Raw genomic sequence first — 57,671 nt, forward strand, 5'->3', positions numbered from 1 at the left:
ACGCCGCCGCCCCCACACTGAGCCACGAGCACTGAGCTGCCTCCTGAAAACTGAATACCGCTCACTGCATACTGAATCCCTCTCCCATGCGCTTCCTCCTCCCACTCCTCCTCAGCACCGGCGCCCTCATTGCCCAGGTCGGGCCTAACTATGAGCGCCCGGCCACGGAAACCCCGGCCCGCTTCAAAGGCGTCGCCTGGCGGGAGGCGCGGCCCGCCTCCGATCAGCCGAAGGGCGAATGGTGGAAAATATTTCGCGATCCCAAACTCAACGAGCTCATGGCCGCCGCCACGGCCAACAACCAGAATCTCAAAGCCGCCATCGCCCGTTTTGACCAGGCCCGCGCCACCGCCCGCATGGCCCGCGCCGATCTCTTCCCCGTTGTCTCCGCGCCCCTCACGGCCGACCGCCAGCGCACCTCGGAAAACGCCATCAGCCCCATCCCTCTCAATGGCCTCTTTTACGAAGGCCCCTCTTATAATGCCCTCACCGACCTCACCTGGGAGCTTGACCTCTTTGGCAAAATCCGCCGCAATGCCCAGGCCGGTCGCGCCGATGCTGAAGCCGCCGCCGATGCCGTTCATAACATCTTGTTAGGCATCCAGGCCGATGTCGCCACCAACTACTTCCAGCTCCGCGTCCTCGACCAGGAAATCCGCCTCGTCCGTGAAGCCGTCGGTCTCCGTGGCGAAGCTTTCAAAATCGCCAAGGCCCGTGTGGATGCAGGAGCCGGCAGCGAGCTTGAGCAGGCCCAGTCGGAAACCGAAGTCGCCTCCGCCGAAGCCGAAACCTCCTCCCTCCAGGCCCAGCGCGACCAGCTTGAAAACGCCATCGCCATCCTCCTTGGCGCCAATGCCGCCAGCTTCCGCATCCCTGCCTCCACCGGCAGCCTCTCCTCTCCCCCCGCCCTCCCCGTCGGTGCCCCCAGTGACCTCCTCGAGCGCCGCCCGGACGTCTCCCAGGCCGAACGTGCCCTCATGGCCGCCACCGCCCGCATCGGCGTCGCCAAAGCCCAGTTCTTCCCCAGCATCAAGCTCATCGGCCGCGCCGGTTTTCAGAGCGCCGATATTGACCTGCTCATGCAGCCGGAATCCCTGATCTACAGCTACGGCCCCAGCATCAGCATCCCTCTTTTCTCGGGTGGCAAAAACATCTTCAACCTCAACAAGGCCAAAGCCCAGCATGACGAGGCCCTCGCCGGTTACCGCCAGGCTTTCCTCGCCGCCGTCGCCGATGTCGAAACCAGCCTATCCTCCATCCGCAACCTGGCCATCTCACATGAAGCCCAGATCCGTGCCCGCACCAGTGCCGAGCGTGCCGCCAGCCTCGCCCGCACCCGTTACGAGTCCGGCACCAGCCCCTACCTCGATGTCATCGAGGCCAACCGCTCCACCCTCGCCACCCAGCGCGCCAGCGTCCAGGTCGCCGGCCAGCGCCTCATCGCCAGCATCTCCCTCATCAAAGCCCTCGGCGGCGGCTGGGACCAGGCCGCTCCTGTCACTCTTCCTGCCACCGTTCCAGATCCCGCCGCCCGTTTTGTCCCCGGTGATGAAAAGCCCGGCTTCTTTTCCAAGGTCAAAGGCATCTTTAGCAAAAAAGACTGACCTTCTTGAGGCCAGGATTGACTGCCGATGGCCGTGAAACACACCGGAGTTCGACTTCAAAAGTTTACTTCCCAGGTCATCGCATCCGACTTCAACCGTGCGGTTATAAAAGCCAGGACAGCCGCCCCGCATCACCCGCGCGAACTGCCTTTGCCATGACACTTGAAGAACAGCGCCAGTACATTCTTGAAGGCCACATGTACAATGACCTCACCCCCGAGCTCATCCAGGCCCGCGAGCGCGCCATCCTCGCCACCAATGCCTACAACGCCAGCTTCGGCCAGCCCCCCGCCCATCGCGAATCCCTCCTCCGCTCCATCCTCAAAAACATCGGCATCGGCGTCCACTTCGAGCCCAGCTTCCGCTGCGAGTTCGGCTTCAACATCTCCATCGGCAACAAATTTTACGCCAATTTCGACTGCATCATTCTCGATGGCGGCACCGTGGAAATTGGTGATGACGTACTCCTCGGCCCCCGCGTCTCCATTTACACCTCCAATCATGCTTTCAACCGGGAGGAGCGCAGCGCCGGGGCCTGCTTCGCCAGGCCGGTCAAGATCGGTAATGGTGTGTGGGTTGGCGGCGGCGTCCATATCACCCCCGGCGTGACTATTGGCGAAGGGGCCATCATCGGAGCTGGCAGTGTCGTCACTCACGACATTCCCCCGCAGGTCGTCGCCGCCGGCGTTCCATGCCGGGTTATTCGCTCCCTTACAGAGCCAGCCAGCACCACCTTCCCCATCGCTCCTTAGGTTTAAAATTGGCGCATCCCGCCGCCCTGTGCTTACCTCCGCACATGGCCACTCATTCCGATCACGGACCCCGCCGCGAGCTCAAATCCCGCAACACTGGCTGGGCGCGCCTGCTCGCCCGCTGGCTCATTGCCTCCAGTCTCTCGCCGAATGCCATCTCCGTCCTCAGCATCGTTTTTGCCACCGGGTCCATGACCTGCTATCTCTACGTGCCGGAGCAGACCACGCCCATCGCCACCGCCCTCCTTTGGTTCGGCGCTGCCGCCGGCATCCAGTTCCGCCTCCTCTGCAATCTCATGGACGGCATGGTCGCCGTGGAGGGGGGCAAGGCCTCCGCCACCGGCCCCATCTACAATGAAGTGCCCGACCGCGTCGCCGATGTTTTCATCCTTGTCGCAGCAGGTTACAGCACCCGCATGGAGCCCGGCGTGCTGAAGCTTTATGAAAGCCTCCCTCTCGGCTGGACCTGCGCCATCCTCGCCATGGGCACAGCCTACATACGCCTCCTTCAGGGCACCCTCACCGGCCAGCAGAGCTTCATCGGCCCCATGGCCAAACAGCACCGCATGGCCGTCCTCACCCTCGGCACCCTCATCGCCCTCGGCGAAAGCCTCACCGGCCGCGAACCCGTCGCCATCTGGTGGGCCCTCCTCATCATCCTCATCGGCTCCGCCTGGACATTCCTCCGCCGCATGAACCTCATTGTCATCGGGTTAAGGCAAAAGGGATAATCCGCAGACATCCCACGCGAAGCTACCGCAGCAGGAGTGCGCGGGTATTCTACCCGCCTAACATTCCAGACACATCAAAGCATAGGGCCTCCTCAAAACGAAAGTGTGTCAGCATCCGGGTTCATCAGGTGGTGATAAAGAATGACATAATGATCACCAGAGCACAGCCCACAGCGGCAACCTGTGGCAGCCAGGGAGTGAGGCCGATAAAGGGTCTTCAGAAATCAGGTTTTATCTTTGTCCGAAAACGGCGAGCACAGGAGACGGTTTGCTGTCATTCTGGCTGGATGAATTTGAACACGACCACCTGCTATGCGGCCCTCCAGGGGAGGGATGCGCGGTTTGATGGAGTGTTCTTTACGGCGGTGAAAACGACTGGCATTTATTGCCGGCCGGTGTGCCCTGCGCGGACGCCTGCGTTCAGCTCCTGTGCTTTTTATCCCACGGCCAGCGCGGCGGAGGTGGCAGGCTTTCGGCCTTGCTTGCGCTGCCGGCCGGAGCTGGCGCCGGGGTGTCAAGGTGGCTCGTTGGCGGAGGCGGTTTTGCATCGTCTGCAGGAACGGGCGGTGGAAGGTATCCGGCTGGAAGATCTGGAGCATGAACTCGGGCTTAGCTCCCGGCAGGTGCGCCGGCTGTTGCAGAGTGCGTTCGGCGTCACGCCGTTGCAGGTTATCCAGACCCAGCGGTTGCTAATGGCCAAGCAGCTCCTGCAAGAGACCGCGCAACCGGTGAGCGAGATCGCCCTGGCGGCAGGCTTTCGCAGCCTGCGGGCGTTTAATGCGCTGTTTAAAGAGCGGTATCATCTGGCTCCGAGTGCCTGCCGAAAGCAGAATTCCAAGCCAAAGAATGAAGATGGCATCCGGCTTCGGCTCAGCTACCGGGCTCCGCTGGCCTGGGATACGCTGATGGAATACTTCCGCAGCCGGCTGGTTCCTGGAGTAGAGGAGATCGAAGGGCGCGAATATCGCCGCACGGTGGCCCTGGGCAGTGCCTGCGGCTGGATGCGAGTGTGGCCGCAAGAGAACGAGGATGTGCTGGTGGTGGAGGTGTCCCCTGCCCTCACCCGGCAGCTCGGCGCGGTGCAGTCGAGAGTGAGACGGATGTTTGACCTGGATGCGCGACCGGATGCCATCCTGAGCGTGCTCGGTGATGATCCGTTGCTTGCGCCCGTCTTCCGGCGGTGTCCGGGGCTGCGGGTGGGCGGGGCTTGGGATACTTTTGAACTGGCGGTGCGCGCAGTGCTGGGCCAGCAGATCACAGTCACGGCGGCGACCACGCTTTCCGGCAGGCTGGCGGCCCGCACTGGGGCTTTGATTGAAACGCCGTTTAATAATCTGCATCGCCTGGCCATCACGCCTGAGGCTTTGGAAAAGCTCACCGTGGATGATCTTTGCAGCCTGGGACTGGTAAAGGCGCGTGCTTTGGCCTTGCTGCATCTGGCGGTCACGGCGCGGGCTGGCGGGCTGGATTTTCCACCGGGGCTGGACCACGAAGCAGCCGTGGCCCGCCTCGTCGCCCTGCCGGGCATCGGCCCCTGGACGGCGCACTACATCGCCATGCGTGCACTGCGTTTTCCAGATGCGTTTCCTGCGGCGGATCTCGGCTTGCGCAAGGCCATCGGCCAGGGCGAGATGGTCTCCACCTCTGTGGCAGAGAGCCGCTCCGCTGCCTGGCGGCCCTGGCGTGCCTATGCAGCCGCCGCCCTTTGGAAAAGCCTGACCCCCACTTCCCCATGATACCTGTTCGCTACTACACCCACACTTCTTCCCCCATCGGCCAGATCACCCTTGTAGCCACCGATGTGGGGCTCTCCGGCCTCTACCTGGAGGGTCAGCGTCACTGGCCGCGTGATGCGGAAACCTGGATCCGTGAGGACGATGGCAGCCGCTTTGATCCCGTGCTGACGGCCCTGGCCCGCTATTTCATGGGCAAGAGCCTGGACTTCATGCTGCCGCTGGATCCCGTCAGCGGCACGCCTTTTCAGCGACAGGTCTGGGAGTCTCTGAAACTCATCCCCGCTGGCCAGACATGGAGCTATGCCCAGCTAGCCGCCCACGTGAATGCTCCGGCGGCGGTGCGTGCGGTGGGCGCGGCGGTCGGCAGGAATCCGCTGTCCATTGTTATACCCTGCCACCGGGTGATTGGCGGCAAGGGTGCGCTGACCGGTTATGCGGGTGGCCTGGAGCGGAAGCGCTGGCTGCTGGCCCATGAAGGGGTGCAGCTTTTATAAAGCTTCACGGCTCCTTCGGCCCTGCCACATCCCAGGCATCCTCGCGGTCCAGGTGCTGGCGTTTGAGGTCCTGACGGAAGACGGCTTCCAGATTTTCCAGATGTTGACGGGCGACGGAGATGTAGGTGGCCTGGTCGCCGCCATAGTGCTTGGCCAGTTCGCGCACGCTTTCCTCTTCGTAGCAGCGAAACAGCTCCACGGCGCGCACGGCCCGGTGCGCGCGGAATCCCATCACCCGCAGGGCGTCAGCCCCCATGTCCAGGGCGCTGCCAAGCAGGTCGCGACGGAAGTCCATCACGCCGCGCTGGATGAGCTGGTAGGCATGATCCCGGCTCGTGGCCCGTGCCAGGATGCGAAGATGCGGGAACTCATGCCTGACAAGGTCCACGATCTCCAGGGACTTGGCCTCATCATCCACCGCGCAGATAAACAGCCTGGCCTTTTCTGCCCCTGCAGCCGCCAGCAGGTCCGCCCGCGAGGCATCGCCGTAAAAAGACTTCAGGCCAAAGCGGGCCAGCATTTCTACCTGGTCAGGATCGTTGTCCAAAACGGTGACGCCAAAACCGTTCGACTGCAGCAGCCGCCCGATGATGTGACCAAAGCGGCCGAAGCCAGCGAGGATGACCGGGTGGTCATGGGATTCCACGGCATCCGGTTCGCGGGCCGTTTTCATCGTGGCGAATCGCGGCTGGATGAGCCGGTCATTGGCAATAAGCATCAAAGGAGTCAGCGCCATGCTGATGGCGACTGCCGCATTCATCAGTGCCGCCAGCTCCGGCTCCACCAGGCCTAGCTGCCCGGCGGTGCCGAGAAGAACGAAACAAAACTCCCCGCCCTGGGCCATGGCGCAGGCAAAGACAAAGGACGCTCCGAGGCCCAGACGAAAGGTGCCGCCGAGCGCCAGCAGCACCAGGAACTTGAGGCCGATCAAACCCGCCACCAGCAAGGCGATGAGGCCCGGCTGCGCTATGACCAGGCCCAAGTTCAACCCGGCACCAACGGCCATGAAAAACAGACCCAGCAGCAGTCCTTTGAAGGGTTCAACGTCGGCCTCAAGCTGGTGCCGGTATTCACTTTCCGCCAGGACTACGCCAGCGATGAAGGTGCCCAGCGCGGCGGACAGCCCGACCAGATGCATCAGCCAGGCCACCCCGGCCACCACCAGCAGCGTCACCACGGTAAACATTTCCCGCAGCTTGGAGGCCGCCACATAACGGAAGACATACCTCAAAAAATAATGTGCCACCACCACCACACCGATCACTGCACCAATGGTGCAAAGTGTCTGTGCCCATTGAGGCAGGTGCGTCAGCGCAGATTCATGCCCGGTTCCATGACCGCCAGCCGCCGCATCCGCATGGCCTAAATACGTGTGTGCCAGCCAGGGCAGCACGGCCAGCATGGGGATGACCGCGATGTCCTGAAACAGCAGGACTGAAAAGCAGGCCTGCCCTCCGCGAGTATTCAGGATGCCCCGCTCCGCCAGGGACTGGATGACGATGGCGGTGGATGACATGCTCAGGATCAGCCCCAGTGTGACCGCTACCGGCCAGACCAGACCGCAGACCATGGCCACACCGGTCACCCCTGCTGCTGTGCACAACACCTGGGCGCTGCCCGTCCCCAGAATAGGCCCCCGCAGCCGCCACAGGAGGCTGGGCCGCAGTTCCAGCCCCACCACAAAGAGCATCATCACCACGCCAAATTCCGCCACATGCTGCACATCTTCCACCTCCCCAACAAGCCCTCCGACAGATGGACCAATCACCAGTCCGGCAAGCAAATATCCGAGCACCGACCCCAGGCCCAAACGTTTTGCGATGGGCACTGCGATGATAGCAGCGAGGAGATAAATGACCGCTTGGAAGAGAAATTCTGAACTCATGAATGAAACGGGAAGAGGCTGCTAAATATAGGCTGCCAGTAGCGTCCAAATGCCCAAAAAACATCTTTTTTGAGGATTTCGGCTGTTTTTCAGACGCAGTTTTGCCCACGTTTGCGAAACGTGGCCTTTTTTGAATTCGAACCAGCCCATTTTTTGGAGGGATTAGACTGAACCTGATTTTCTAGAAACAAAGTTGACTATTTGAAACATTTCGCATTTTGCCCGGCTTAACATCTCGGTTATTTTAACAAAACATTCCCCCTGAATACCAATCAGAGAGGGTATTTTAAAATAATCTCGAGATGCCGCCTCCCTACTCCATCCTCACCACAGAGTCGCCGGTTCTAAGCCGTCGTGAGTCCCATCTGCTCAATTCTTTTGATGATCTGCTTCACGATTTTCTTGGCAAAGGAGGACCGCTGCCTCAGGAATACAGCGTATTAAACAGGGCGGTTCGCCATCTGGGAGATGCCGTGAGGGGTGGCAGCCTGTATCAGAATGAGGTTTCAGCCTACATCCTTGACCTGACCCAAAACCATTTGCAGGGCACCATGCAGGCGCAGGCCCTGGAACGGAAGTATGGCTACAGCGGCGATTTTGAGATCATTGATCACATCTATACGCGGCACACCAACCCGGATCCGAAATTGCGCCTGTGGGATTTGTTTTTTCACAGCCAGGCTGCGCCCGTGGCGGTGCGGAACCGGAAAGGGTATTTCCAGGATCTGATGCAGTCCCACCTGGACAACCAGCAGGGCAAGGGCCCCCTGGCCGTACTGAACGTGGCCAGCGGACCTGCCCGGGATGTGCGTGAATTCCTGCAAAACAACCCTGAGGCCCAGGTATCCATGGACTGTGTGGACATGGATGCCCACGCCATCCAGTACGCCAGGAAGCTCTGCTCACCATGGGCCTCCAAGCTCACCTTCCATCATCGCAATGTCCTGCGCTTCGTCCCCACCCGTGGATATCATCTGACCTGGTCGGCGGGACTGTTCGATTATCTTAGCGACCGCGTTTTCGTTCATGTGCTGAAGGCCATGATGGCCGTCACGCAGCCTGGAGGTGAAGTGGTCATTGGCAATTTTTCAGATTTCAATCCCAGCCGGGACTACATGGAACTGCTGGGCCACTGGCAGCTCATCCACCGCAGCCGGGAGACCCTGACCACCCTGGCCGCCCGTGCGGGAGCATCACCGGACCAGGTGCAAATCTTCTGGGAACCAGAGGGGGTCAATTACTTCCTTCATATCCGTCGATGAAAGGGAAGGCGCCAACTATTTAATGAGTGATTCATTCAGGCCCAATGCTTAAGGCAACAAAAAATCGAACGTTCCGCAGAAAAGAAAGAGTTGCCACACTTTCTGAAACCAGTATAATTTACATAAATTATACAACTCGTGATCGCATTAACCGGAACTTCACCCACGACTGCGCCGCTGCATTTTCCAGCAGCCAGCAAAAAGGTTCAGGTGACTCCCCAGACAGCTCCGCCAGTGGATCCAAAAATCCTGGAGGCGGCAGAGAAATCGGCCCGGTTTGAAGGTGAGTTGCAAGAGCTCAACATGCGCAACGCGCGGCTCGGAGCTTGGTTTGTCATGGTGCTGGTGCCGTTTTGTGCCGTCCTGGACTGGCTTGCCTATCCGGCACGTTTTTGGGAGTTTTTGTTGCTGCGCATCCTGTGCTCAGCGATGTGCATCCCGCTGCTGCTGGCTCTGGACCGCCCGTGGGCGGCCCGATATCATCGTGTGTACCCTGTGATTTTGCCATTGCTGCCAGCCTTGGCCATCTGCCTGATGATCTATTTTTCAGGTGATGGCAGTTCTCATTATTATGCCGGACTCATGCTTTGTCTGGTGGGTACCTCTTTTGTCTTTAACTGGACCTTCAGGGAAATCGGCCTCACGGTGGCGTTGGTGATGAGTTTTTATCTGGCAGCCACCATTCCAAATCTGAAGTATGACGGCGACCCGCGCTCCATTGGCCTGTTCATCAATAACACGCTCTTCATCCTGCTGACCTGTGTCATCCTTTATTTCGGCAGCCGCCAGCATCATGCCATCCGGCTGCGCGAGTTTGTGAACCGCTGCAAGGTGGAGGCGCAGCGGGAGGAGCTGGCGCGCCGCAACGAAGAGCTTTCTGCGACGCTGAAACGTCTGAGGGAGACGGAGGCGCAATTGAATCAAAGTGAGAAGCTGGCCTCCATCGGGCGGCTGAGCGCAGGCATTGTTCATGAGATCAACAATCCGCTGAATTTTGTCAAGTCGGCCCTCTTCGTCCTCAAGAAGAAGACCAAGGCACTGCCACCGGAAACGGTAGAATCCATGAACCAGATCCTGACGGACATTGGCGAAGGCGTGGACCGGGTGGCTTCGATTGTCTCTGATCTGCGCACGTTCGCCCATCCGGAAAACAAAGGATCTTCCCCGGTGAATCTGCATCACGCCGTGGCCAAGGCATCCCGTCTGATGGCGAAGCAGGTGGGCGATGCCGCGGCGCGCGTGCAGGTGGAAGTACCGGAGGACTTTACCGTGCTGGGGGATGAAAACCACATCATCCAGATCCTGATCAACCTCATGCAAAACAGCCTGGATGCCATGCAGGAACACACCTCCCCGGAGATTGTGATGCAGGCCTACAAGGATGAAGATGAGCTGGTGGTCAGCATCCGGGATAACGGAAGCGGCATTCCCCAGGAGCACTTGCAGCGTATTTTTGACCCGTTCTTCACCACCAAGGAAGTGGGACAGGGAATGGGCCTGGGCCTGAGCCTGTGCTATCGCATGATGCAAGGCATGGGAGGCTCCATCAATGCCACCAGCCAGCCTGGTACCTTCACTGAATTTACTCTCCGTTTTCAACCCGCTGCTGCTCCCGCCTCTGCTGCCGCATGAATGCCCCCCCCCAATCCCAATACCACGTCCTCTATGTGGATGATGAGGAGAAAGCCCTGCATTATTTCCGGCAGATGTTTGAGGATGAGTTTGTCATCCACACCGCCAGCAATGCCGCCGACGGATACCGGATTCTTGAAGCCTATGGCTCGCAGATCGGCATCCTGCTGACCGACCAGCGCATGCCAGGTGAAAGCGGGGTGGAACTGATGGACCGTGCACGCAAGCTGCACCCGAACCTGGTGCGCATTCTGGTGACGGCATTCACCGATTATCAGACGGCTGTGAAAGCGGTGAACGAAGGCCGTGCCTACCGCTACCTGCACAAACCACTGGACCCTGAGCAACTGGCCACGGTGCTGCGCCAGGGCATGGAATATTACACGACGCTGCAGGAGCGTGAAAATCTGCTGGTGGAAAATGCTGAAAGCATCCGCAGCACCCTGATGGCAGACCGGGTGGCCGGCATGGGGATCATGGCGGAAGGGCTGAACCACCACCTGCGCAATGCCCTGACGGTGGTGCGCGCTTTCATTGACCTGGCCCCGATGAAACTCATGGAAGAGGTGGAAGGCAAACCTCCTCGTGACCCCAATTTCTGGGTGGAAACCCAGCACCAGGCGCAGGCGCAGATTGAACGGATCCAAACTCTGCTCAACCATCTGGCACACGCCTCCCACTCCCGGAAGCTGGTCCGCCAGGACACCATTGAGCTGGGGCCTTTGCTTGAAGAAATGCTGGGGGCCTACCTGGGCCATTTCCAGGAACGCAATATCCGGATCAATTTTGAAATCGCCTCGGACCTGCCGCCGCTGCTGGTACATGGCGAGCGCTTCCGCCAGCTCTGGCGGCTGCTCCTGATCGAAGAGATCACGCATCTGCAGCCAGGGGACCGGGTGCTCATCCGGGCCACCATGGAAAAGGATGTCACAGGTCAAGAGCAGGCGGTCATGGTCCTGACAGACAATGGTGCCTGGGGGGCGCAAGACCGGGCGGCAAATCTGTTTGACCCCTTCTTCACTCGCAGCCGCAAGCCGGATGACTTTGGCGTCAATATGATGGCCTGTTATGTGACCTTGCATCTTCATGGCGGCAGCATTGATGCCAGGAGGATGGAGCCCCAGGGGCTGGAACTGACGATGAGGCTGCCTCTGGACCCCGATCAAAACACCCAGGAGGCCGATGATTTTTTTCTTCGCGCCACCCAGCATGAGCTACGGTGGCGGCAACGCGAAGAACTGGCCGCCTGAAGAAACAGGCCGAGCCGGAAAAGTGTCCAAAGCCGGTCATCCGGCCTAACCCAAAATGGAGCGGAGCCGGCCGGCGGTCTGCTGCCAGGAATCATCCCCAATGGCAGCAGATGCTCTGTCAATGAGTGACATCCCGTCTTCGGGGAGATTCACCCATGAGCGGCAGCCGCCGTAACCTTTTGCATACGGGAAGGCCCATCGCTCGGGAAGCTTATAGGCCCGCACCAACGCGACGTGAAGACAGCTTTCATCGTCATAAACGAAGCGCTCCTTGACGATTTCCTCCTTCCAGATGTGGAAAGAAGCGATGGCTTCCATCTGCGCCCAGTCAGTCACCTTCCACACCTGCTCCATGGTGGCATAACCGTCAATCTCCACGCTGGTGCGTTCTTCCTCAGGAGGAAAGGGACTGGTGTTTTCAGGGCTCCAGGTGAGGCGCTCAGACTGGGTGTGAAACCAGGTGGGAAACAGGAAAAACTGCCGGTGCTTCCATTCAAAGCCTCCCCTGCCCTCGTGGATGCCGCCTTTGCGCAAGATGAGTGTTTGGACTCCCTGGACGAGCGAGTCACAGACATAGGCCCATTCTTTGAAGCCGACGGATTGAGTGGGGATTTCAGGTTTCAATGCGATGATGCTGTCAGAGGATGCAGATCAATAACGTGCCATCTCAGGTTCCACCAGATCGGCCCAGGCATCAATGCCGCCGCGCATGGACTGGGCCTGGGTCAGGCCGAGCTGCCGGAGCATCAGGGCGGCCCGCTGACTTCTCATGCCATGATGGCAATAGACGATGACATGCTCTAATGGATCCGAAAACCGCAGCGGGGCCAGTTCGCCAAACTGGGAAAGAGGCACCAGTTCGGCCCCATGGATACGGCAGATCTGCCATTCATCCTCTTCGCGGCAGTCAACCAGCCTGGGTTTGGGTGCTCCAGGACGCTCCAGCAAATACTGGGTATCGTCCACACCGATTTCGAGAGGCAGTTCAACAGGCTGCATGGGTGGAAGGGATGGGGGATCAGGGGCGGACCGTGACCGGAGTGCCCATGGTCACATTGTTGTAGAAAATGGCAGCCATGTGGGCAGGCATGCGCACACAGCCGTGGGAGGCCGGGTATCCAGGAAGGAACCCTTCATGCATGCCAATGCCTCCAACAAAACGCATGAAGTGATGCATTTTGGATCCTTCAAAGCGAGTGCCTGGAGGGGCTTTGTCCTTGGTGACATCTACATTGGCCACCACGACGTTTCCTGCGCCATCCACAAAGTCCCCATACAGGTTGGACTTATGCCACTGGTCTTTCTGGGTGATCTTGAACTTCCCCAGGGTGGTGGGGTGCTTTTCGTCCCCGGTGGAAAGGGCGGAGACGCCTGCCAGGGAACTGCCTTTATAAAAATAGGCTTTCTGATCGCTGATATCAATGACGATGCTCGGTGCGCCGGTCATGCCGTCCCCGTCCCAGTAGGAATCCATGTCCTGGTTGTACAGGGCGGAATGAGGAACCGAATTGGGTGAAAAAGCTTCCAGATACTGCGTCTGGCCACTTTGGGGACCCGAAGTTGTACCACAGGAGGCGAGAAAAAGAGCCAGGAAACCGAGGGCGAGCGGACGGAGAACAGCGAGGGTCATCGGAAAGGTGGCGGGGGTCAAAACAGGGGGATGGGACAACCTTAAAGTATGGATCACTGAAAGGCATCTGTCCAACGCTTCCGCTTTGTGCAGCCTCTTGAATGAAGTTGATATGCTTTGCTTCAAGGCTGCGTTTTTACCCACCATGAATCCGATGAACCGCCGTCGTGCGCTCAAGACCTTGTTTTGCTCCAGCGCCGCCCTTTCACTGAACCTCCGGCACCAGGCGGCAGGGGCCATCGCCGGGGAAGCCATTCATCTGCTGGCCATTGGAGACTTTGGCACCGGGGGGCAGGACCAAAAAAACGTGGCGCTGGCCATGCAAAAATTTGTGGAAGACCAGAAGATCAAACCTGCGGGTCTGTGGTTCATTGGCGACAATGTCTATGGCCCCACTTATGAGGAGGCCCCTGAGGGGAAAAAGGTCAAGGAACGTAAAAAGAGCTTCACGGTGAAGTCCAAACGCTGGAAAGAGCAGATTGAGGACATGTATCCGGCCTCTGTCTTCCCAGGCCCCCAATGGGCGGTTCTGGGCAACCATGACTACCACGACAACATCGGAGGAGAGAAAGTGCAACTGGCCTACGGCCGGGAGAATGGCGTGCGCTGGCACATGCCGGAGAAGTGGTACCGTGTGGATCTGGGCGGCGCAAAGCCCCTGGTCACTTTTCTGGCTGTGGACACCAACTTTCCATCCATCAGCGGGGGCAAGGACCGAAAGACCGGCAAGCCGAAAAGCCACATGTCAGAGGCGGAAGAAGAACTGCAGCATGAATGGCTGAAAGCGCAGCTGGCCGGTCCCCGCGCGCCCTTCACCATCGTGGTCGGCCACCATCCGCTTTATTCCAATGGATCTCATGAGGACAGCGAGCCGCTCATTGAGAAATGGGGCGGGCTTTTCCAAAAACATCAGGTGCACGCCTATCTGTGCGGTCATGACCATGATCTGCAGCATCTGGAACTGGAAGGGCTTTTCACCTCCTTCATCCTTTCCGGCGGCGGCGGTGCGCGCATTCGCAAACTGGTGAATGACAAACGCAAGATGCCCTTTGGAAAAGACCTGAACGGCTTTACCCATCTGCAAATCCAGCCGGATGCGCTAACCTTTACCCAGCACGGGCTGGATGGCGGCGTACTGCACCGTTTCGTCAAAAAACTGGACGGCAGCGTGATCATTTAACGGTTGATAACCCGGACGTCCTCCGCCTGTTCCAAGGGGCGGGGAGTTTCTGATGGCATCGGGCTGTTGAGCAAAGTAATGATCATGCTGCCCAGGATGTAAATGAGACCCGCTCCCAGGCCGGCACCGATGGCAATGAGACGGCGCTGGAGGATGTTCTCGCGTGAGATGGCGGTGTAAAATCTCATGCACAGCAGGATCCAGAGGATGCTGAGAACAAGGAGGGCGGCTTTGGCGAGCATGCGATGCATTCAACCAGAGGCAGGCAGTTCTGACGAGTGATTTTCTCTACCAGCCTTTGCTTGCCGGGAGACAGCTTTTTTCTCAGCGGAGAATTCACAAATCTCATTTGCATACGCCCTCCCTGTGTCCTATCAGCCATGTCTATGGAAACGACCAACAAGTCCGTCCTGACCGACCTCCAGGCGTTCGACGTGGCAAGCCTTAAAGGCCGCCTGAGCGAACTCCGGAGGTATCTTTGACTTACCGAAACTCACCGAAGAGTTGTCGGCGCTCGAACATAAGATGACCGATGCAGGCTTCTGGGACAGCCAGAATGCCGCCAAGAAGGTGATTGATCGCGCCAACGTGATCAAGAAGCAGATCTCCCCGCTGGGCGAGCTGGATGCACGCGTGGAAGACTTCCCCGTGCTCATCGAGCTGGCCAAGGAACAGGGCGATGCCCAAAGCTACCGCGAGGTGCAAACGGAGTTCGATGCGCTGGGCAAAGCCATCGCCAACTACGAGCTCGAACTGCTGCTCAAAGGCCCGTTTGACCACGGCAATGCCTTCCTGACCATCCACTCCGGTGCCGGTGGCACGGAGGCCTGCGACTGGGCGGACATGCTGATGCGCATGTTTGTGCGCTGGTCCGAGCGGCGTGGATACAAGGTGCAGATCATTGACCACCAGGAGGGTGATGACATCGGCACCCGCTCCGCCACGCTGGAAATTGTTGGTGAAAACGCCTACGGTTTCCTCCAGGCAGAACGTGGCGTGCATCGTCTGGTGCGCATTTCCCCCTTTGATGCGGCCAAAAAACGCCACACCTCTTTTGCCTCCATTGACGTGACCCCGGACAATGAAGAGGACATTGACATCGAGGTGCGGGATGATGACCTCAAGGTGGACACCTATCGTGCTGGCGGCAAAGGCGGCCAGAACGTGAACAAGGTGGAAACGGCGGTCCGCATCACCCACATACCCTCCGGCGTCATCGTGGCCTGCCAGGTGGAGCGCTCACAGCCGAAGAACCGTGCCAAGGCCATGGCCATGCTCAAGGCCAAGCTCTACCAGATCGAGGAAGACAAACGTCAGGCCGAGATCGCCCGTCAGTATGGTGAGAAAACCGACATCGGCTGGGGCAGCCAGATCCGCAGTTACGTTTTCCAGCCGTACCAGATGGTAAAAGACCACCGTACCGGGGAAAAGACCAGCGACGTTTCCGGCGTCATGGACGGTGATCTGGATGCCTTCATGGAAGCGAAGCTGCGCGGCCAGAAGGCTGGCGACAGCGATGCGGACGACGATCTTTAATCCCGCCTTATTCCCCTCGCTTCATTTCCTGGGGCGGAGGGGCAAAATTATGTTAACAAAAAGCGCGTCTCCGCAAAAGAGACGCGCTTCTTTTTGGCCGGTTGGGCCAGACATTGATACACTTACTGGATAAAGTAGAACTGGCGGGTGTTCAGTGCGGTCCAAAGGGCATCGCCTTTGCCGGTCTGGCCATTGCCTTCAACGACAGGAGCCAGCAGCTCTTTTTCCTCAGCAGTCGCCTTGCGGCTGAAGAGGGAGAGGTAAATGGTATCAATGGCCTCTTCAGCAGTAGCTGCACGCTTCAGGGAGCGGGAGATCATGGTGAAGGGATTCATCAACTGGGTGAAGGTTTTGCCGTTCAGCAGCATGAGAGCCTGGCCAACGCTGGCTTCATTGTTGGCATTGCTGACCAACTCGCGGTCGCTCTGGCCGAACTCACGGAGGAAGTGACCATTGGGTGCGGGGATGCGAAGATCCGCTGAACGCACCATGTATGTTTCGCGGAAACTTTCCCAGGCCTTCAGGGAGACGAGCTCTTTTTTGCTGTTTACTTTCAACTGCTCGGCATCCCGCTTCAGGCGGGCGTTCTGCTGGGCAGTGAGGCGGGCACGCTGCTGTTTGGCCATGATCCTGAGGGCCTCATCAATGTTCAAATCCTGGCCATTGTTTGACTTCAGTACGCTGGCCACTTCTTTCGCAAACTCGGCATCCTCCACCTGCTCCTCAATCTTGCCTTCACGGATGAGCTGGGCGAATTTTTTGAAGCCCAGAGAGTACACGATTTCCTCAGCAGCCTCATCCAGAGCCTTGCGCTGGTTGGACACGATTTTTTTAGCGGCGCGAATGCCTTCTTCATCGTTGTTCTTGGCAGCTTCAGTCAGGTCTTCCTGGGCCTTGCGCACGTCGGCAGCCAGCTTTTGCTGCATGGCATACACCTGCGCGGCACCGGCGGCGAGTTCCTCGCCAGTCAGGGCATTGAGGGAGCGGTCCAGCCACTCCACCTGACGGATGACGGTATCGCTGGCGATGCGGGAATTCAGGCTGGGCGCATCCGGAGCAGGCTTGTAAAGTGTAACCATGCTATCCCAGATCTGCTCTGCACTCATGCGGCGGAGGAGAGGGCCAGGGAAATGATAGACTTCACCCAGTTCCACATCCTTGGCGTAAGCGGCGCGCTGGTAGGTCTCGCTGTTGAAGATGATACGAAGGTATTCCTTCATGTCATAATTCAGGTCCTTCATGGTGCTTTCCAGGAAGGTCATGAGCTGCGGATTGCTCGGCACGGTGGAATCGGTGATCTCATCCACGGGCTCAATGAGGCCCATGCCCATGGCTTTTTTCCAAAGGCGGTTGGCGATGACCAATGTGAAGCGGGGATTCTCTTTGGAAGCCATCCATTCTGCATAAGCAGCAATGGGTTTTTGACCCTCTTTAACGATGTTGCCATCATTGGTGAAGGAAGCCGGGATCATCGGCTCAACGATGGCACCGGGTTTGGCATCGGTGTATTGATAATCCTTGGGCAGACGCAGGGCTCTGGAATCTGTGTTGTCCAAAACGGTGTTGTAGCGCAGCGGGCGGAGGATTTCATTCATGGCGCGGCCAACATCTTTGCGGTCCATGCCTGCCATGCTTCCCATCATCATGCCGTCCATGGAAGGTGCGGCTTTTTTGCTCTTTTTAGCCTTGCTGGTGCGGCCGTAAAAGGCCTCCGCAAGGAGAGGATTGGACAGGCCGTTGGTGCCCACCATGCCATTGCTGTGGGCTGCCATCTGGAAATAATCCATCTGCGTCCACTTGTCGAAAGGATGGTTATGGCACTGCGCACAGACCATGCTGGTGCCCAGGAAGACCTGGGTGGTCACCGCCATGTTATCCAGCGCCATGTTGTAATCGCGGATGTAATAGCCCACGGCCCCGTTTTCATAGGTCTTGCCGCTGGCGGTCAGCATCTCACGCACCATCTGGTCATACGGCTTGTTATCCTTGAGAGACTGGCGCACCCATTGAAGGTAGGCCTCTCCGGCCGCCTGGCTGTTGCCCACAGAGAGCTTGGATTTCACCCGCAGGATGTCGCCCCAGTAGTTAGCAAAATTCTGCACATAACCGTCAGAAGCGAGAAGGGTGTCAATCAGCTTGGCGCGCTTATCCGCCTCCTTGCTGGCCAGAAATTCCGTGGTTTCTCTCAGCGTCGGGATGCGCCCGGCGATGTCCAGATAAATGCGGCGCACAAAAACATCGTCAGTCACTGGCGCATTCGGCTGAATTTTTTCCTTCTCCAATTTGGCGGCGACCAATTGGTCAATTTCGCCCGCCTTCGCCCGGATGCTTTCGAGCGGCATCTCCTTGGCCTGGGCAAGCCCTGCCAGGGCACAGGCCAGGACAGCCAGCGCCGTGGGCAGACGGTAGCTTTGAGTTTTGTGAATGAAGGTGGTTTTCATGAGAGATTTTTTAAACATTACGTGCCAGCGCACGGGTCCGCGCTGTTATCCTGGGGGGGCAGGACATTGGCGGAAACGACAGGCTTGCATGCATCTTTCATTCCTGTTAAAGGAAAAAAATCGCCTTTTACGCTCAGGACCGCCTCATCCGAGGCCCAGTTTGCGCAGGATGAACTCTTCGCAGATGCGAAAATACAAATCCATGGAGGCAATGTCCATCCACTCATCCGGGCTGTGCAGGGCGCCGACTAGCGGGCGTGAAAGGATGACCGGGATGCCGTATTGGGCGATGAAACGTGAATCACTGCCGCCGGAGGCCCGCACCAGGTTCACCGGCAGGCCCGTGAGCTTCCGGGTGATCTCCAGATAGAGCGGATCCGGCGCCAGGTGGGTGGGCTCGGCAGACATCAGCTCCACCACTTCGATACCCGGCCCGGCCGCCAGGCGTAGCCGCTCCATCATTTGGGCGGCGGTATAGGGAAAAGGAAAGCGTACATCCAGGCAGGCATAGGCCTCTCCTGGAATGCAGTTGAGTGTTTCATTCGCTGTGCGCATGACCGTCGGCACACAGGTGGGATACCAGTGATCCAGGGCGTCTTCATGCCCGGCACGGAGACCTGCCACCTCCCCCGTCAAACGTACCAGGCCCTCGGCGAGCTGGAGAAGGGCATTTGGCACCAGCCAGGGCCGCGCAGCATGCCCCTCCTGCCCCTCGCAGTTCAGCCGCGCATGGAGAATGCCTTTTTCAGCGATGGTGATGTCATTGACGGAGCCGCCATCCGGAACCATGGCCACACCACAGCGCAGGCCGATGTTCTCAAAAAGGTGCTTCACCCCATGGTGGCCGCCGATCTCCTCATCCGACGTGATGGCGATGCCAAAGGAGATGCCTGGATGCCGCCGATGCAGCAGGCAGAACAGTTCAACCATGATGGCCACCTGCCCCTTCATATCCCCTGCCCCGGGGCCATAGATGCGCCCGTCCCGGACCGTGGAGCGGTAAACATCTGCATCCGGATGCTCAATCACATCCAGATGCGCGACCATGAGGATTTCCGGATGGTCAACCCCCTTCGGGCAGGCCACCAATGAGCCGTAGCCACCGCTCTCATATTCCCGGATGGTGATCCCGTCCACGGCCTCCAAATGATCGCGCAAAAAGGCAAAACAGCGTGCCCTTTCCCGGGGACGGCCATCCGTGCTGGGAATCAGAATAAGATCCCGGGTGAGAGCCACCAGGCGTTCAAGCAAGGGAGAGGAAAAACTCATGGAAACGTTACAATCATCAGCTCAGTCGCGAACATACTCCCAGGCCAGAGGGAGATCCTCCTCTGCCTTGCGGAGCATGGCATGACACCCGGCTGAATCTTCACCCAGACACAGAAACTGGCCTTTTTCCACCAAACCCTCCGGGGTAAGGTTAAAATTGATGGGGAGAATGCCGTCTTTCCGCTCGGGCTGAAATAGGTGGCCATGATCTTCAAGCAATTTTAAAATGGTGGAACCCGCCAGGGGGATGGTCAGCTTTAGATTGCGCATCAGCCAGCTCCCGCTGGGGCTGTAATGACGGGCCAGGATGGACGGATACGTGGCTCCCGTGACGCGGGCATTGATCTCACAGGCATACACCCGGCAGGCCCCCTTTTCCTTCAAGGTAGCGACAAGAAAATCCACACTGGCGGTGCCGCGATAGCCCTGGGCGTGGAGCCAGCTTCCAGCCACGCCTGCCTGGCGGAAAAGCTCCTCCTGCAAGCCGTCAAATTCATCCAGATACGGCGGGGGCGATTCATTGCCCTGATGGATGCTGTCCTGACTGAGGATCTGCTCCGTCAGGTCATAGAGATACACCGATTTTTCATCCAGGAACATCTGCACGCTAGGGCTGTGAATGGAGGTGACTCCATCCAGCCCGATGCTCACCCACCCCTGCACCATGCAGGGTCCTTCATGGAAAAACAGCTCTGGCACCGCCTCCCCTGCCCCGGTGGTGGCCACTTTCATCAGCCCGATGCCCGAGGCACCGATCTGCGACTTCACCCCGGCGTGCGTATAACCCAGGCCAGCCAGTTCCTTTAAACACCCGGCCACTTCACCGGGTCCAGCCGCGAGACGGGTTTCAAATACCGGCAGGCCCGACTTTTCCAGGTGCTGATGCAGCAGCAGTTTGTTGTTTCCAAGCTTGCTTCCCTGCGGGGATGAAATGGTGCTTTTGCCCAGATGGATGGCCAAGGAGGCGATGATCCTGTCTGTGACATATCCGTCCAGCGCCTGCGCAGGATGATCCTGCATGACGCGGAGACGTTCAGGAAAAGGCAACGGCAGTTTCTCCTTCTGGGCCCGGCCCAGTGACACATATTCGTCATGAGTGAGCAAGGCCACCTGCGGCAGATTCAGTTTCAGAACGTCTTTAAAATAACCTGTCAGAGCCGCCTCCGGTTCACGCTCCAGCACCAGGAGGTTTTTACCGCCGCCATACAAAAGCCCCATGATGGGCAGAAGCCGCCCCCCATACGAATCAGCGCCGCTGATTTCCTTCTTCAGCAAGGCGGACAGTTCTTCATTTTCGAAGAAACCGGCCAGGACGTTGGCAAAGAAGATCACATTCCGGTCCGGCCAGAGCCGGGGAGTCTGGCCATGCGTCTGCACTACACGCGGATTGCCGGGCTTGGGGTTGGTCTGACTGGAGTCCGTCATAGATTTTGAGGAATAAAACCTCACAGACTCAACGGTTTTAAAACCTGTTTTGCGGGCCTCCACCCACTTATTTCCACTCCTTCGTGGACAAAATCCGCACATCTGCGCGCAATCCTTGCAAGACCACTCACAAGCGGCACGGTTACATGGCTGACGCTTTTGTCACCTCCAGTTCTGCCTTGCCACGTATGACTTTTTGTCGTTCCTGGCTCAGAGTCCGTCCCTTTTCTTCCCCCATGTCCACTGTCGCCGTCCGCTCTGCCGCCCTGCCTCCTGCCATCCCTGGTCTTGTGAGGCGCTTCCGGCAGCCCAAAAAAAACATCCCTCAGACCAAGCAGGACCGCGACTTCGTGCTCCAGGCCGTCAGGGAATATGCCGAGCAGACCAAACTCGTCCCGCCTGTGCCCATTGACGAACTCCAGGTGCACACGGACAAGATCATGGCGCTCAATGGCATCGAAAAGATCTACCGTGACTACACCGGCGTGCTTCTGGCCAATGAAACCTGGCGGGAATCCCTGGCCACGGTGCCGTTTGAAAAACGGCTTCTCCTGATGCCCAAGTGCCTGCGGATCGAGAGCAAATGCCCGGCTCCGTTTGATGAATTCGGCCTGCTTTGCAAACAATGCGGTCTTTGCAGCATCCAGGACTTCCAAAATGAAGCCGAGAAACTCGGTTACGCCGTCCTCGTCGCCGAAGGCAGCGCCATCGTCATGTCGCTCATCCAGACGGGCAAGATCGAGGCCATCGTCGGCATCTCCTGCCTGGCCGTTCTGGAGCGCACCTTCCCGTATGTGGAAGCCGCCGCCATCCCGGCTGTGGCCGTGCCTTTGCTTCAGGATGACTGCATTGATACCACCGTAGATGTGGACTGGGTGTGGGATTACATCCACCTCACCAGCGAGGACAAAACCCGCCGCCTGAACCTCAATGATCTGCATGATGAGGTCAAAACGTGGTTCACCCCGGAAGCGCTGGACAACCTGCTGGGCAAACCCACCTGCCAGACCGAACAGATCGCCCGAGACTGGCTGGGCCGTGCGGGCAAACGCTGGCGCCCCTTCCTGACCATCGCCGCCTACCAGGCCCTGCGTGAAGATCCCGAAGGACCGATTTCAGATGACCTGAAGCTGGCCGCTATTTCCGTAGAGGCCTTTCACAAAGCCTCCCTCATTCACGATGACATTGAGGACAACGACGCTGAGCGTTACGGCGAACCGACTTTGCATTCCGAGCATGGAATCCCGGTGGCACTGAATGTGGGCGATCTTTTGATTGGCGAAGGCTACCGCCTGCTGGCCGAGATGAAGTGCGCCAGCCACATCTGCAGCGCCACCCTCAAAGTCGCGGCTGAAGGTCAGCGTGAGCTGTGCCGCGGCCAGGGAGCCGAGCTTCTTTGGAACAACCACCCTGTGGCCCTCAGCAACACCCAGGTGCTGGAAATCTTCCGCAGCAAGACCGCGCCTGCCTTTGAAGTCGCCCTGAAAATCGGTGCGGCCATGGCAGGCCAGCTCGATGAAACCGCTGATGTCCTGCACACCTACAGCGAGAACCTCGGCATCGCCTACCAGATCCGCGATGACCTGGATGATCTGGGTGATGACTCCGCCGCCGACAACGATGTCAGCATCCGCCCCAGCATCATCCTGGCGCTGCTGCGCGAGCGTGGCAAAGGCGAGGTTAAGGAGATCATGGAAGCCCTGTGGAACGGCCAGGCCACCACCCTGCCGGACAAGCCCACCATCCGCCAGTGGGCGGAGGAATCCGGGGCCTATGACAAAACCACGCTCATGCTGGAGACCTACAAGGAGGCGGCCATCCGCAGCCTTCAGGAAGTGGAGCTGCCCAACTTGAAAGGCCTGCTGCGCCGGGTCATTGGCAAGATCTTCAATGAGCTGGAGATCAAAGGCTGGTGCCGTGAGTTTGAACAGAAAAATGCCGATCCGGGAGCACGGGAGGCCGCCGCGAAAGCCGCCGAGCACCTCGTGCCCAACGTGGTCGCCTAATCCGCATTCATCACACGACACCCTGGGCCATCATGGCCTCCGCCACTTTGACAAAACCGGCGATGTTCGCCCCTTTGACATAGTTGACAAAACCATCGGCTTCCTTTCCGTAGCTGAGGCATGAACGGTGGATGTCCTGCATGATGGTATGCAGTTTACTGTCCACCTCACCGCTGGACCAGGAAAGGCGCAGGGCGTTCTGGCTCATCTCGAGCCCGCTGGTGGCCACGCCTCCAGCGTTGGCCGCTTTTCCAGGCGCAAAGAGAATCTTCGCTTCGAGAAAGACATCCACCGCTTTCAGTGTGGAGGGCATATTGGCCCCTTCAGCCACGCATTTGCAGCCGTTCTGGACCAGCATGCGCGCATCTTCTTCGTGAATCTCATTCTGCGTTGCGCACGGCAGTGCAATATCGCATGGCAGCGACCACGGAGTCTTTCCAGCATAATAGGTTAGACCCTGTTCCTCGGCAAACTCAGCGATGCGTCCACGACGCACGTTTTTCAGTTCCATCACAGAGTCGAGTTGCGCCAGGGTCAGTCCGGCGGGGATGTGAACGGTTCCATTGGAATCCGAAAGGGAGATCACCTTGCCTCCCATCTCGATCACCTTTTCAGCCGCGTGTTGGGAGACGTTGCCCGAGCCGGAGATGACCACACGCTGGTCTTCAAAATCGGTAGCCTGGCAGTGAAGCATTTCCTGGGCGAAATAGACGCAGCCATAACCCGTGGCCTCTTTGCGGATCAAGCTCCCGCCGTATGAGAGCCCCTTGCCTGTCAGTACGCAGGACGTGTCATTGGTGATCCTTTTATATTGGCCATACAGGTAGCCGATCTCACGGGCTCCGACTCCAATGTCCCCCGCAGGGACATCCACTTCTCCGCCAACGTGGCGGTAAAGCTCCGTCATGAACGACTGGCAAAAACGCATGACCTCATTGTCGCTGCGTCCTTTGGGATCAAAGTCGGAGCCACCCTTGCCGCCGCCCATGGGCAGTGAGGTCAACGCATTTTTCAGCACCTGCTCAAGGGCCAGGAATTTGAGGATGCTCAGATTGACGGTGGGATGGAACCGCAGCCCTCCCTTGTAGGGTCCGATGGCGCTGTTCATCTGTACGCGATAACCCCGGTTCACCTGTGCCTGGCCCTGGTCATCAATCCAGGGCACCCGGAAGATGATCACCCGTTCAGGCTCCACCAGGCGCTGAAGCAGAGCATTCTCAAAGTACTTGGGGTTGGCCTGGATAAACGGCCACAGACTGATGAAAATCTCCTCGACAGCTTGATGAAATTCAGGTTGGGCCGGATCACGGGCCCGAACCATGGCCAGAAAGGCATCCAGTGAACCGGTTTTTGCAGTCATTGTTGACTGGTTAAACAACAATCTTCACCAAATCAACCCGTGTACGGCGCTTTGCACCGGTGCCACCGGTAAAAAATTAACATTTCCCGAGTTTCTGATCTCCCTAATAGGCCGTAATCAGCCATGTATTCTCAACTCTGAGCGATGAGCGCCCGCCGCCCGCTGCGATGAAGGATTCACGTGTTGACGCCACAGGGGAAGCAAGATAGGAACTCAGTCTCAGTATTAAACATGGAAGATCTCCCGGACTCTCGCATTCTCATCGTGGACACTGATCCCGACTTCCTTGTCTGGGCCGCCGGCCATTTGAAAGCGCCAGGCGTTTCGGTCAGCACGGCGGAAAGGGCCGAGGAAGCGCTGTCAAATTACCAGAAAACCCGCGCAGACCTGGTGCTTGCGGAAGTGCGCCTGCCGGGCACCTCCGGCATTGAGCTTCTGAAGCGGCTGCGCCAGACGGACCCTAACGCAATGGTGATCCTGTTCAGCGGCATCGCCAGCACGAGCAATGTTATCGAGGCGATGCGCCTCGGGGCTTATGATGTGCTGGGCAAAGAGAAGCTGCCCTATGAACTGCGCACCGTGGTGGAAAGTGCTTTGCGGGCCAATGAATCCCGGCGCGTGACCCGTGCCAATGCCTCCGAAGTGCCGGCTGAGACCATTCAGGAGACGATCATGGGCCGCTCTGCTCCCATGCAGGATGTCTTTAAAATGATTGGCCGCGTCTCCCGCAGTGACGCGCCCGTCATGGTCACCGGTGAGAGCGGCTGCGGCAAAGAACTGGTGGCCCGTGCCATTCACAAATTCAGTCCGCGCACCACCAAGGAATTTGTCGGCATCAACATCACCTCCATTCCGGACAACCTGATGGAGAGCGAAATCTTCGGCCATGAAAAAGGCAGCTTTACCGGGGCGGTAACGCAGCGTGTGGGCCGCTTTGAGCAGTGCGATGGCGGCACGCTTTTCCTGGATGAAATTGGAGACATGCCCCTGGCCGTGCAGAGCAAGCTGCTGCGCGTACTCCAGGAAGGCGAGTTCTGCCGGGTGGGAAGCAACCAGGTGTTGAAGTGCGATGTGCGCGTGCTGGCTGCGACCAACAAAGACCTGGAGGCCGAAGTGGCCAAAGGCACCTTCCGCGAAGACCTTTTTTACCGCCTCAACGTCGTCCGCATCCACATCCCGCCGCTGCGTGAACGCCGCGAGGATGTGCGCCTTCTGGCTGAGTTCTTCCTGCACCGGCAGTCCGCACGCCGCCGTGGCCTGACCATGCGCTTCACCGAAGATGCCCTGGCATTGCTGGAGGCCTATGACTGGCCGGGTAACGTGCGCGAGCTGGAAAACACCATCCAGCGTGCCTGTGCGCTGTCCAATTCGGATGTTCTGCTCGCCTCGGACATTCCCCTGGGCAGCACTGGCAGCCGTCATGGCAGCTCAGCGAGCACCGTCACCCGCATGCGGGATGCGCTGACCATGCTGTTAAACACTGCCCAAAACAGCCCGGACATTGAGCTTCTGCCATGGGTGGAGCGCGAGCTTTCCCGGATGGCCTTCCGCCATTATGAAGAAGACTCCGCCAAGGCTTCCAAGCTTCTCGGCATCAGCACCTCAGAGCTGGAGGTGAACCTGGGAGCACCTGCCGTGAAGAAAGTGCCTGCCGCTAAGAAAGCCGGTTAAACCCGGATCGGTTGCAAATCCCGCAGCAGATCCTGTCACGGAGACTCGTCAAGATTCGCTGCGCCGATGCGGCTCAGCAGAGCGCGCTGGGTCGGTGACCATGCCTCTTTTTGATCATGCTGCGTACGCAAGGCGGCGGCCTGGATTTCCCTGGCATTGAGTGATCCAGGATAAACCAGTTTCTCCCAGATCTCAATGACCCTGCTGTCCTGGCGCCGGGCGGCCAGAAGCAGAGGCACCTGCCTGCGGATCTCCTCGTTGGAGGGCGGATCCAGATGCAGCCATAGAAGCAGCTTAAAATAATTTGGATCATCCGCAGGCAGCGCAGGATCTTGCCCCGTCAGCAGCAATTCGTGGTCACTCCATTCACCGAATTCAATCTTTTCCACCCAGGCTCTCAGCTCAGGAACCTCAGCGGCAAGCTCGGCCACCCATTCTTTGCGCAGAGTTTCATAGGGATGAACAGGCAGCTTGGAAGAACCCGCTTCCCCAGATGCCTCGGTTTCGACGGGAGCGAAGACCGCAGGGGCCCCGGCACCCGTCTCTGGTGAAGAGCGCACCAGTTCATAAGGAGTGATCCAAATACCCAGGAGCAGCGCACAGGCCCCCACCAGGCCCCCAATGAAAAAAGGGATGCCCCGCCAGATGATAATCGGCTGACGCACCACTTGTTTGACAGGTTCGTGATAGGTCTCACCGAAGGAACTCTGGCTGCGCTGCTCTTGCTGCTGCCGGGCGGCCGCTTTGGCCGCAGCGAGAGCTGTTTCATACTGATTGCGTTCTTGTGTGCGTGCTACCAGCAGCGCCCACCAGCAGGCAGGGACCACCTCCTTAAACAGCGCCGCCGCAGTGAATTCGGTATCCAGGCATTCCGATAGCTGTGCCAGGGCGGAACACTCCACCGGACTGTTCCACGTCCACGCGACGCGTGGTCTGCGCAGCCGCTGGTCCCACAGATCCCGCGCCTCCTGGGTGCAGCCGCGGACAATGCTGCCGGCATCCAGCCAGAGCTGTGCTTCTTTCAGCGCCTCCCGCTCATCGTCAGTCACATGCACCTCAGCAGCGGCCAGAAGCTGCTCAGCGCGGGAATATCTGCTGATGGCCAGGGAGGTCGTCAAGGCCAGCATCAGGTCCACCACTTCCGGGCTCTTGATCTTCGACTGGGTGGCGATCAGGGCTTCGGCCAGACGTGTCAGCCTGGCCAGATCCGCTTTTGCAGCCCAGCGGGAAGCCACTAAAAAAGTCAGCGTGTAATGCCCTGCCCCGAGCTCGATGATAAGATCAGGTACGCGCGTCATCTCTGCCAGCATGTCCTGCTGGCCGTCAAACATCACTGCCAGATACTCACTGGCCGCTCCGGCCCAATCCGGCTTCACATAGGCTGCGGTACAAAAATTCGAAAAGGCACCCGGCAACTGACCGGGATCATGCAGGGCTTTTTCCAGCGCCCGGGCGACATTCTTCAATTCCAACGGGAGTTCCGGCAGTTCCATCCCGTCATGCCTGGCTTCCTGAAGGGGCTTTTCAGCCACAGGGGGTGCCTGCTCCGCAGGCGGTGTCACATCCTCGGCTTCAGGAAAGAGCTGGAGCTCTTGTGAAGTGGCCGATGCCGTGGATGTATCGGGTGCGTGCGCCGCCATGAGCAGGGATTATTAAAACTGGAGAAGCTATCATGCAATGGCCCTCTCGCATTAAATATATGGCCATCTTAAATTCCTACATCCAACCTCGGAAACATTGTAGGTATAACCAAAGATCTTGAAACCACGCAAGTATATTTACCGAAAGCCAACCAAGCCTGGGCCAGGCAGGCGGACACGACTGAATTCCTGATCCGGCTTGCATTCTGATGCGGTCTGCCTTTCGATGACCTTTCACACTTTAAATCGACTCATGGGCGCACAATGGAAACAAAAATGGCGGGAACTGGCCGCAGATCAAAAAGGCAAGCTCGTCGGCAAACTGACGCGGGAAATCCAGGTGGCGGCCCGTCTGGGCGGGCCTGATCCGGATCTTAACGCACGCCTTTATGCGGCCATCATGGCCGCGCGCAAGCAAAGCGTCACCCGCGACTCGATCGAGCGGGCCATCGCCAAAGGCGCGGGCATCGGCGGTGAGCAGGTGAACTATCAGACGGTCATTTTTGAAGGGTTCGCCCCGCATCGGGTGCCGGTGATGGTGGAATGCCTGACGGACAACAACAACCGCACCTCCTCAGAGGTACGTGTTCTTTTCAAAGCGGGCAGCATGGGCACGCCTGGAACGGTGGCCTGGATGTTTGAGCATTGCGGACTGATTGAAGGCCAGCATACGGACAAAGGCCTGGATATCGAAATCGCTGCGCTGGAAGCTGAAGCAGACAATGTAGAGCCGCTGGAACTGGATGAAGAAGAGGCTGCAGGTCACATCGGCGCCCGCTTTTTCTGCCCCATTCCGTCCCTGGATACCGTGACCAAGGCCCTCAAAGCCGCCGGGTGGAACATCACCACTTCCGAGATGCACTACCATGCCAAGGACTATCCAGAGCTGTCCGAAGCCCAGCGTGAAGATGTCACCTCTTTCCTGCAGGGCCTGGACGGACATGCCGATGTGCATCGGGTGTACGCCGCCCTGAAGTAATATTGCAGGCGGAAAATTTAAGATCCTTCATGCATTCCCGCTTGAGGAAAGCGGGGGGCTTGTCCATGACAGGATATGCCACCCCGCCTGACACCCCTGCTCGCTGCCGCTGAGGGGCTGCCGCCGCTGTTTACCCTGCTGGCGGTGATGCTCACCACGGTGGTCATCGTCTCACTGCTGCTGCTCCGCCTTCAGCAATCCCTTCTGGCAGGCTACTTTATCTGCGGCGTCATCGTCGCCAACAGCGGGGTTCTGGATCTTTTGGGCGGTGGCGAATCCGAGCAGCGGATTGCGCAGATGTCGGAGTTTGGGGTCATGCTCCTGATGTTCACCCTGGGTATGGAGTTTTCCCTGGGTGACCTGAAGTACGTCAGGCGGCTGGCCTTCGTGGGTGGTGGCTGGCAGATGGGGGCGTGCATTGCCCTGGCGGGAATGGCGGCCTGGCTGGGCGGCATCACCCTCACGGGAGCCGTCCTGCTGGCGGTGGCCCTCGCCATGAGCTCCACCGCTGTCAGTTTGAAGACGTTTCAAGACCTTGGTCTGGAGTCTAGCACCGGGGCACGCATGGCCCTGGCGGTGGCCATTTTTCAGGATCTTTTCATCATCGTCTTCTTTCTGGTGCTCCCCTTGCTTCTGCATGAGGGCGGGGATGATCAGAGCATCTGGCAGCGGGTTGCCTCCCTCCTTGGACGGGGTGGACTTTTTGTCATTCTGGCCGGACTTGCAGCGCGCTGGGTCATCCCGATGTTGCTGAACGCCGTCACACGGACACGCAACCGCGAGCTGTTCACCCTCAGCGTCGTCGGTTCCTGCATCGGGCTGGCCTTCATCGGCGGCTTGCTGGACCTGGGGCTGGCCCTGGGAGCCTTCGTGGCCGGTCTGGCGGTCAGCGAATCCATCTTCAAGCATCGGATCCTGGCGGACATCATGCCTATCAAGGACCTGTTCCTGACCCTGTTCTTTGTTTCTGTGGGGCTGATGATTGATCTGCGCATAGCCGCCATTTACTGGCAACCCATCCTGGCACTTACAACGGTCCTCATGCTTGCCAAGGCAGGCATTATTACGGTCATAGCGCGCCAGCTCGGACTCGCCCACCGGCAGGCCCTCATGGCGGGCATCGGCCTGTGCAGCGCAGGGGAGTTTTCCCTGGTGCTGTTACAAAAAGCAGGCCCGTCCGGCCTTTGGGATGCGGGTCTGCAACAGACTTTTATTGCCAGTGCGGCGCTCAGCATGGGACTTTTACCGGCCCTGATGCGGGCAGGCGAGCCGCTCGGCGCACGCCTGGAAAAGCTTGGCTGGGGCCGCAAAAAGGCCTCCCTACCGGACTCCGCCCCCATGCGCCAGAAAATGAGCGTCATGCATGACCACGCCATCATTTGCGGCTTCGGTCCGGTCGGCCAGCAACTCAACAAATCCCTTCAGGATGAAGGCGTCTCAACCCTGGTCGTGGAGCTGAATGCAGATACGGTACGGCTATTAAAGCGCCAGGGCCAGGCGGTGCTTTTTGCCGATGCGGCCCATGCAGAGACCTGGGAACTCACCCGCCTGTCACAGGCAAGGATGGTCGCCTTTACTTTTCCAGATGCCACCTTGACCCTGGAGGCCCTCTCACTCATCCGCGAGCACCGAAAGGATATTCCGGTGCTCGCGAGGGCACGCTTTGCTTCAGACGTGGAGCGCTTGAAGCGGTTCGGTGCCACAGTGGTGATCAATGATGAGATCGAGGCGGCCCGTGCTGTGGTGGAGCAGGGGCGCATCCTCTGATCTCTCAACACGACTTAATAGTAATAGTAGCGGTTGTTGCGATAGCCGCGCTGGTTGTAATAGCGGCCATTGTGATAATAACGTCCACGCTCGTAGTTGCGCTGGTCCTGGGAGTTACCGATGGCGTTTCCAGCCAGAGCTCCCAGACCGGCACCGATGGCGGCGCCTTCCAGGCCACGCCCGCTTTGGTTGCCAATGATTCCGCCGACGGCGGCACCGCCCAGACCACCCACAACGGTGCCTGTTTGGGCGTTTGGTCCGGTGGCACAGGAAGCCAGCGAAGCGACGGCAATGAGAGAAATGAAGAAACGTTTCATGATGTGACGATGGTTTTTGGGTTTCGGCATGGCGTCATGCCACACAGTAAGTTGTTGAGGGCACGGACCGTGCCAGAGCACTTTTCCCTGGGCAGCCCCGGCACGAGCGCTGCGATTCCATGCATTTTTCCCGACCCATCCGCCACAGCATCGTGCCCCTTGCACGAAAACTGGCCCTTCTTTTGAATACTCTGCCGTCCTGGGAGTCTCCATAGGAACAGCTCTTTGCTGCTTATGAAATCCATCATCCATATCGCTGCCCTTCTCACGCTCAGTCTCGGCCTGTCATCCTGCCTGTTTACTGAGCCCGTTTTCACAGGAGGGTTCGTTCAATCCGACCTTTCCGCAGCCGGAGTGTGGATGACTGAGGATGAAACCGGCGACGCCCGGGGACGTGAATTCGCTGTTCTGGCACCCGTTGGCCAGGATGCGTTCACTTTGAACTATCCGGTCGGCTCAAAGGGCAGTTCGTACTTTGAAGTCCGTCCATTAAAAGTGGGGGACAAAGACATCTGGCAGGTGCGCCTTTCCGCCACCTTTGAAGATGGGGTGCCCAAGAGCGACACCCCTGTTTACACCCTCCTGCTGGTAGAAAAAGAAGGCGATGGCAAACTTAGCATCCGCCCTCTGAAAAGCGAGGGCGACCATACCGCCAGCGCTGCTGCAACCCAGAAAGCCCTGAGCGAGAAATCCCCTGACTGGGACAAGCTCTTTGGCGAAGCGAAAACTTTTATCCGGCTGAAAGACAGGTAACCGTCCTGGCACGCAAGAAGCAGCAAAAGAAATCCGTAATTCTTCTGCTGCATGTACCGAAAACTTATTGTCTTCCGCTTGTTGATGGCCGTCCTGGCAGGGCTGCCCTTCGCATTACTGTCGGCAGATTCACTGAGCCCTGCCGATTTGGACTTCTTCGAAAAGAAGGTGCGGCCCATCCTGGTCGAGCGCTGTTATGAATGCCACTCTGCCGAAGGCGGCAAGACCAAAGGCAACCTTGCCGTGGATTCCAAAAACGCCCTCTTGCAAGGCGGGGACAATGGCCCGGCCCTGGTCGCCGGGAATGCTGACAAAAGCCTCATCATTGAGGCCATCCGTTATAAAAACCGGGACATGCAGATGCCGCCCAAAAGCGCCCTGCCAGCTGCCGAGTTGAAGATTTTGGAGACCTGGGTAGAGCGGGGTGCTCCAGACCCCCGGACTCAGGTCACCGCACATGGCCCCCAGAAAATTGATCTCGAAAAAGGCCGGCAGCACTGGGCTTTCCGGCCTGTGGCCAAGGTAAGTCCTCCCGACAACGGCCATCCCATTGACGCCTTCATTCAGGCGAAGCTGAGCGAGAACAAGCTGACCCTGTCGCCACCCGCAGATCCGGTCACGCTCATCCGGCGCATGTCGTTTGACCTCACCGGACTGCCGCCCTCACCGGAAGAAGCCGCTGCTTTTGAAGCCGAGTATTCCCGCCAGCCGCAGACCGCTGTCCGCACGCTCATTGACCGCTTGCTCGCCTCGCCTCATTACGGGGAAAAATGGGGCCGCCACTGGCTGGATGTCGCCCGGTATGCGGATTCCAACGGCCTGGATGAAAACATCGCCCTGGGCACGGCGTGGCGTTATCGCGACTATGTGGTACGCAGTTTCAATGCGGACAAGCCCTTCGACCAGTTCCTGACCGAGCAGATCGCCGGCGACCTGCTGCCCGCCAAAAACCTGGCCGAGCGCCACGAGCACGCCACCGCCACTGCTTTCCTCAACCTCGGTGCCAAAGTCCTGGCGGAGGCTGACAAGGAAAAGCTGACCATGGATGTGGTGGATGAGCAGATCGAGACCACCGGACGTGCCTTTCTGGGCATGACCCTGGGCTGTGTGCGCTGCCATGATCACAAGTTTGATCCCATCAGCCACGAGGATTATTACGCCCTGGCAGCGATCTTCAAAAGCACCCGCTCGTTCTCCGATGAAAGAACCGGGGCCATCTCCTACTGGCATGAAACGCCAGTCGGCGGGCTGGATGATTTCGCCATCGTGAAATCGGCGGAACTCGCGCTGACCGCCAAGAAAAAAGAACTCGCCACGGCCAAAGCAGCGGCCAAAAAAATGCCCGCTGACGAGGCCAAGAAGATGGTGGAGGCACTGATGACCGAAGCTGAAAACGTGGAAAAAAATCTGCCCGACCTGCCCACGGTCATTGGGGTCATGGATGCGACAGAAATTCAATCTTCTGTACCCATCCACATTCGCGGCAGCCACCTCACCCTGGGCAAGCCCGTGGAGCGCGGCTTTCCCAAGGTTATGCAGGCATCTTTGAAAACGGCACCGGCCTTCCCCAAAGAAAAAAGCGGCCGTCTTGAACTCGCCCGCTGGCTGGCCAGCCCCGAGCATCCGCTGACAGCACGCGTCATCGCCAACCGAGTGTGGACCTGGCATTTCAGCCAGGGCATCGCCCGCACTCCGGATAATTTCGGCCTGCTTGGGGATGCTCCAACCCATCCAGAACTGCTGGACTGGCTGGCCACCTGGCTTCCTGAAAACGGCTGGAGCCTGAAGGACCTGCACCGCCTCATCCTCACCAGCGCCACCTATCAGCAGGCCAGTGCGCCCAGCCTGGAGCAGGACCCGGAAAACCGCCTCTGGCATCACTTCCCGGTACGCCGTCTGCAGGCCGAGGAGATCCGGGATGCGCTGCTCAGCGTGGCGGGAAAACTGGATCTCAGCATGGGCGGCAAGACGGTGCCGCTGCGGAACCGCCAGTTTGTCTTCAATCACACTTCCAAAGACGCCACCAAATATGACAGCACGCGCCGTGCTCTCTACCTGCCGGTCATTCGCAACAATCTGTATGATCTCTTCCAGCAGTTTGATTATCCAGACCCCACCGTCTCCACCGGCCTGCGCAACAGCACGGTCGTATCCCCGCAAGCCCTGCTGCTCATGAACAGCCCGGTGGCTGAAGAAAGCGCCCGTGGTTTCGCTCACCGCATCATGCAGCAGGGCGATGATTTTGAAACCCGCATCGCGGCCGCCATCCGGCTGGCCTATGCCCGCGAAGCGAAAGCTTCAGACCGGGATCAGGCGCAGGACTTTCTGGTCGCCGCAGACGGCATCCTGGCTTCCACGATCAATGACCACCAGCAGCGTGAGCAGCGCACCTGGGAGCTGCTCTGCCAGTCCCTGATGATGGCCAACGAGTTCATTTATCTGAGGTAAAATGGCAGGGCATCCGGAACGCTGTCATCAAGATGTCTCCGGCACATCAGGCCTCTTACCAGGTCTGGAAGAGACTATGGATTGCCAGTCATCCCATCTTCCGCTGAAAGACCCCTGCCCCAACGCCTGTTTTTCCGTTGCCCCTTGCGGGGGGCACACGTAACCCTCCCGTCTTCCAATCATCCCTGCATGTCTTCCATTCCCCATCTCCCCGCTCTTCGCAAAGGCCGCCCTTATGAGTCCCTGGACAAAGTCCCCGTCAAAGACCACAAAACGGGCGAAGTGTGTGCCGAAGTCAGCCAGGTGAATGCAGGCATCGTGCGCAAGGACCTGGGCAAAATTGGCGAGGCCCGCAAAGCCCTCAAAAAATTCACCGTTGCCCAGCTTGTCGAAATCACCGCCAAGGCTGGCGACCTTTTCCTCAACGGCACCCTGCCCCTGGGCGACAAAGGCCACACGCAAAGCCCCCAGGAGTACATCGCCACCCTGTCCCGCACCAGCGGCCTGCCGCACGTGATGGTGAAGCGCAACATGGCCAAGCTGCACTATGCGCTGACGCACATGGACATGATCCTCAACGGTCTCTCCCGTGGCCTGGACATGAGTGTCATTGACAAGGGCTTCGGCACCCAGGCGGGCTGCCCGGTGGCTTATTTCCCAACCACCAACTCGCTCGGCCTGGTCATGCCCAGCAACTCCCCGGCGGTGAATTCCCTATGGCTTCCCGCGATCGCGCTGAAGATCCCTGTGGTCATCAAACCGGGCCGCGAAGAGCCGTGGACGCCGTTTCGTCTCATCCAGGCTTTTATCGCCGCCGGTGCGCCGCCGGAGGCCTTTGGGTTCTATCCCACTGACCATGAAGGTAGCGGTGAAGTGGTCAAGCTCAGCGGTCGCAACCTGGTCTTTGGCGATGTCGCCATGGCCAAGATGTATGAAGGCAACCCATCCGTCCAGGTCCACGGTCCAGGCTGGAGCAAGATCATCATTGGCGAGGACAAGATCGAAAACTGGAAGGACTACCTGGACGTCATCGTCAGCTCCATCAGCGACAATGGCGGCCGCTCCTGCATCAATGCCTCCGCCGTCATCGTGCCGAAATATGCGGCCGAAATCGCGGATGCCATCGCCCAGCGCCTGGGTCCGGTGGAACCGCTGCCTGCGGATGACGAAAACGCCCGCCTCTCCGGCTTCGCCAACACCAAGATGGCCGACTATATTGACGGCGTGATTGACTCCGACCTGGCCGACAAGCCAGGGGCCGAAGACGTGACGGCCAAGTATCGCAACGGCCCCCGCAAGGTAGAATTCCAGGGCGGCACCTTCCTGCGCCCGACGATCATCCATTGCAACTCCTGGGACCACCCGCTGGCCAACCGCGAATTCCTCTGCCCCTATGCCAGCGTCGTCGAGGTGAAGCAGTCCGAAGTGTTGAGCAAAATTGGTTATTCCCTGATTGTCACCGCCATCACCGAAGACCCGGCCTTTACCGAGGAGCTGCTGGAATGCCCCACCATTGACCGCCTCAACCTGGGGCCGCTCAGCACCATGAGCATCAGCTGGGACCAGCCGCATGAAGGCAACATGTTTGAGTTCCTCTACAAGCGCCGCTCCATTGACCGCGCCTGATGTGGCATGGGGACTGCCCCCCTGCTTCCACTCCTTTTCATTACGGGTTTGTTCCCTGCACCTTTCTCATGCCTTTACCCTCCTTCGACCACCAGCCCCGCACCCGCCTCATTTTTGGAAACGGAACCCTTTCCCAGTTGGGAGAGCTGACCCGGGATCTGGGCGGAAAACGGGCGCTGATCGTCAGTGATCCAGGCATTGTGAAGGCGGGATATGTGACCCGCGCCGCCTCCTATCTCCTCGCGGCCGGCGTGGAGGCACGGGTCTATGGGGATGTGCGTGAAAATCCCAGCACCGAGGACGTGGACAGGTGTGTTGAAATCGCCCGGGAATTCAAAACGGATTTCATCATCGGGCTGGGCGGTGGCAGCAGCATGGACACCGCCAAGGGCTGCAACTTCATCCTCACCAACGGGGGCCGCATGCAGGACTACTGGGGCACAGGCAAGGCCACCCGGCCGATGCTGCCTCTGATTGCCATTCCCACCACCGCCGGTACAGGAAGCGAATGCCAGAGCTACGCGCTTATTTCCGATGCTGAAACGCATGTCAAAATGGCCTGTGGCGACGTGAAAGCCGCCGCCAAGGTGGCCATTCTGGATCCGGAACTCACGGTTTCCCAGCCTGAGCGGGTCACGGTCTGCACAGGGATGGATGCCCTGTCCCATGCCCTGGAGACGGCCGTCACCAACAAGGGCAACTCGTGGTCCACCCTGTTTTCCCGCGAAGCCTTCCGCCTCTGTCACGAAGGCTTCACCCGCATCCTGGGGAATCCCCAGGACCTGGAAGCCCGCGGGCAGATGCTGCTTGGTGCCGCCTATGCCGGCATTGCCATCGAAAACTCCATGCTTGGAGCCGCCCACTCCTGCGCCAATCCGTTGACGGCCAAGTTCAATGTCGTTCATGGCGAAGCCGTGGGCGTAATGCTGCCGCACGTCATCCGGTTCAATTCCCAGCTCCCTGAGATAGCCGCCGTTTACACCAGTTATTTTGAGGGTGACCTCGCTGCCCGCGTGACCGAACTGCTCGCCATGGCCAAAATGCCGGTCCAAATATCGCACTATGGTGTGACTGGAGCCGATCTAGGCCAGCTCTCCGAGATGGCACTCAAACAGTGGACCGCCCAGTTCAATCCGCGCCCGCTCACTTTGGAAGACTTTATTGCGCTTTATCAGGCCGCCCTTTGAACTTCAGACAGTGTTCTCCAAGCCTTTTGATTCCGAGTTGCTTGTCCTGGCGGTCATGGCTAGAATCAGCTTTCAATTGTAATTATTCCATTCTGTTTATCTCATGAGTTTCACGCGCCTTCTCCTTGCCGCCAGTGCTGTTTTGATCCTTGCCTCGTGCGCAGGCACAGGAAGTGTGGACGCCAGCTACCCGACCGTCAGCGAGCTTGACCGCCTGGATGCCCAATGGGGCCTGTCACCGCGCACCTCCCGGGGGGCGCCCAAGCGCTCTTACCAATATTCGGCCCCCGCTCCCACATACGGCTCACCACCGGCTGCGACAGCTCCGGCTCCCGTTCCAGCCCGTGAGACGATCAACATGCCACCGCCTGCCACCCCGGCTCCTCAGTTGGATCCCGCTGCCGTGAACAGTCTGCGCTAGTCCCGGATTCCTCCCCCCTGCACGTATATTCCGCCGTGAAGACATCTGTCCTTTTTCTGCTCTCGCTTTTCACTGTTTTTTCAATCCAGGGCACACCGGCCCAGGAGCTCTCTCCGACGGTTCCTGCTCCAGGACTGCCCGTGGAGCCAATCCTGCCGGTGGACAAAATGGCCGAACAGGCCCAGCGCGAACTCTTTGAAGCCGCAGAGCGAGGCAACGTTACCGGTTCCCCTGGAGCCGTCCCAGTAACAGGTGGACCCGTCGTCACGACCACGGGCAAAAAAACCACCTTTGCCACCCCGAAAATGGAAGACCCTGCGGGCTGGCCGGCAGATTCCCAACGCAAACTGGCTGTGATGGAGGTGAGCTTCGGCGGCGCTGTTGAAACCGTCATGTTTGAGCTCTTTGCCAACGATGCCCCCATCACCGTCTCGAACTTCCTGGACAACTGTGAAACCGGTTCCTACAACGGCCTCGCCTTTCACCGTGCCATCGAAAATTTCATCGTCCAAACGGGCGACCCCCTGACCTCCGACGAAGGCGCACGCGAACGCTGGGGCACAGGCGGCGAATCCAAAACCGTGCCCGCTGAAATTAAACGGGCGCACCGCAAAGGCTCTGTCGCCATGGGCCGCCGCAACGATAATGTGAATCCAGGACGCAAGTCCAACGGTTACCAGTTTTATTTTTCCCTGGGCAATTACAGCTCCATGGACGGCAAGTACACCGTTTTTGGCCAGGTTGTGTCAGGCATTGAAACCCTGGAAAAAATTTCCAAAATGCCCGTGGACAGCAACGACTGCCCCATTGCCCGAATCGAGGTCAAATCCCTCAAAGTCATTGACCACAAGGGTCCGCTCACCGTCACCCAGCAGGCCACGGGTGACTCCCGCAAATATTCCAAACCCGCAGCCGCCAAGGGTTTCATGGAGCGTCTTCTTGAGCGCGTCTGGTAAGCCCTCTGCCACTGCCCGCTGACAGGCAGCGGCCCCTCGCATGAATCATCCTGAACTGGCACGCCGCGTCATCCGCCTTGAGATTGAGGAGCTTGAGCGCCTGCACCAGCGGATCGGCACGGCCTTTTCCGAAGCGATCCAGATGCTTCAAGACTGCCTGGCCGCACGCGGCAAGCTTATTGTTTGCGGGGTTGGGAAAAGCGGCAACATCGGACGCAAGCTGGCGGCCACGCTTAACAGCACAGGGGCCACCACCGTCTGTCTGGACGTCGGAGATGCTCTCCATGGCGACCTCGGGGTCATTGATCCCGGAGACCTCGCCATTCTCCTGAGCTACAGCGGAGAGACGGCTGAACTGCTGGGCCTGCTGCCGCACATCAAGCGCCTCAATCTTTCTACCATCGCCATCACCGGTGTTTGTTCCTCCACACTGGCGCGTCATGCGGACTGCGTTTTGGATGTCGCCGTGACCAAGGAAGCCTGCCCGCTGAATCTGGCCCCGACGGCCAGCACCACCACCATGCTGGTCCTGTGTGATGCGCTGGCCATGGTGCTGCTGGAAGCCCGTGGATTCCAGTCCTCAGACTTCGCCCGGCTGCATCCCGGTGGCTCCCTGGGGCGCGCGCTGCTGACACGGGTGTCTGATGTCATGCGGCAGGGTGCACAGGTGGCGCTCATCACTCCGGATACATCTGTCCAGGAGGCCCTGCAGGCCATGACACGCGCCCGCAGCGGCGCCGCCATTGTACAGGAGCCGGATGGCACCCTCGCCGGCGTCTTCACCCATGGCGATTTTGTCCGTGCCTTCCAAAAGGACCATGCCATCGCCGTGCATCCTGTTTCCCAATACATGACCCCGCGCCCGGTCAGCATCCAGGCGGACAAGCTGGCTGCCGAAGTGCTGGCCACCCTGCAGACCAATCGCGTGGACGACATCGTCGTCGTGGATGCAGAGGGCCGTCCCGTCGGCCTCGTAGATACCCAGGACCTCACCCGGCTGCGCCTCGTCTAACTAATTATTCAATAAATATGACCGACACTGAAGACCCTCCACTCGAACGCGATCTTGGCACCCAGCCGCTGGATTCCATCATGACCGGTGCCGGGCTGGACAATCATGACCTCGTCAGCGCCAGCACGGAGCCCATGACCCACAAGGCGGTGCAGCGGGCCCGCAAAGGCCGCCGCCTGACCGTGCATATGCAGCGCCGCATGGTCGCCGCCCTGAACAAGGCACTGGCGCTCAAAGAGACACCTCCGGAAAGAGAATGGCGCATGAAGGATCTATTTACGTATTAGCTCAGGAATGGCCCCTTGCCTTTTAAGGCTTGACCTGCTTCCTGCAGTTTAGATCCTCTTCACCGTGCTGCCCATTCTCCCAGTCGTCTCCTACCTGGCTCTCCTGCTTTTGCTGGCGGTCATCTCCGCCACGGAGACGGCCATCCATATGGCAAGGGATCTTGACAGCCAGCTTGGTTCTGCCAGAGCGGGCGTGGCACGGAAGCTGCGCAGGATCACGGAGAACCCATTCGTCCAGTTGCACCGCACCCTCTTGCTTTCCGCCACGCTGAACCTCGCCCTTGCCGCGCTCGGTTTGCACCTCGTATCCGGCCCCATGCGCAGCCTTGGCTGGAACCCGTGGCTTGCCGCGTCCATCCTCTTCATCGGCACCGTCCTCATCGGTGACATGATCCCCAAGTTTCTCGCTGCGCGATCCCCGTCCGCCGTCCTGATCGGCAGCCTCCGCCTGCTCAACCCCTTCCGCAGCATCCTGGACCCCATCGCCACATTTGCGGATCGCAGCACGGATGTTCTCATCCGCAAGCTCATCCCGCGAAAGCTCAAAACCCGCCTGCCCATCACCCGCGACGAGTTTGAAACGCTGGTTGAGATGCGGGAGGAACAGGGCCTGCTGGACGCTGCCGAGGCTGCGATGATCCGCGAGGCGCTGGAGATCGAAGGCCTCACTGTGCGCGACTGCATGGTTCCCAGGGTGGACCTCACACTCATGAGCGCCTTTGACAAGCCGGAAAAGAACACGGCCACCCTGGAGCAGTCGGCGGAGCGTTTTGTCGTCGTTTACGGGGAAACTCCTGATGTGGTGGAGGGTCTCATTGACACCCTGGCCTGGCGTCTGGCCGGCCGCCCCGCCTGGGCCAATCTGCTCCGTCCTGCCACCTTTGTGCCGGAGACCATGCCGGTGCTGGATGCCCTGGATACCCACCTGCAAAACACCACCCAGCCGGTGCTCATTGTGGATGAATACGGCGGGCTCGAAGGCATGGTCAGCCAGGATGAAATAGCCGACTGGCTGCTATACGAAGCCGCCCCCTGGCAGGGTGAAGGCGCGGAAATTCGCGATCTGGGCAACGGACGGTACCTCCTTGAAGGCGGCACCCGCATTGATGACGTCGCCGAAGCATTGAGCCTCTCTTTCCCGGACACGGACGGGCTGGACACCATTGGCGGCCTTGTCTTCAACCTGCTGGGCCACCTGCCCAAACCCGGTGAGCGTGTCCACCTGGATGCCGCCGACCTCAAGGTACGCCGGGTGGTCCGCGCGCGTGTGCAGCAGGTGGAGTTGCGCCTGAAAAAACCGCTGAATGAGGACCCTGACCGCTCATGACCTGGGTCCTCCTGCTCATCATTACCCTGACGCTCAGCTTCGCTCTGTCCGGGCTGGAAAGCGCCGTCATCGCCGTCAGCCGCGTGCGCGTGCGCCACGCCGCCGGTTCCGGAGACCGGCGCGCCATCCGCCTGCTTCCTCTCATCGAAGACCGTGATGCACTGCTCGGTGCCATCACCGTCACCAATCACATCACCAACCTTGCAGCGTTTCTCATCATCGCCTGGAAGCTCGTCCGCATCTCCGGCCCCTGGGATTACTTCATCGCCTTCATCATTGCCCTGCCCATTTTCCTCATCGGCCTGGAGGTCCTCCCCAAAAAACTCTTCCGCCGCTACCCTTTCCGCAGTCTGCGCACGCTGACTCCGCTGGTTCTATGCGTAGGCCAGGTCCGCCCCCTGTTCCGTGCCCTCGCAGATCCCAGGGCAGAAGCCGCCAGCATTCCGGACCAGTCCCACGGCCGTGATGACCTTCACCATCAGGCTGAAGTGCTGTCAAAGCAGGGCCAGCTCAGTCCGGGCGCGGCCAGCCTCATCCAGCGCAGCCTGCATTACCGCAGACTGCGCACCTCCGCCGTCATGCGCCCACTCACCCGCAGCATCGCCCTGTCCGGGGAGCTGCATCTGGAAACGGCCCTCATCATGGCCCGTGAGCATGCAGTCACCACCCTTCCGGTGCTTGGGGAACAGGGCCAGTTCGTCGGTGTACTGGACCTGGCCACCCTGCCCGCCCATTCCCCGCCTGACCGCCTCGTCCGCCATCACATGCGGACTCTGGATGCCGTCCATGCCAATGACAGCGCCCTGCTCACCCTGCAACGGATGCGCAAGCGTGCCCGCACCCTTGTTCTTGTTCTGGATGAGAAAAACGAACCCGTCGGCCTGGCGAGTGAAGAAGACCTGCTGGCTCATCTCATGGGCACCCGGAACTGACCAAGGCGGCTCCCAATTCACACTTCCGCCTGTCTCCGGACATTTGAGCACGATTCGCGCGATCTCGCACGTTCTATGCTTGTGATCACTGTCATGCGCTGCCGGTTTCTCCTTTTCATCGCCACCAGTTTGATGGCGCTGCATTCATCCCCCGGCCAGCAACTGGATGTCGAACGCCTGTTTGAGGACCGCAACCTAGCCCCCGTCGGGCAACTCCTGGCCACTGGCGATTACGAACTCTGCGGCCGCATTTGCGAAGCGGCCATCGCCCGCGGCATGAAGGCCCCGGAGTGGCGCCTCATGCGTGTCCGTGCCCTCATGCTCCAAGGGCAGGAAGCTGCGGCCAGGGATGAAGTGCAGCTCGCCATCGCCACCTACCCTGCCCACCTGGAGCTGCTTATGTTGCAGCATGAAAACGCCCTGCTCCTCGGCCGGCAGGACATCGCGGACCAAGCGCTCGCCGCCGTCAATGCAGCCGCTAAAACCAAACCGGCTCAGGATCGTTCCGCCCAGGAATGGGTTTCCCTCGGCCAGGCAGCGCTGGCCCTGGGGGCAGATGCCAAAAAAGTCATCGCGCAGTATTTCACTGTCGCTCAAAAGAAGGATCCCAAGCTGGAGTCCGCCTACCTGGCAGAAGGTCATCTCGCCCTTGAAAAGGATGATCCCGCCCGCGCTGCCGATGTCTTCCGTGCAGGATTAAAAGCCCATGGAGAGACGGCGGCGCTCCGCACCGGTCTGGCCAAAGCCTTTGCCAATGGCGACACGGAGAAGATGATGGAAAACATTGCCCGTGCCCTGGAGGTCAATCCCAACCAGGCCGGGGCCCGGCTCATGCGGGCAGAGATGCTCATTGGCTCAGAAAAATTTCTCGAAGCCGAAGCAGAGATTCAGAAGGTTCTCGACATCCGTGAGAACTGCCCCGAGGCGTGGGCGCTGCGCGCCGCCGTCGCCCAGCTCAGTGCTGCCGGACCGGAAAAGATCACCACGGCCCGTGCCAGAGGGCTCGCCCGCTGGGAAAAGAATCCCGCTGTGGATCACATCCTGGGCCGGGTCATTTCCCGTGCCTACCGTTTCGCGGAAGGGGCCGCCCACCAGCGTCAGGCCCTTGAATTCCAGGCCGACTACCTGCCTGCCAAGGTTCAGCTCTGCCACGATCTTCTCCGCCTTGGTGATGAAGAAGAAGCCTGGAAGCTGGCCGCCGACATCCGCCAGCAGGATGGTTACAACATCCAGGCGCACAACATCGGCCAGCTTGAAAAAGAGATGCGTGGTTACACCACCAAGTCCTATCCCGATTTCATCCTTAAAATGCCCAAGCGGGACTGGCCCATCTATGGCGAAAGCGCCCTGGCCCTGCTCCGGGAGGCCAAAGCCGCCCTCTGCCCCAAATACGGACTCGAGCTGAACCGCCCGGTCATGGTGGAGTTTTTCGGCGCGCAGCAGGACTTCGCCATCCGCACCTTTGGCAGCCTGGGCGGCCAAGGGCTGCTGGGGGTCTGCTTCGGCACCGTCATCACCATGAACAGCCCGGGCAGCCTGGCCCATGGCCGCAACAACTGGGAATCCACGCTCTGGCATGAGTTCTGCCATGTGGTGACCCTGACACTCACCCGCAACAAGATGCCACGCTGGCTCAGCGAAGGCATCAGCGTCCATGAAGAAAGCCTCAGAAATCCGGCCTGGGGCATGAAGATGAACGCCACCTTCCGCAAGATGATCCTGGAGGACAAGGCAGCCACCCAGGTCAGCCAGCTCAGCAGCGCCTTTCTCCAGGCCCCGGATGAGGACCACCTCATGTTCGCCTATTATCAGTCCAGCCAGGTGGTCGCCTATCTTTCGGAGCGCTTCGGTCCTGAATGCATCCAGGGCATCCTGGCAGACCTGGCCTCAGGCAAACGCATCAATGACGCCATCGCCGCCAATACGGAAAACATGGACCAGCTTGAGCAGGACTTTCACCGGCACCTGAAAGATCTGGCTTTGCAGCAGTTCGGCGCCCTGGCGGACTGGGACAAGCCCTCCCCGGAAGAGCTCAATCCGCTCGACCCCGAATCCCTGGCCAGCTACCGGAAGGAAAATCCCAAAAACCTCTGGGCCATCCGCCGGTATGCCGAAACCATGCTCAGCCAGGAGAACTGGGAGGAAGTCCTGAAAACGGCAGAGCTTCTCATTCAGCTCGTACCAGAAGACATCGGCGGCCAAAGTGGTTACCAGCTCAAAGCCGATGCCTTGGGCAAGCTCAACCGCATCGAAGAAGAAATCGAAACCCTCCGCCACATCGCCGCCCACGAGCCCGGAGCCATGGCTGTCTTCCTCCGGCTGATTGAAGTGGACACTGGCCGCCAGGACTGGCCATCCCTGCAGGTCAACGCCCGCCGGGCCATTGCTTTGAACCCTTTCCTGCGCACTCCCCAGCAGGCGCTTGCCACTGCCGCCGAAGCCCAAAGCCAGTCATCTGAGGCCATCGAAGCGAACCGGCGTCTGCTCCTTCTGGACCCGGCCACCGCTGCCGGCACCCATTACAGACTGGCCCGGCTGCTAAGGGAAACGGATGCATCCGCAGCCAAAAGACATCTGCTGGACAGCCTGGCTCTGGCGCCGCGCTACCGGCAGGCGCATGCCCTGCTGCATGCCTGGGAATAAGCCTCCCTCATTGCATTGCACTGCGCACGCAGGCTGGTCATGCAGTCACCTGCTTCTTTGACATTCGCCGCACCCTGCCTTCAGTATGCTGCCGTTCATTCCTGGGCATGTCCGCCCATGATCCGCCCGCAAGACTCTCCCGCCGCCACCCTCTCCATGGACGCCCAGGACCTGCCCCACATCGTCATCCGCGCCTGCATGACCGTGCATGCCACGCTCGGGACCGGGCTGACACGCGATGCCTATGAGGAGTGCCTGGCTGTGGAACTGCGGTCTTTGGAAATCCCCTTTGTGCGCGGCCAGCCGCTTCAGTTTCAATATCGCGGGCATCCGGTCACCGCCGCCGCCTCACTGGATTTTGTGATCGAAAACACGTTGCTCTTAAAAGTCCTTGCCTGTGATGCAGTCAGCGATCTTGACCGTCGTAACATGGAAACCTGGCTGAAACTCAGCGGGTTAAAAACAGGCATCATTGTGAATTTTCAGGTGCCAGTCCTCAGGAAAGGCATTCATCGTATTTCGCTAAAGCGGCGGGAAGAAAACGAGTGATTTGCCGAACCCTGCTCCCCTTTGTTCTTGGATTTGAAAGGGAGGACTGGTAGGTAAGGGTGAAGTTTACGGCTGAAAAATTTAAGAGGCATCTTCTGCCTACTTCGTGCGTATTTAAAAAAAAGAATTGCACCTAGCCGAAGACGGGCTTTCCTAAGGCTCGAATCTCATTCTTGAAAGCGCTGATATTTCTTACTTAAAACGTGAACCATCTGACCCAGCAAACTTATATTCTCCGCGATCATCATGATCGCGGAGAGCATGGGAGTCAGGGAAGGGGTGGCGCTAAAAGAACCGCATCTGATGACAGTCACCTGCTGTGCAGAATAGGGAGGCAGCCACCCTATGACGGAAGGGCTTATCAGGAGGATTCTTCAGAGGCTGAACCCCTGGCCAAGGCCTGGATTGATGGCATCGAAAAACGGGTGGCCTACATCTACGACTTCCCCAGCCAAAGGATCACCGCCAATGGTGACGCTCTCGCCAGCATCTATGGTTATACGCCTGGAGAAATTGACAACCTTCCGGAGGGCTGGGACAGCCTCGTCCATACCGATGATCTTCCTCGCGTGCGGGCCGGACGTGAATCTTTGTTCACCGGCCAGTCTGAATCCGTCTCGGTACAAATGCGCGTCGCCTGCAAAGACGGGCGCTGGGAGTGGATCCAGCATGACTGGCGTGCACTGGACCGGGATGCCAAAGGAGTGATGACCCGCAGTGTGGGCCTGGTGCAAGTCATCACCCCCCTTGCCCTTTCGACACAAGCTCTGCGCAATGAAGCCTCCCTCAATGCCCTGTGCCGGACCTTGGTGGAGGAATGGGTGGACGGCATTTTCCTGGTGGATGGCTCCTGGCGCATTCTCTTCGCCAATCAAGGCGCCCTTAACGCCCTGGGTTATACGCAGGCAGAGCTGCATGGCCGTTCCATTCAGTATGTGCTCCTGATGGATTCCGCACGGAAAAAGGAGCCCCTGCTGTCCAAGTCCTGCCAAAAGGTGACACTGCGCGGATCCCATATCCATAAGGATGGAAGCAAACAGAAGGTCGAAATTGTGCTCCGCCGTCTGCCTGGAGAGCGCATCCTCGTCACCATCCGGGACATCCGCGAGCAGCTTGCCGCTGAAGAATACACCCGCCGGCAGGCGGCCTACTACCGTGGACTTTTTGAGAACAACCCTTCTGGAGTCGCCGTTTTCGATACCACTCTCCAGATCACCAAAGTGAATTCCGCCCTGCGGCGCATGCTGGGTTATACCGACAGGCAGCTCACCCAGATGCGCATCCCCGATCTCCTAGAGGGCCAGAACCGCCCCGTGGACGATTTTTGGAAGCAGGCCGCCAGTAGCGGCTTCAAGCCTCAAAAGGACCTCGAAATCACTCTGAAAAGCAGGGAAGGCAAAAGCCTGTATGTCCATGCGGCCGTCACCTTTTTACCGGACAATGCCCAGGAAAGCGGCCAGGGCATCATCCTCTTCACTGACATCAGTGCCCGGCGGCAGGCAGAACAGGAGTTAAAAAGGCAGTCCCAGCTTAACGACACTCTCGTGCGTGAATCCGCCGCCATGATCGGCTTGGTGGATCTGGAAGGGCGCATTTTAAAGGTCAACCCGGCGGTTGAAAAAATCTCCGGTTACACCTCCAAGGAACTGGTGGGCAAAACGGTCTGGGAAAGCGGCCTGGTGGATCCCGAAGAAATCCCGCGCGCCAGGGAGCGCCTGAAAAAGCTTCAGGATGGAGCGCCGCGCGTCACCGCCATCTCCAGAGGCCGCACCAAATCAGGAGATCTTCGCACCATCCAGGTCCACAACACCGCCACCCGCAATGCGGACGACCAGATCGAAGGTTACATCATTACTGCGATTGACATCACCGAGCAGCAGCGTCTCCAGCATCATCTCATGGAGGCCATTGAGCAGGAGCAGGCCCGCATCGGGCACGATCTCCATGACGGAGTCGGCCAGCTTCTCACCGGCATCGGTGCCCTCGTTGAAATGCTGCAGCTCCGCCTCAGTGAAAATGAGAAGACCGAAGCCGGCCGTATTCATGAGCTCGTCCAGCAGGCCATCCAGCAGGTGCGCCAGCTTTCCCGCAACATGTCCCCTGCTGCCATCCAGCACCGGGACCTCGCGGCTTCTCTTCACCTGCTGGCGGATACCGTCCGCACCAGTTTCCGCCGGGAATGTGAATTTATTGCCGATCTCTCCGTCAAAATTGACGATACCACGCAGAGCACCCATCTCTTCAGGCTGGCCCAGGAGGCGATCAACAATGCCATCCGGCATGGCAATCCAACCCAGATCCTCATCAGCCTGCGCCAGGAGGATGCCAGCCACGCCGTGCTGGAAATTTTTAATAACGGACGCCCCTTTGACTGCCGGCCAGGCTCTGAAGGCATCGGCCTCCGCGTCATGAACTACCGCGCGAGCCTCATTCATGCTGATTTTTCGGTGAACTGCCCCCCTGCTGGCGGGGTCAAAGTCACCTGCAAATTTCCCCTGCCATCCGGTGGGGGCACACCCCAAGCGACAACCAAAACCAAACAAAAGCAAATACCGTGAAACATAAACTCTACATCCTGGATGATCACCCTATCGTGATCGAAGGTCTGAAGAAAATTCTCGAAAATCAGGAAGATCTCCAGATTGTCGGCAGTTCCGAAGACGCCAACAACGCCCTCGCCCAAATCCCCAAACTGAAGCCGGATGTCATCATCCTGGACATCACGCTCAAGGATCGCAGCGGAGTGGATCTTGTCAAAAAACTCAAGCAGAGCCATCCGGAAATCCACGTTCTGGTTTACTCCATGCATGATGAAAACGTCTATGCCGAGCGCTGCCTCCGTGCCGGCGCCATGGGCTACATCATGAAGGGTGAAAGTGCTGTCCGTGTGCTCCAGGCCGTACGCCAGGTGCTAGGCGGCGGGTTCTTCTTCAGCGCCAACCTGCTTGGCAGCATCGTCTCCGGCGGCGGTCCCCGCTCCGGCTCCCGTGGCGAACCTGGGCGCATGCTCAGCGACCGCCAGCTTGAAGTTTTCGAAATGGTCGGCCGGGGCTTTGATTCCCACGAAATCGCCGAAAAACTTCAGCTCAGCGCCAAGACCGTGGACGCTCACAAAGCCAACATCCGTCAAAAGCTGGGCCTCGCCTCTGCCCGCGAACTGCTCATGGAAGCCGTCCGCTGGGTGGAGAAATAGGATTTTCCAGACCTGACGATCAAAGTTCAAACCGCCCGGAGTATTGGGGTGCTCCAGGCGGTTTTTTCTTGCCGCCATGGCCTGCTCCGGGTTTTAACCACACCATGAAACCCATTTTACCGGCCTTGCTCCTCCTTGCCTGCACCCTGGTCTGGACTTCCCTTGCAGCCCCCGGCACACCTCTGCGCATCCTCATCATAGACGGGCAGAACAACCACAAGTGGGACATCACCACCCCGGTCCTCAAACACGCCCTCGAAAGCTGCGGTGCCTTCAGCGTTGAAGTTTCCACCACGCCCCCCAAAGGTTCCCCGGCAGAAGCTTGGGCCGGATGGAAGCCTGCCTTCGGCCAATACGCAGCCATCGTCAGCAACTACAATGGAGAGCCTTGGCCCGAGGCCGTCCGCAAGGACTTCGATGGTTATGTCAAAGGTGGCGGCGGCTTTGTCTCCGTGCATGCCGCCAACAATTCCTTTCCGGAATGGAAAGAGTATAACCAGATGATTGGAGTCGGCGGCTGGGGCGGACGGGATGAAAAATCAGGACCCTGGCTCTATGTGAAAGAAGGAAAACTGTATCGTGACACCAGCACCGGCAAAGGAGGCGCCCACGGGCCCCAGCATGAATTTGTGGTCGAAATCCAGGATGCCGCCCACCCCATCACCCGGGGGCTGCCCAAGCGCTGGCTGCATGCCCAGGACGAGCTTTACAGCCGCCTGCGGGGGCCCGCTGAGAACATCAAAATTCTGACCTCCGCCAAATCCGATCTCACCGCCGAACAGGAGCCCAATCTCATGGTCCTGGATTATGGACAGGGCCGTGTTTTCCACACCACCCTGGGCCATGCGGACTATTCCATGCTCTGCCGCGGCTTTTATGAAACCTTCCAGCGCGGAACTGAATGGGCGGCCACCGGGGATGTCAAACAAACGGCTGACATTCCATCAGACTTCCCTTCCGAAAATCAATTGAGCGTCGTGGAGCTGGAAGGGCATCCCAAACAGCCGCGCCCGGTGGCAAAAAAGCCCTGACCAGCATCCACCCAACCCAGGAGCTTAATGCTCATCAAGCTGGACGATGGAAGGCAGTCCAGGTTCCCAGACCACCACGCCCATGTGATATCCTGCATACTCGGGACTGTCTTTGGAATAGTACGCGGTGACAACCTGGCCGTTGGGCAGTTGGATGCTGCTGGGGTATCCACAGTCCCCATTAAAACTGTGGGCCAGCCGGACCGGGTCACTCCACATGAGCCCCCCGTCACCGCTGAATTTCGCACAGACTCCGAAGCGGCCTTGGACACGGACCCCATAGGTCAGCAGCAGGCGACCGTCTTTCAGACAGGTCAGATGCCCGTTGATTTCGTTTCTCTCCGTTGCACGCGTGACTTGTTTCCACGTCACACCGTCATCATCACTGCGGAAGATGTCCACAGCTTCAGCCCGGGCGGCGGCGATCCAGTTCTTCCCTTCCAAATGGAACAGTGTCGTTTCATTATGACGGGGACCGATGACTGAACCTGCCGTCCAGGTCAGCCCGTCATCCTCGCTGCGGAAGTGACAGGATCTGTAGCCTTGGGTCTTGGAGGACTGGGCAGCGTCTTTAAACTCGCCTTGATAACAGGAGACATGCAGCGCTCCATCCTCCCCTGCCCAGATGTCCCCAAACGGAATGTATTCCGTCCAGCCGGCCTGCGGTTTGGGGAAGGATTCAGATTGGCTCCAGGTGCGGCCACCGTTTTTGGAACGCATTACCCAGGTGCGCAGAATGGCGTCCCGGAACTTGTCCTGCTTGGGCCTGTTGGGTTGTTTCTCATTTGTCCATCCTGAGCAGAGCACAACAAGGTCTCCGTTGGCGGCCAGCCCCGCCGCGTGGTTCATGCGGATGGTGTCAGGTGCATGCCGGGTCACGGTGCTGCGCTTCTCCCACTTGACTCCGTTGGTGCTGGCCCAGCATTCGATGTCCCCTGCCATCGTTCCATGACCTGGCTGGTTGTGAATAATGGAAACGATGCTGCCATCCTTCATCAAAGTCAGATTGGGCCAGGCACAGACATCCTCGACCGCCGTCTGGAGCTGATACCGGCTGGGCCGTTTTTCCTTGCACACAGCCACCCGGTCTTGCGTGCGCTTCCATTCCATTCCGGGATCTTCCACACGGAACTGAACCAGCTGGCCGGCCTCCATTTCCGTAACGTAAACCGTGCATCCGTCAGGCCCCCCAAAGCAGAGATTGGAAGGTTTTTTACCTGGCAGGGTGATCTCCTGCAGTTCTTCACCGGCGGGGGAAAGCTTCACGACGGTGCCTTTGCCATGTCGCGTGATGTATAGGTTGCCCTTGATGTCCACCCTCATCCCGTCAAAGCCGTGGTCCGCGTATTCTTTGAGCAGACGCTTGCCGGCCAGGCTGCCATCAGGCTGGATGCTGAAAGCCCAGATCTTCCGCTGCACGCTTTCATTGACATAGAGGGTCTTGCCGTCAGGGCTGACGTCTATGCCGTTGGTCGTGCCCATGTTTTCGGCCACCAGGGCCGTTTTGCCCTGTCGCTCAATGCGCCAGATCTGACCCGTACCGGCCTTCCAGTCCGGGTCGCTGGCATAAAAATGGCCGTCGCTGGTCACCGCCAGATCATTGGGCTGGTTCATCCGCAGCTCATGGGCAAAGACCTGGATTTTTTTGGACTTCGGGTCAATTCGCAAGATGTTGTGCCCTGTGTAGTCCGCCACGTAAAGATAGCCGTCACTGCCAAAACGGATGCCGTTGGCCGTGCTGCCTGCGGGGAGATGAACAAACAAAGCCGCCTTGCCATCAGGTGTCGTTTTGCCAATCGTGTTCTCGCCACCAAACTTCACACAGAAGATGTTCCCATGCTCATCGCAGGCCGGTCCTTCGATGCCATCTGTGAACAGACCCTTTTCCGTCAATTCCGTGGCCTGGTACAGAGTCATGTCAGCCGAAAACAATGTCCCTGTCAGGAAAAGGAAAGAACAAGCGAGAAGTTTATTCATGTGTCGCTACATAAACGACGGTATTCGCCCCCTTTTCACGTACAGAATGATTGTCATTTGGTAACGTTACTCTCATGATCGTCACGTCTAACCTGCCTGCCGACCCACTATGACCCCCGCCCTACGTCGCCTCATGGGCTCAGGCTTGCTGCTTGCTCTCACCACCTGCGGCCAGCCTGAGACCGTTGAAACAACCTCCCGCGGGACCATTGCCGCGTCATTGCTGACGCTGGACAATCCCTTCTTCAAAGTCATTGGCGACAACCTGGCCGCCGAGGGAAAAAAACAGGGCTATGAGGTGATCGTCGTCAGCGGGGACAAAGACGTGGCCAAGCAGAGCAACCAGGTGAAGGATTTCATCGTCAAGAAGGTCAGCGCCATTGTCCTCAGCCCCTGCGATTCCAAGTCCATCGTGCCCGTCATCCAGGAGGCCAATGCCGCGGGCATCCCGGTCTTTACCGTGGACGTTCCCTGCAATGAACCGGGGGTGGAAATCGTCACCCAGATCGCCACGGACAACTACGGCGGCGGCAAGGAAGCCGGACAGGCGATGATCGAGGCGCTGGGCTCCGGTGGCGGAAAGGTGGCGGTACTGCACCTCAAACAGGTGGAGTCCTGCCAGCTCCGCGTGAAGGGTTTCCGTGAAGTGATTGATGCCCATAATGCCAGAGGCAAACCCAAGATAGACATCGTGGCGGAACTGGAAAGCGGCGGAGCCAAGGATCTGGGCTACAAGGCGGCGGAAGACACCCTGCAGGCGCATGGAGACCTGCGCGGAATCTTTGCCATCAATGACCCTGCCGCCCTGGGGGCACGTGCGGCCCTGGAGAAGGCGGGCAAGGAAAAGCAGGTGGTCATCATCGGGTTTGATGGCCAGCCCGAGGGCAAACAGGCCATCAAGGAAGGCAAGATTTACGCGGATCCCATTCAGTTTCCCGACCGGATGGGCATCCAGCTTGTCGAGTCCATCATGACCTGGTCCCGCGGGCTGCCGCAGCCGCCGCAGATCCTCATTCCCACCCAGCTTTACCGCCAGGCAGATGCGCTGAACGATCCTGAGCTGAAATAATCCGCCCGCCATGAAAGCCCCCCTGCTCCGCCTTCTGTCAGATCATGGCATGATCTTCGTGCTGGCCGCCCTCTGTGCCTTCTTCAGCTTCGTCACCCTGACTGACCAGTCCGTGACGGGAGAGGCCGCAGTGGCGCAGGTGGCCGAAATGGCAAGCCAGGGCCAGCAGGTGATGATCGCCGTACGGGCTTCCGCAGAAGAATCCGCTTATGCAGAGGCTGTGGCGGCAGCGGTGACCAAGGCGGGAGCGGAAGTGGTCGCTGTAGTGAAAGGCTCCCCAGCAGACATGCGTGCAGCTTTAGAAAAGACAGCCGCATCAGGCGGCAGGCTGGATGCCGTCATCGCCGGAGAGGAATCCGCCCGTTGGCTGGTGATGGCGGAGATTTCAAAGGACTTCCCTGCGCTGGGAACACCTGTCGTGGTGAAGCCTGACAGCTACCGCTGGCCCAATTTCCTGAAAGCGGACAACCTGCTCAACATTGCCAACCAGATTGCGGTGATCGCCATCATCGCCATCGGCATGACGATGGTCATCATCACTGCCGGTATTGATCTGTCGGTGGGCAGCCTGCTGGCCCTGTCGGCGGTGCTCGTCTCCCTCTTCATCCGCGAGTATGCAGGTGCCCTGGAGGCCGGACCTGGCGGCATGATCCTGGCTTGCATTGTGGCCGTGGCGGCCTGCGGCCTGGCTGGCGGCTTTTCCGGCCTGATGATCACTCGTTTTGATATCCCGCCCTTCATCGTCACCCTGGCCATGATGCTGGTGACCAGCGGTTTTGCCTACACCCTCTCTGAAGGCCAGTCCGTTTATCAGATTCCGGATTCATTCGTCTGGTTAGGCCGGGGCGCGGACGTGCTGAGCATCCCCAATGCCGTCATGCTCATGCTGGGGCTCTATGCCGCCGCCCATGTGGTGATGACCCAGATGCGCATCGGACGGTATCTGTATGCTGTGGGCGGCAATCGTGAAGCCGCCCACATCTCCGGTGTGCCGGTGAAGCGGGTGCTGATGTTTGCCTACCTCATCAGCGGCATGCTCGCCGGTCTGGGCGGTGTGGTCATGGCGTCCCAGTTGAAAAGCGGTTCACCGACCTATGGCGGCATGTATGAGCTCTATGTCATCGCAGCCGTGGTGGTGGGCGGCACCAGCCTCAGCGGTGGAAAAGGCAGCATGGTCGGCACCCTGACCGGAGCCTTTATCATCGCCGTCATCCAGAACGGCATGAATCTGACCAATGTGGAAAGCTACACCCAAAAAGTGGTGCTGGGCGCGGTCATTCTAGGGGCCGTTCTGGTGGATAAAATGCGCCAGAATCAGATGTAATGATCAGACCAGGTTACAGGCTGCGGCGCACAAAAACAGCCAGACGGCCAGGTGCGGCCTGGTGCGGGCGGGTGGTGGCCGTCTCATGTTCCAGCGTCCAGGAGCTGAGATCCGCCAGGGCTTGGATCAGCAGCTTTTCATGAGCGCTGGCTTCTGTCCCTTGAGGAGCATAATCAATAAAAACATGGGTGATTTCGGCTTTGTCCAGCCAGGCCCGCATTTCATCAGCAGTCCCAAAGGTGGCCTGGTAGTCCCGTCCCAGCCAGTCGGATTTCGCCAGCGCCTTGGTACCCCGGTGAATCCGCAGGGGGGAAGGTGAACGCTCCTTCAACGCGAAAGCTGCCGAAGCGATAACCGCACCTTCCCCGCGCGCGTCAGCACACACCAGCCAATGCGACTGCAGTTCAGGCAAACCGCCATCCAAGGCTTTCAAGACAGCACTGCGATAGCCGCTGACGTTTTTTACCAGCAGCCCGGGAGCCTGCATCCAAACCAAAAGCGCCAGGCTGAAGCAGGCCGGCACGGCGAGCCGGGTACGTCTGAGAGTCACCTCAAAAAAGGACACTGCCAGCAGAGCCACCACCGGCACCAATGGCATGAAATAACGGCTGCTATAACCCGCAGGAATGAGCAGCATGATGAGGACCGTGCCCAGCAGCAGCCCGAGAAGGGCGGTGCGCCGGACATCCGGCTGGACTTTGACCTGGGTGAATCCCAGCCAGACCGCCAGACCGCCCAGGGCGATCATGGCCGTGGCCAGACCAAAGGTGCTGGAAAGCGTGAACGGATAATATTTTAAAGCACCCCAGGCAAAGCTGAGCGCGCTGGTAGAAACCATGCCCTCGCGGGTGATGCCGGTGGAATAAAGCATCCACGGACCTGCCATCACCACCACCGGCAGCCCGGCCAGCCAAAAGGCCGGCTTTTTCAAAAGCGCCCACCGGCCAGCTCCAACCAGGCTGACCGCCGGTATGAGGGCCAGGGCCAGTCCGGAGCCCTTGGTCAGGATGGCCGCAGCCGCGGTAAAGCCAAAAAGAAGAGCCATGCCCGCACGCGGTTTTTCCAGGAAGCGCGCCCAGATCTCCACCGACAGCAGGCACAGACATGCCAGCAACAAGTCCGCCATGATGAGCTGGCTGAGCTTGAGCGTGATGGGAAATCCGGCACACAACAAGGCGGCGGCCAGGGCTGCACGCTCACGCAGCATCCGCCTGCCGACCCAAAAGACCAGCATGGACAGTCCCGCAACGAGCAATGCCTGAAGCACCAGCAGTACCTGTGGCTGGTCCCACGCCAAAAGCACCAGTGCAGCCAGGGCATAATAGCCTGGAGGATAATGTCCCAATGCTACCTTTGGAAAGTCCTCATAATATTGTCTCGCGAAGGACATGGGTGACTGAGGGTACCCCGTTACCAGATAGTCCCTCACCATCAGACTGGTGACTGCGTGTGCCGGCTCATCCGGATCCGACCCGATGTCAGAGGTCCACACCCCGGTCAGGGTTTGGAAAGACAAAACGGCCAAAGCGACGCCCACAAAGAGCATCAAGGCACGCAATCGGACAGAGGCGGGCTGGACAGACATATTCAAAGCTTCAGGCATGAGCGGAGGAGCTTGCCGCAGAGGTCGGCTGAGAGCAAGGCAGGACGCAATCATCACATCATCGGCATTGCCAGAAGGCGAAAAATGATCCTTTATGATGCTGATGACCACCCCAACGATCCCCGGTTTTTGGCAAAAAATTCTCGTTCCAACGGATTTTTCAAACTGCTCTCTGGCCGCCCTTAAGTCTGCATCCAGGTTGCAAGAAACTTCCACGGCCCAGATCGTCCTCCTGCACGTCACGGAAGAAGGTCACGAAGGTTTGCGCATCCGCACAGAGGATCTTCATGACAAAATGCGCTATGAGGCAGAGCAGACGCTGAGAAAACTGGCCAAAGAGCATTTCCCCCGCCCGGATGAAATCGTTGTTCAGATTGAAGAAGGCCGTCCGGCGGAAACCATCTGCCAGGTGGCAGAAAAAGAAAAGGCGGACGTCATCCTCATTCCCACGCACGGACATACCGGTCTCAAGCACATGCTTCTGGGCAGCATCGCTGAAAAAGTGGTCCGTCAGGCCCACTGCGATGTCCTGGTCGTGAGACAGTGAGAATCATCGGACCACCATATTAACAGGTGTAATTTATAATTTCTATAAATTAAACTTGGCGGTGTCAGGGTGTTGGCGGATGGTACAGGACCTGTCTTGTTGCCATGCCTAGCCCCTTCCAGCTCTTCCGCCGCTCCTTAGCTCTGGCCGTTCTTTTGGGACTGGGAGGCACAGGAATATGGATGGCCATTCCCTCTTCGGTCCGGCATCCGGCAGAGACTTCAAATGCTACGGAACTGCTTCCAGATTCCCCCAGGGTCGCGCTGAAGGCGGTTCAAGACATCTCCGTCGCAGACACCAAAGAAGATCTCGGGCTTCAGCAGCCAATGGATTCCGATGCCCTCAAAAGAGCCGGTGAGGATCTGCGGGCAGGACGCCCCTTTGCCCTGAATGAAAACGGCATTCCAGCCAGCTACCAACTGGCACTGGATGAGGTTTATGATCCGACCGCGCCGGTGAATCAAAGGCTGAGGAAGATCCAGGCCAAAAGCTCGGCAGCCGAGCTGCTCACTTTCGCCGAGTCCGAAGCTCAGCGCCTGGGCAGATGGCCTGGCCTGGTGGCCTACCCGGAAAAAGGGCCGCAGGATGCCGCGCACCGCCGGGTCCTGACGGAGCAGGTTTTGCTCAAAACAACGGATGCACCGGAAGCAGAGAAACTGGCCATTAACAACGGCCTGAAAGTGACCGGCCGCCCGGCGTATGCGAAACAGCACCTGGTGGCCGAGGCGGCCAGTCCGCTGGCCGCGCTGGATGCGCTTGCCACCATGATGGGAGATGCCGCCGTGCTGAGTATGGAGCCGCTTTTGATGAGGCTGCGAATGCGCAAAGTGCTCCTGAACGACCCCTACTTGCAGGACCAATGGCACCTGAAAAACACCGGCCAGGCGGGAGGCAAAAAAGGCGTGGACATCGGCATTGACGCGGTCTGGCAGGACGACGATGCCGGCCTCAGCCTGACCCAGGGCCAGGGCATTCGCATCGCCATCGTGGATGACGGCCTTCAGATGAATCATCCCGACCTCATCGCAAACGTGGACCTGTCTCCCAATCATTATGACTGGAATGGCGAGGACACTGACCCGTCTGCCGAATCTGGGGATGACCATGGGACTGCCGTTGCCGGTCTGGTGGCAGCACGCGGCAACAACAACATCGGCATCAGTGGCGTGGCTCCGCGAGCCACTCTGGTGGGCTTTCGCCTGATTGCTGATATGAGCACGGCTATCACCGAATCTGAATCCGTCATCTATGGAAACGACGTCATCCAGGTCAAAAACAACAGTTGGGGTTATCCCGACGGTTATCCTTTTGAACTGGGAACCTCAAGCGAGCTCATGCAGGCGGCGATGGAGGAAGCGGCTGCCACGGGACGCGGAGGATTGGGCACCCTTTCCGTCTGGGCATCTGGCAATGGCCGCCACATCGGTGACCAGGGAAACAAAGACGCCTATAGCAACAGCATCTATGGCATCGCCGTCGGTTCCATCACCAACAAAGGCAAGCTGACACTCTACAGTGAAGGCGGCAGCCACCTCTGCGTTGTGGCACCATCTGCCGGGACCAAGGGCGGGATGATCACCACGGATCTCATGGGCATCGCCGGTGCCAACTCAGGCAGCCTGAAAAATCTTTCGGATGTGGATTACACCAATGACTTCAATGGCACCTCAGCTTCCGCTCCGGTCGTTTCAGGTGTCATCGCCCTGATGCTCCAGGCAAATCCCCATCTGAACTGGCGCGATGTGAAAGAGATCCTCCTGCGCTCCTCTGTCAAAATCCTGCCCAAAAACAAGGGCTGGACTGAGCGCGCCAACTGGGATGAATGGGAAGCAGAAATGCCGCCCATCAAACATCATGAATCCTATGGCGGTGGCCTCATCAATGCCCCAAATGCTATCCGGCTGGCAAAGGTGTGGCCCAGCCTGGGAAGCATGGTCTCGATCTCGCGTTCTGAAGCGCCACCGAGCACGACCGCCAGTCTCGGCGGAAGCACCAAAGGGACCACTTTAATACTCGCCCCATTGCCGGAAGAGAAAAAAGTGAAGACCAAAGCCACAAGGCTGAACCTGGACTTCAGCAACCAGACCGCCCTCCGCGTGGAGCACGTGACGGTGCGGGTGAACGCCACCCACGCCCGCCGGGGAGATCTGACCATCAAGCTCATCTCCCCGAGCGGCACGATAAGCACGCTGGCCACCTATTCAAAGAGAGACACAGGA

At 59.0% G+C, this 57,671-nt stretch carries 46 protein-coding genes (1 of these 46 running past the window's edge); 33 read left to right on the top strand and 13 right to left on the bottom strand.

Going from position 1 to position 57,671, the window contains the following annotated elements:
* Window positions 1–86: 86 nt before the first annotated feature.
* The 5 genes from WJU23_RS07455 to WJU23_RS07475 all read left to right on the top strand — a co-directional run bounded on the left by WJU23_RS07455 (window position 87) and on the right by WJU23_RS07475 (window position 5,317).
* A complete protein-coding gene (locus WJU23_RS07455) occupies window positions 87–1,604 on the top strand; it encodes an efflux transporter outer membrane subunit (protein ID WP_346331921.1) in 1,518 nt (505 codons plus the stop codon).
* Window positions 1,605–1,759: 155 nt separating this feature from the next.
* Complete coding sequence (locus tag WJU23_RS07460; RefSeq protein ID WP_346331922.1) at window positions 1,760–2,356, top strand: sugar O-acetyltransferase; 597 nt, start codon at window positions 1,760–1,762, stop codon at window positions 2,354–2,356.
* Between the two features lie 44 nt (window positions 2,357–2,400).
* Window positions 2,401–3,087: a CDP-alcohol phosphatidyltransferase family protein gene (locus tag WJU23_RS07465; RefSeq protein WP_346331923.1), complete on the top strand. Its 687-nt coding sequence runs from the start codon at window positions 2,401–2,403 to the stop codon at window positions 3,085–3,087.
* Window positions 3,088–3,374: 287 nt separating this feature from the next.
* Entirely contained in the window at window positions 3,375–4,823 is a 1,449-nt protein-coding gene (locus tag WJU23_RS07470; protein WP_346331924.1) for an AlkA N-terminal domain-containing protein, read from the top strand.
* Entirely contained in the window at window positions 4,820–5,317 is a 498-nt protein-coding gene (locus WJU23_RS07475) for a methylated-DNA--[protein]-cysteine S-methyltransferase (protein WP_346331925.1), read from the top strand. Before WJU23_RS07470 ends, WJU23_RS07475 begins: the two co-directional genes overlap by 4 nt.
* 4 nt (window positions 5,318–5,321) lie before the next feature.
* Here WJU23_RS07475 and WJU23_RS07480 read toward each other — a convergent pair whose 3' ends face one another.
* Window positions 5,322–7,202 carry a monovalent cation:proton antiporter-2 (CPA2) family protein gene (locus tag WJU23_RS07480; RefSeq protein ID WP_346331926.1) on the bottom strand — a complete coding sequence of 627 codons (1,881 nt, stop codon included), beginning with the start codon at window positions 7,200–7,202 and terminating at the stop codon, window positions 5,322–5,324.
* Window positions 7,203–7,504: 302 nt separating this feature from the next.
* Between WJU23_RS07480 and WJU23_RS07485 the strand changes: the two genes are divergently transcribed.
* The 3 genes from WJU23_RS07485 (at window position 7,505) to WJU23_RS07495 (ending at window position 11,346) form a co-directional block, all read left to right on the top strand.
* The gene (locus WJU23_RS07485; RefSeq protein WP_346331927.1) at window positions 7,505–8,464 is read left to right on the top strand and encodes a class I SAM-dependent methyltransferase; all 960 of its coding nucleotides are present in this window, start codon (window positions 7,505–7,507) and stop codon (window positions 8,462–8,464) included.
* Window positions 8,465–8,602: 138 nt separating this feature from the next.
* Window positions 8,603–10,096: an ATP-binding protein gene (locus tag WJU23_RS07490; protein ID WP_346331928.1), complete on the top strand. Its 1,494-nt coding sequence runs from the start codon at window positions 8,603–8,605 to the stop codon at window positions 10,094–10,096.
* Complete coding sequence (locus tag WJU23_RS07495) at window positions 10,093–11,346, top strand: hybrid sensor histidine kinase/response regulator (protein WP_346331929.1); 1,254 nt, start codon at window positions 10,093–10,095, stop codon at window positions 11,344–11,346. Before WJU23_RS07490 ends, WJU23_RS07495 begins: the two co-directional genes overlap by 4 nt.
* A 45-nt stretch (window positions 11,347–11,391) precedes the next feature.
* Here WJU23_RS07495 and WJU23_RS07500 read toward each other — a convergent pair whose 3' ends face one another.
* The 3 genes from WJU23_RS07500 to WJU23_RS07510 are packed head-to-tail and all read right to left on the bottom strand — an operon-like array spanning window position 11,392 to window position 12,976.
* Window positions 11,392–11,970 carry a DUF1802 family protein gene (locus WJU23_RS07500; RefSeq protein ID WP_346331930.1) on the bottom strand — a complete coding sequence of 193 codons (579 nt, stop codon included), beginning with the start codon at window positions 11,968–11,970 and terminating at the stop codon, window positions 11,392–11,394.
* A gap of 27 nt (window positions 11,971–11,997) precedes the next feature.
* Window positions 11,998–12,345 carry a rhodanese-like domain-containing protein gene (locus WJU23_RS07505; RefSeq protein WP_346331931.1) on the bottom strand — a complete coding sequence of 116 codons (348 nt, stop codon included), beginning with the start codon at window positions 12,343–12,345 and terminating at the stop codon, window positions 11,998–12,000.
* A gap of 19 nt (window positions 12,346–12,364) precedes the next feature.
* Entirely contained in the window at window positions 12,365–12,976 is a 612-nt protein-coding gene (locus WJU23_RS07510) for a L,D-transpeptidase family protein (RefSeq protein ID WP_346331932.1), read from the bottom strand.
* Window positions 12,977–13,121: 145 nt separating this feature from the next.
* Between WJU23_RS07510 and WJU23_RS07515 the strand changes: the two genes are divergently transcribed.
* Window positions 13,122–14,156, top strand: a complete 1,035-nt coding sequence (locus tag WJU23_RS07515) for a metallophosphoesterase (RefSeq protein WP_346331933.1) — start codon at window positions 13,122–13,124, stop codon at window positions 14,154–14,156.
* Here WJU23_RS07515 and WJU23_RS07520 read toward each other — a convergent pair.
* Complete coding sequence (locus tag WJU23_RS07520) at window positions 14,153–14,398, bottom strand: hypothetical protein (protein ID WP_346331934.1); 246 nt, start codon at window positions 14,396–14,398, stop codon at window positions 14,153–14,155. The genes WJU23_RS07515 and WJU23_RS07520 overlap by 4 nt on opposite strands.
* Before the next feature lie 168 nt (window positions 14,399–14,566).
* Between WJU23_RS07520 and prfB the strand changes: the two genes are divergently transcribed.
* Window positions 14,567–15,692 (top strand): peptide chain release factor 2 gene (prfB, locus tag WJU23_RS07525; RefSeq protein WP_346332287.1). Its coding sequence is split into 2 segments (ribosomal slippage): window positions 14,567–14,629 and window positions 14,631–15,692, totalling 1,125 coding nucleotides; the frame shifts between segments, so codons are not numbered across the junction.
* A gap of 122 nt (window positions 15,693–15,814) precedes the next feature.
* On the opposite strand, the gene WJU23_RS07530 is transcribed toward prfB, so the two are convergent.
* From WJU23_RS07530 to WJU23_RS07540, 3 genes are all read right to left on the bottom strand, one after another.
* On the bottom strand, window positions 15,815–18,133 hold the full coding sequence (locus WJU23_RS07530) for a DUF1549 domain-containing protein (protein ID WP_346331935.1): 2,319 nt from the start codon (window positions 18,131–18,133) through the stop codon (window positions 15,815–15,817).
* Between the two features lie 144 nt (window positions 18,134–18,277).
* Window positions 18,278–19,384: a M20 family metallopeptidase gene (locus WJU23_RS07535; protein ID WP_346331936.1), complete on the bottom strand. Its 1,107-nt coding sequence runs from the start codon at window positions 19,382–19,384 to the stop codon at window positions 18,278–18,280.
* A gap of 39 nt (window positions 19,385–19,423) precedes the next feature.
* Complete coding sequence (locus WJU23_RS07540; protein ID WP_346331937.1) at window positions 19,424–20,827, bottom strand: hypothetical protein; 1,404 nt, start codon at window positions 20,825–20,827, stop codon at window positions 19,424–19,426.
* Window positions 20,828–21,063: 236 nt separating this feature from the next.
* Here WJU23_RS07540 and WJU23_RS07545 point away from each other — a divergent pair, with 236 nt between their 5' ends.
* A complete protein-coding gene (locus WJU23_RS07545) occupies window positions 21,064–22,833 on the top strand; it encodes a polyprenyl synthetase family protein (RefSeq protein ID WP_346331938.1) in 1,770 nt (589 codons plus the stop codon).
* Between the two features lie 10 nt (window positions 22,834–22,843).
* Here WJU23_RS07545 and gdhA read toward each other — a convergent pair whose 3' ends face one another.
* On the bottom strand, window positions 22,844–24,193 hold the full coding sequence (gdhA, locus tag WJU23_RS07550) for an NADP-specific glutamate dehydrogenase (protein WP_346331939.1): 1,350 nt from the start codon (window positions 24,191–24,193) through the stop codon (window positions 22,844–22,846).
* Window positions 24,194–24,424: 231 nt separating this feature from the next.
* On the opposite strand from gdhA, the gene WJU23_RS07555 reads away from it, so the two are divergent.
* On the top strand, window positions 24,425–25,864 hold the full coding sequence (locus WJU23_RS07555; protein WP_346331940.1) for a sigma-54 dependent transcriptional regulator: 1,440 nt from the start codon (window positions 24,425–24,427) through the stop codon (window positions 25,862–25,864).
* A 35-nt stretch (window positions 25,865–25,899) separates the two neighbouring features.
* Here WJU23_RS07555 and WJU23_RS07560 read toward each other — a convergent pair whose 3' ends face one another.
* Complete coding sequence (locus WJU23_RS07560) at window positions 25,900–27,504, bottom strand: hypothetical protein (protein ID WP_346331941.1); 1,605 nt, start codon at window positions 27,502–27,504, stop codon at window positions 25,900–25,902.
* Window positions 27,505–27,757: 253 nt separating this feature from the next.
* On the opposite strand from WJU23_RS07560, the gene WJU23_RS07565 reads away from it, so the two are divergent.
* Both WJU23_RS07565 and WJU23_RS07570 read left to right on the top strand, forming a co-directional pair.
* Window positions 27,758–28,483, top strand: coding sequence for a YebC/PmpR family DNA-binding transcriptional regulator (locus WJU23_RS07565; protein WP_346331942.1), 726 nt, complete (start codon window positions 27,758–27,760; stop codon window positions 28,481–28,483).
* Window positions 28,484–28,558: 75 nt separating this feature from the next.
* Entirely contained in the window at window positions 28,559–30,250 is a 1,692-nt protein-coding gene (locus WJU23_RS07570) for a cation:proton antiporter (RefSeq protein ID WP_346331943.1), read from the top strand.
* A gap of 14 nt (window positions 30,251–30,264) precedes the next feature.
* Here WJU23_RS07570 and WJU23_RS07575 read toward each other — a convergent pair whose 3' ends face one another.
* On the bottom strand, window positions 30,265–30,567 hold the full coding sequence (locus WJU23_RS07575) for a glycine zipper domain-containing protein (RefSeq protein WP_346331944.1): 303 nt from the start codon (window positions 30,565–30,567) through the stop codon (window positions 30,265–30,267).
* 234 nt (window positions 30,568–30,801) lie between these two features.
* On the opposite strand from WJU23_RS07575, the gene WJU23_RS07580 reads away from it, so the two are divergent.
* From WJU23_RS07580 to WJU23_RS07650, 15 genes are all read left to right on the top strand, one after another.
* Window positions 30,802–31,320, top strand: a complete 519-nt coding sequence (locus WJU23_RS07580) for a hypothetical protein (RefSeq protein ID WP_346331945.1) — start codon at window positions 30,802–30,804, stop codon at window positions 31,318–31,320.
* Window positions 31,321–31,371: 51 nt separating this feature from the next.
* A complete protein-coding gene (locus tag WJU23_RS07585) occupies window positions 31,372–33,768 on the top strand; it encodes a PSD1 and planctomycete cytochrome C domain-containing protein (RefSeq protein WP_346331946.1) in 2,397 nt (798 codons plus the stop codon).
* 189 nt (window positions 33,769–33,957) lie between these two features.
* Window positions 33,958–35,394 carry an aldehyde dehydrogenase family protein gene (locus WJU23_RS07590; protein ID WP_346331947.1) on the top strand — a complete coding sequence of 479 codons (1,437 nt, stop codon included), beginning with the start codon at window positions 33,958–33,960 and terminating at the stop codon, window positions 35,392–35,394.
* Between the two features lie 68 nt (window positions 35,395–35,462).
* The gene (locus WJU23_RS07595) at window positions 35,463–36,581 is read left to right on the top strand and encodes an iron-containing alcohol dehydrogenase (RefSeq protein WP_346331948.1); all 1,119 of its coding nucleotides are present in this window, start codon (window positions 35,463–35,465) and stop codon (window positions 36,579–36,581) included.
* A 103-nt stretch (window positions 36,582–36,684) separates the two neighbouring features.
* Window positions 36,685–37,002: a hypothetical protein gene (locus tag WJU23_RS07600; RefSeq protein WP_346331949.1), complete on the top strand. Its 318-nt coding sequence runs from the start codon at window positions 36,685–36,687 to the stop codon at window positions 37,000–37,002.
* Between the two features lie 35 nt (window positions 37,003–37,037).
* Window positions 37,038–37,958 carry a peptidylprolyl isomerase gene (locus tag WJU23_RS07605; protein WP_346331950.1) on the top strand — a complete coding sequence of 307 codons (921 nt, stop codon included), beginning with the start codon at window positions 37,038–37,040 and terminating at the stop codon, window positions 37,956–37,958.
* Window positions 37,959–37,998: 40 nt separating this feature from the next.
* Window positions 37,999–38,970, top strand: a complete 972-nt coding sequence (locus WJU23_RS07610) for a KpsF/GutQ family sugar-phosphate isomerase (RefSeq protein ID WP_346331951.1) — start codon at window positions 37,999–38,001, stop codon at window positions 38,968–38,970.
* 17 nt (window positions 38,971–38,987) lie between these two features.
* Complete coding sequence (locus WJU23_RS07615) at window positions 38,988–39,257, top strand: hypothetical protein (protein ID WP_346331952.1); 270 nt, start codon at window positions 38,988–38,990, stop codon at window positions 39,255–39,257.
* 64 nt (window positions 39,258–39,321) lie between these two features.
* Complete coding sequence (locus tag WJU23_RS07620; RefSeq protein ID WP_346331953.1) at window positions 39,322–40,584, top strand: CNNM domain-containing protein; 1,263 nt, start codon at window positions 39,322–39,324, stop codon at window positions 40,582–40,584.
* Entirely contained in the window at window positions 40,581–41,516 is a 936-nt protein-coding gene (locus WJU23_RS07625) for a CNNM domain-containing protein (RefSeq protein WP_346331954.1), read from the top strand. The genes WJU23_RS07620 and WJU23_RS07625 overlap by 4 nt, the downstream gene beginning before the upstream one ends.
* A 75-nt stretch (window positions 41,517–41,591) precedes the next feature.
* Window positions 41,592–44,159, top strand: a complete 2,568-nt coding sequence (locus WJU23_RS07630) for a tetratricopeptide repeat protein (protein ID WP_346331955.1) — start codon at window positions 41,592–41,594, stop codon at window positions 44,157–44,159.
* Between the two features lie 117 nt (window positions 44,160–44,276).
* A complete protein-coding gene (locus WJU23_RS07635) occupies window positions 44,277–44,708 on the top strand; it encodes a GxxExxY protein (RefSeq protein ID WP_346331956.1) in 432 nt (143 codons plus the stop codon).
* Window positions 44,709–45,133: 425 nt separating this feature from the next.
* The gene (locus WJU23_RS07640; RefSeq protein ID WP_346331957.1) at window positions 45,134–47,266 is read left to right on the top strand and encodes a PAS domain S-box protein; all 2,133 of its coding nucleotides are present in this window, start codon (window positions 45,134–45,136) and stop codon (window positions 47,264–47,266) included.
* On the top strand, window positions 47,263–47,901 hold the full coding sequence (locus WJU23_RS07645; protein WP_346331958.1) for a response regulator transcription factor: 639 nt from the start codon (window positions 47,263–47,265) through the stop codon (window positions 47,899–47,901). Before WJU23_RS07640 ends, WJU23_RS07645 begins: the two co-directional genes overlap by 4 nt.
* Before the next feature lie 104 nt (window positions 47,902–48,005).
* Window positions 48,006–48,932, top strand: coding sequence for a ThuA domain-containing protein (locus WJU23_RS07650; RefSeq protein ID WP_346331959.1), 927 nt, complete (start codon window positions 48,006–48,008; stop codon window positions 48,930–48,932).
* A gap of 24 nt (window positions 48,933–48,956) precedes the next feature.
* Here WJU23_RS07650 and WJU23_RS07655 read toward each other — a convergent pair whose 3' ends face one another.
* Window positions 48,957–50,849 carry an SMP-30/gluconolactonase/LRE family protein gene (locus tag WJU23_RS07655; RefSeq protein WP_346331960.1) on the bottom strand — a complete coding sequence of 631 codons (1,893 nt, stop codon included), beginning with the start codon at window positions 50,847–50,849 and terminating at the stop codon, window positions 48,957–48,959.
* A gap of 169 nt (window positions 50,850–51,018) precedes the next feature.
* Here WJU23_RS07655 and WJU23_RS07660 point away from each other — a divergent pair, with 169 nt between their 5' ends.
* Together WJU23_RS07660 and WJU23_RS07665 are read left to right on the top strand one after the other, a co-directional pair.
* The gene (locus WJU23_RS07660; RefSeq protein WP_346331961.1) at window positions 51,019–51,978 is read left to right on the top strand and encodes a substrate-binding domain-containing protein; all 960 of its coding nucleotides are present in this window, start codon (window positions 51,019–51,021) and stop codon (window positions 51,976–51,978) included.
* Window positions 51,979–51,988: 10 nt separating this feature from the next.
* Complete coding sequence (locus WJU23_RS07665; protein ID WP_346331962.1) at window positions 51,989–53,302, top strand: ABC transporter permease; 1,314 nt, start codon at window positions 51,989–51,991, stop codon at window positions 53,300–53,302.
* Between the two features lie 13 nt (window positions 53,303–53,315).
* Here WJU23_RS07665 and WJU23_RS07670 read toward each other — a convergent pair whose 3' ends face one another.
* A complete protein-coding gene (locus WJU23_RS07670; protein ID WP_346331963.1) occupies window positions 53,316–54,692 on the bottom strand; it encodes a glycosyltransferase family 39 protein in 1,377 nt (458 codons plus the stop codon).
* Window positions 54,693–55,008: 316 nt separating this feature from the next.
* Between WJU23_RS07670 and WJU23_RS07675 the strand changes: the two genes are divergently transcribed.
* Entirely contained in the window at window positions 55,009–55,452 is a 444-nt protein-coding gene (locus WJU23_RS07675) for a universal stress protein (RefSeq protein ID WP_346331964.1), read from the top strand.
* A 104-nt stretch (window positions 55,453–55,556) separates the two neighbouring features.
* Window positions 55,557–57,671, top strand: partial view of a S8 family serine peptidase gene (locus tag WJU23_RS07680; RefSeq protein WP_346331965.1) — the 5' portion only. 2,034 nt of this gene lie beyond the right edge of the window; the window shows 2,115 of its 4,149 coding nt (coding positions 1–2,115); the start codon lies at window positions 55,557–55,559; its stop codon lies off the right edge, out of view.

It is taken from the genome of Prosthecobacter sp. SYSU 5D2 (assembly GCF_039655865.1).
In the GTDB taxonomy this organism is placed as follows: Bacteria; Verrucomicrobiota; Verrucomicrobiia; order Verrucomicrobiales; family Verrucomicrobiaceae; genus Prosthecobacter.

Bases quoted from the DNA above. Each gene is read 5' to 3' on its own strand.
- WJU23_RS07455 (WP_346331921.1), top strand. From the start codon at position 87: ATGCGCTTCCTCCTCCCACTCCTCCTCAGCACCGGCGCCCTCATTGCC.
- WJU23_RS07460 (WP_346331922.1), top strand. From the start codon at position 1,760: ATGACACTTGAAGAACAGCGCCAGTACATTCTTGAAGGCCACATGTAC.
- WJU23_RS07465 (WP_346331923.1), top strand. From the start codon at position 2,401: ATGGCCACTCATTCCGATCACGGACCCCGCCGCGAGCTCAAATCCCGC.
- WJU23_RS07470 (WP_346331924.1), top strand. From the start codon at position 3,375: ATGAATTTGAACACGACCACCTGCTATGCGGCCCTCCAGGGGAGGGAT.
- WJU23_RS07475 (WP_346331925.1), top strand. From the start codon at position 4,820: ATGATACCTGTTCGCTACTACACCCACACTTCTTCCCCCATCGGCCAG.
- WJU23_RS07480 (WP_346331926.1), bottom strand. From the start codon at position 7,202: ATGAGTTCAGAATTTCTCTTCCAAGCGGTCATTTATCTCCTCGCTGCT.
- WJU23_RS07485 (WP_346331927.1), top strand. From the start codon at position 7,505: ATGCCGCCTCCCTACTCCATCCTCACCACAGAGTCGCCGGTTCTAAGC.
- WJU23_RS07495 (WP_346331929.1), top strand. From the start codon at position 10,093: ATGAATGCCCCCCCCCAATCCCAATACCACGTCCTCTATGTGGATGAT.
- WJU23_RS07505 (WP_346331931.1), bottom strand. From the start codon at position 12,345: ATGCAGCCTGTTGAACTGCCTCTCGAAATCGGTGTGGACGATACCCAG.
- WJU23_RS07510 (WP_346331932.1), bottom strand. From the start codon at position 12,976: ATGACCCTCGCTGTTCTCCGTCCGCTCGCCCTCGGTTTCCTGGCTCTT.
- WJU23_RS07515 (WP_346331933.1), top strand. From the start codon at position 13,122: ATGAATCCGATGAACCGCCGTCGTGCGCTCAAGACCTTGTTTTGCTCC.
- WJU23_RS07520 (WP_346331934.1), bottom strand. From the start codon at position 14,398: ATGCTCGCCAAAGCCGCCCTCCTTGTTCTCAGCATCCTCTGGATCCTG.
- WJU23_RS07530 (WP_346331935.1), bottom strand. From the start codon at position 18,133: ATGAAAACCACCTTCATTCACAAAACTCAAAGCTACCGTCTGCCCACG.
- WJU23_RS07540 (WP_346331937.1), bottom strand. From the start codon at position 20,827: ATGACGGACTCCAGTCAGACCAACCCCAAGCCCGGCAATCCGCGTGTA.
- WJU23_RS07545 (WP_346331938.1), top strand. From the start codon at position 21,064: ATGTCCACTGTCGCCGTCCGCTCTGCCGCCCTGCCTCCTGCCATCCCT.
- gdhA (WP_346331939.1), bottom strand. From the start codon at position 24,193: ATGACTGCAAAAACCGGTTCACTGGATGCCTTTCTGGCCATGGTTCGG.
- WJU23_RS07555 (WP_346331940.1), top strand. From the start codon at position 24,425: ATGGAAGATCTCCCGGACTCTCGCATTCTCATCGTGGACACTGATCCC.
- WJU23_RS07560 (WP_346331941.1), bottom strand. From the start codon at position 27,504: ATGGCGGCGCACGCACCCGATACATCCACGGCATCGGCCACTTCACAA.
- WJU23_RS07565 (WP_346331942.1), top strand. From the start codon at position 27,758: ATGGGCGCACAATGGAAACAAAAATGGCGGGAACTGGCCGCAGATCAA.
- WJU23_RS07570 (WP_346331943.1), top strand. From the start codon at position 28,559: ATGCCACCCCGCCTGACACCCCTGCTCGCTGCCGCTGAGGGGCTGCCG.
- WJU23_RS07575 (WP_346331944.1), bottom strand. From the start codon at position 30,567: ATGAAACGTTTCTTCATTTCTCTCATTGCCGTCGCTTCGCTGGCTTCC.
- WJU23_RS07580 (WP_346331945.1), top strand. From the start codon at position 30,802: ATGAAATCCATCATCCATATCGCTGCCCTTCTCACGCTCAGTCTCGGC.
- WJU23_RS07585 (WP_346331946.1), top strand. From the start codon at position 31,372: ATGTACCGAAAACTTATTGTCTTCCGCTTGTTGATGGCCGTCCTGGCA.
- WJU23_RS07590 (WP_346331947.1), top strand. From the start codon at position 33,958: ATGTCTTCCATTCCCCATCTCCCCGCTCTTCGCAAAGGCCGCCCTTAT.
- WJU23_RS07595 (WP_346331948.1), top strand. From the start codon at position 35,463: ATGCCTTTACCCTCCTTCGACCACCAGCCCCGCACCCGCCTCATTTTT.
- WJU23_RS07600 (WP_346331949.1), top strand. From the start codon at position 36,685: ATGAGTTTCACGCGCCTTCTCCTTGCCGCCAGTGCTGTTTTGATCCTT.
- WJU23_RS07610 (WP_346331951.1), top strand. From the start codon at position 37,999: ATGAATCATCCTGAACTGGCACGCCGCGTCATCCGCCTTGAGATTGAG.
- WJU23_RS07615 (WP_346331952.1), top strand. From the start codon at position 38,988: ATGACCGACACTGAAGACCCTCCACTCGAACGCGATCTTGGCACCCAG.
- WJU23_RS07625 (WP_346331954.1), top strand. From the start codon at position 40,581: ATGACCTGGGTCCTCCTGCTCATCATTACCCTGACGCTCAGCTTCGCT.
- WJU23_RS07630 (WP_346331955.1), top strand. From the start codon at position 41,592: ATGCTTGTGATCACTGTCATGCGCTGCCGGTTTCTCCTTTTCATCGCC.
- WJU23_RS07635 (WP_346331956.1), top strand. From the start codon at position 44,277: ATGATCCGCCCGCAAGACTCTCCCGCCGCCACCCTCTCCATGGACGCC.
- WJU23_RS07650 (WP_346331959.1), top strand. From the start codon at position 48,006: ATGAAACCCATTTTACCGGCCTTGCTCCTCCTTGCCTGCACCCTGGTC.
- WJU23_RS07655 (WP_346331960.1), bottom strand. From the start codon at position 50,849: ATGACTCTGTACCAGGCCACGGAATTGACGGAAAAGGGTCTGTTCACA.
- WJU23_RS07660 (WP_346331961.1), top strand. From the start codon at position 51,019: ATGACCCCCGCCCTACGTCGCCTCATGGGCTCAGGCTTGCTGCTTGCT.
- WJU23_RS07665 (WP_346331962.1), top strand. From the start codon at position 51,989: ATGAAAGCCCCCCTGCTCCGCCTTCTGTCAGATCATGGCATGATCTTC.
- WJU23_RS07670 (WP_346331963.1), bottom strand. From the start codon at position 54,692: ATGTCCTTCGCGAGACAATATTATGAGGACTTTCCAAAGGTAGCATTG.
- WJU23_RS07675 (WP_346331964.1), top strand. From the start codon at position 55,009: ATGACCACCCCAACGATCCCCGGTTTTTGGCAAAAAATTCTCGTTCCA.